Below are 57,671 nucleotides of genomic sequence, written 5' to 3'. Positions count from 1 at the left end.
TAAAGAGAGCCGTGTTGTTCTTGACGTGATGTCAGGAGCGGGCGAGATGGTTCCAATTCTGATACGCCATATCCGGTGTGATGCAAAGATACGACTGGTAGATTTTTCAACGGGAATGTGCGACAGAGCACAAAAGAACTCGAAGCGATGGAAGCGCGAACATCTTGAGGTAGTGAATGAAGATGCCCTCAGCCTCTCATGTCCTGATAACGAGTTTGATGCAGTCACTTGTTCATTTGGGCTTAAAACCTTGACTACGAATGAGGTCGATCAATTCGCCGCGGAGCTTTGGAGAGTCACCAAGACAAATGGCACAGTTTCACTACTTGAGTTTTCAGTACCTCGCTCAAGGTTTTTGTATCCATTTTTTAAGCTCTACGTTAAGCACTACGTCCCACTTCTTGGAAGGATTTTACTAGGCAATCCAGACAACTATCGAATGCTCTGGGAGTATACTTCTGAGTTCAAAAGCTGCCGAGGTGTCATTCAGAACTTCGAGAGGGTTGGTTTCCAGACCAGATTTTATAGCCATTTTTTTGGGTGCGCTACTCAGATTGTGGCAGTGAAGGTTTAATTATCGAAAGGGGCGATCCAGCCAGTTGTGCCATCATTTCCACCTGCTGTTGGATTGTGGGTTATTTTCCAGGGTTAAGATGGTATTTCGTGTTTTCCCACAGTCAAATTGCCTGCACGTTGAAACTCAAACATCGGAAGGTGGCTATCTCTTTTCCAATCCCGGTGCGATGGCGCGGCGGATCAGCATTGTTTTCGCGACTGGTTTAGCCATCGCATTTGCCGGGTCGTGGATGATTTTCAGAGCACGTCGAAAGAACAGAAGTCCATAGACTCACGACAACCCCCTTTAACCCGGTGCCAAAATCGACTCTGGTGTGTCGCATGGTTCTCACCAACGACAAGATCCCCCGCGTATGGATGCTCAGCCCACACGCGAATACCACTTTTCTGCAAGATGTTGATTGGAAGCTGCCTGTCCACAACCGCGCCGGTGCCGTCGCGATTGCCATCTGAGATGGTCTGGTGTGAAGCGGTGTCATTCTGTCGGATGTTGATGGGTTTATCTCTTCATTGGCCATCGACGGTGGTGAAAACCACGAATTCAGGCTCGACAGGCTCGCATTGCCGATTCTCGAAGCCGTTTGCTAAACTCGCGGCCCGTGGGTGGTGATGAGGCAATTCCTTAGCTGAAATCGTTTGTATGGCGAAGCTTTCGCAGGCCGATCTGACTGAACTCAATCGCAACTTTGAGGAGCGGACTCCCGAAGAACTGCTGCGCTGGGCCACAGAAATGTTTGGCACCCGTGTGGCTGCGATTTCCGCCATGCAGATGGCGGGGAGTGTCCTTTGCCACATCATCAGTCGGCAAAAACTCGCACTGCCGGTTCTCTTTGTCGATACCGGCGTCAACTTCCAGGAAACTCTCGACACGCGAGACCGGATTGCGGCTGAATATGGAGTCGAAGTCCGGACGCTCGTTCCCTCGATGTCCATGGAAGAACAGACCCGGGAACTGGGCGTGCTCTACCTCACTCCCGATGGTCAGGAGCGTTGCTGCCACCTGCGAAAGACACTCCCACTGGCCAGAACCAAAGGACAGTTCGACTGTCTTGTCAGCAGCTTGCGACGTGCGGAAGGGGGCAAACGGGATAACGTGCCCATCCTTTCGGTCGACCCGCCGATGAACTCGCTCCGGCTGAATCCTCTAGCGAATCTCAAAGATGACGAAATGGACGCGTATATCGCGACGCACAACGTCATCATCAATCCCTTGCACTATCAAGGCTATTCAACGATTGGCTGTAACCGGTGTACCACGCCGGTGTTGCCCAACGAACCCAAGCGCGCTGGCCGCTGGCGACATCTGGGTCCCTGGGCCATGTATTGCGGCATCAACGCCACCGATGTCGATGGCGGCATCTCACCTTCGATCGACTTGAGTCAGGAGGTGGTCGATCGAATTCTGGGGCGTTCCACCGACTTCACCATTTAGGCCAGACTTTATAGATGGTGATCATACGTGTGGTTGGAGTCGGATGTCTGCATCCGACCCCAGTGACATCGCTTTGCCAGCACTGTTGCATCCGTGACGAGGCTCAGGTCTTCTCATCGCGATGGCCATGAGCGTTCTGCGTCCCATGATCTGGGGGCAAACGAGGACGTTTGACCCCAGCCACCCGCCGACTTCACCATCTAGTCCAGATTTTATGGCTTGGGGCCAATGGAGCGAGTTCCCTTACCATGCCGGGCCTTCAGATCGAACAGGCCAAAGATTTCCGACGCGGTCATCGAGAGTGACGCATTGAGGTTATCTCCATCGCCCAGAATGGCACGGAATAACTCGCGTTTCTCAGTGAGGACGCGATCGATCTTTTCTTCGATGGTGTCTTTGGAAATGAACCGCGTCACGATCACCTGGCTTTTGCAGCCAATGCGATGAGCGCGATTGATGGCCTGATCTTCAATGGCCGGGTTCCACCAGCGATCATAGAGGAAAACATACCCGGCAAACTGCAGGTTGAGCCCCACCGCTCCAGTGGCATAGCTCATCAAGATAATGTGCTTGGTGGGGTCTTCTTTGAACTGTTTGAGTACCGGTTCGCGAAGTTTGTTGGGTATTCCACCGTGGTAGACCAGTGGGCCAAAGCGCTCGAGCTTCTCTTTGAGAAAGTCGAGTGTCTTCGTCCATTGACTGAAAAGAATCGCTTTACCACCACTGGCGGCCACTTCCTCCATATCAGCTTCCAGTCGATCGAACTTGGCACTCTCACCCGTCAGAGGATCCCAGTTGGTGATTTGTTTGAGCCGTAATACCAGTTCGAACACATGCTGAATCGAAATGCTGTCACCCATTTCGTTGAGTTGGATGACCCCTTCTTTCTCGGCGGTATCGTAGGAATATCTCTGGGCGGGGCTCAATTCGAGAATGGCATCGCGATCGAGCCTCGGAGGCATGTCTTTCATCACGAGGTCTTTGGTCCGCCGAAGAATAAACTCCTTCGATAGTGACTGTAACTGCTTGAGATCGGGCGTGCTGCCTGGTGGGACGAGTTCCAGAAACTCGTAGAGCGCACCAAGTTCTTCCGGCCGATTTTCGATGGGTGTTCCCGTAAGTGCCCAGGCTCTGCGACGAGGAATCCGACGCGCTGTTTCGGCAGTTCGCGACGTGCGGTTTTTGATCCGCTGCGCTTCGTCCAGCACCACCAGGTCAAACTTCGGAAACTCGTCGCCAAAATTCGCCACATCCCGTACGAGAGTTTCGTAATTGACAATCAATACAGGGACACCTGGCATTGTCCAGGTAATGCGGCGGCGATCGGTATCCCCTTCAACCACCACGAAGGGGAGTTCTTCTGCCCATGTGCGAAACTCACGCTGCCAGTTGGGCAAAAGTGGTTTCGGGCAAACCAGTACCACCCGGCGAACCTGACCACTCCGCACCAGCAAACGAATGGCAGTAATGGTCTGCATCGTTTTCCCGAGCCCCATCTCGTCGGCGAGAAGTGCTGCATCGTGTGAGAACAGCCAGGCAATCCCTTCGTACTGATAAGGGAATGGCTCGAAGGGCATGATGAGTTCCTGTCCTTTGAGCCAGGTCTGCAAAGGGGGCTGCAAAAGATAGAACAATCGATCTTCGAGAGTCAGAACGCCTGCGGGTGGCTTGATGCGTGTGAGTTTAGCCTCGGGCTTTTCGACCAGTGCCGCCTCGGATTTCTCAATGAGATCAGCGGCAGTAACATCCGCTGCTGACGAAACGGATTCCTGTGCAGGGGCAGCTTCGGACGCAGAGGCGTTTTCAGCCATCGATTCTTGACGAGATTCTTCCTTCGGTTTCGGTGGAGGCAAGAACTCCAGACCTTCAGGAAACTTGAGTCCAAAGGTCTGAATGCGTGGCCGGCTCGGCTTCCAGGCTGGCCCCAGCGGGATCGATTTCATCAGAGTGACAGGCTCGGCGTCAACTTTCGGTAAACGCTGCAGAGCACTGTTAATCCCAGCCAGATGCAGGTCTGTCCCCATGGAGAGAGGCACATCCTTTGTATCAGGCGGAGCCACATTCTGGTTGTCGTACTGAGCAATTGACTCGAGAACCTGCGGCAACCAATGGGGAGCCGGAACAGCTGATGAGCTTGAATTCTGCTCGACTCCTTCGTGCAAGCCCTCTGAACTGGTACGTTCTGGAGCAGTGCGAAGGGTATGAGCCACGCTCGTTGTTTTTGAAGATTCGTCCATGATCTTCTGGGCTCCCAGGCTCCGGCCTCTCGTGAGCGACTGCCCGTTCCATCATGGGCCGCCTGTTTCGATACTTAGCTGCGATTGAGAGCCGCTTTCATCGTTTCCTGAAGGGCTTCCCGAATACGATCAAAAGGCTCTTTCAAGTCGGCTGATGTGGGGACGTCTTTGCATTGATCCCGCACATGATCCATTTCGCTGGCATGCGAGGAATGGAACTCCAGATGACGGTTGCCGATCCGTAAGGTGGCAGTTGACTCATCACTGAAGCAGCCCACGGGGATATCAACATGCTCGCGCAACTCGCAAAGGCTTTCGTCTTCGGTGAGGACAAGATGTGGCTTGACCCCCACCTTTTCGATCAGCGTCTTCCCGATCAATTCACTGAGCAGGTAAGGCCTGAGTGTCGGGCCATAGAGAATCTGCTGAGTTCGATTGGGTTTCACCGGCGTGGTACACTGAAATTCCAGTGGGCGACCGTACCGGTTCGTGACCAGCAAGCCGCCGACATAACCCCGCTCGGGGTCTTCCACGGCCGTCAGAAAGCCGAGGCGGAGCTGATCCTTCTTGGCCTGATCCGACATCCAGAGTAATCCTCAGAAAGCTCAGAAATGGGAAACAAGTCCTTCGCGTTGGCTTTGATCGTCGCCGCTCGTCGCGCGGCTTGAGCAGGAAGTGAACCTCCTTCGAGATAGAAGCTGGGTAAACTCTGCGGGGGCAGTTGCAACGAATTTACCAGTCGATCCGCAGAATCCGCCGGAATTCTCTCATCAGCCAGCGAAACCATGATTCGGGAGGAAGTTGAATCTTGGCTGTGACTGGCATCCCGGTGAGAACTTGCTCTGAAGCATCGTTCAGTGTGGCTTTGACTTCGTAAACCCGCTGATCGGATGTGAAGGCAGGGAAGCCCCACTTCGAACCAGAGGCACTGTTGACTGTACCGGTTGTAGCGATTGGAGCGTTTGAGATCTCTGTGATCGTCCCTTTGAGCAGGCGCTGCGTCGCACTTTGCAGCCAGATGATCACTTCCTGCCCAGGGGAGACTCTGACGATATCGCTCTGACTGACCCTCATGAGGACATCATACCCAGGTTGGGGCGCGATCCATGCCAGTTCGGCTCCTGCTTCGACAAAAGCTCCGCGATTGGAAGGATCCAGGATCGAACCACTCCAGTTGGGCAAAGCCAGTTCACGCCGCAGTGGATCCTCCATTTGAATCGCAGATTTTGCCTGACTTTCTGTGCGCGGAATTGTGATCAACCTTCCGGAGACGAGAGCTTTGAGTTGATGACGTTGCTCTTCGGCTTCCCACTGAGCCAGTTGCTCTTCCAGATCTTGCAACTCTTGCTTTGCCGTCGGAATCATCGCCTGAACGGCTGGCTCAAACACCTGTCGTTGCAACAGGCCTTCCAGCAGTAGTCTCTGAGTGGCGACGCGAGCTTTCTGCTGGAGGAGCCTTTGCTTCTGGACACGATCTTCCAGTTCGAGAATGATCTCGCCTTGTGTAAGAATCGATTTGCTGGTGGCGAAGATGACACGCCCTGAGACGGGTGATCTGACAATTACACCTTCATGCGGGATCACGTACCCATCGGCCGTCATCGAAGCAGGCCATGGCCAGAGCAATCCGCCAGTGACCAACAGCACAATCGCCAGAGCGATCAGGCGGGCACGCGTTGTTCGGAGAGCGTTCTGCCGCTGGGTATCAGTGAGATATCTTCGAGATCGATTCACAAAAGAAGTTCCTGTTCCCAAGAGCAGCATGGAGCCTGAAATCCAGGTGAGGATGTCGAGGCCGTAGGGTTTGAGCCAGGTGTGCAGCGCGATGAGAATGGAAATCATCAGCCCCAAACGAAACAGGCTCGAAGCCACGGCATATCCGATTAAACCCGCCGCATTATGATAAGAAACGCCGCGCGGCCAGGGTCGAGAAAGACCTAACCAGCACCAGTCGAGAAAGACTGTCACCGTCTGACGCGAACGATCAGAAAGATTGGGCATCTTAAGTGCATCGGCCAGTATAAAATAGCCATCGTATTTCAGGAGTGGATTGCCATTGAATACCAGCGAACTGATGCCACAGATCAGCATCAGTTGCAGGGCGATATTGGAAACAAGACCAGGTTCAGCCAGCCACCAGACCAGCGTGGCCAACGATGCAATCCAGAGTTCGATATAAATTCCTGCAGCAGCGATCGCCATCCGCGACCAGCGGGAAGGTAAGCGCCAACTGTCGGTCACATCGCAGTAGAGGACGGGGGTCCCGACAAAGAGCATGACCCCCAGTTCATGGCAATGGGCACCATGCCTCAACGAAGCCACTCCGTGAGCCAACTCGTGGAGAATTTTGACCAGGCAGAGGCAGAGGGCCAGTTGCCAGAAGACCAGTTCCTGACCAGTTGCCAGACGAACCGCGAGGAAAAGTTCAGCCGGATGTGTGAGCACAATGGTGAGGGACGTGATCGCCAGCAGAAGTCCCATGCCGATCCACGGCCATTGGAAGATCCAGCCCATCAGACAGTTGGCAACCTGCAGCAGATCAATTTCGCCAGGCAGGTGGGTGGGATCTATCCCACGAAAACGAATCGCCAGCGGGTTGGCAAATTTCGCCCAAAGCCTTCGAGCGCGCAACCTGTGAGCCATCATGGTCATTGTCGGTGCATCGAAGGGTGATTCTATGGCCCAACCTTGCTGCCTGAGAGTCTGCATGAACTGTTCGAGGGCCTGTGGACTGATGGTTTCTGAGAACCGCTCTTCAAACAGGTGGCAGAGGCGGGGAATCTCGATGCCCTGCTCCAGCTTTTCCAGCAGAAAAGTCTCTTTCTCACTGAGGAGCGAGTACTTGAGTGCCAGGGGGTCGAACAGATAATGATCACCTGCCTGGCCGCCCGCGAAGGGGATGCATTCCACATCGGTACGGAGGAAGAGACCGCCCGAGATCATGACTAGGTATCCGGCATCGAAAGTGGCGGTGGTTCCGGGAGAACAACCTGTGATCGAAAGCCGTCGTACTTCTCGACACATTCCAGCACTCGAGAACGCAGTTCTTCGTGGTGCGGGTACAAGTGCCATTTGTCGGCTGGAAGATCAGCAAATCCCTGCTGGAATCGTGGCCAGTCGGCCGTTTCACCATGGAGAGCGCGCAAGTAAACACCCAATATCTGCTGGGGAAAGTCGCGGAGAACACTGGCGTAGATTTCCGGATCCTGCTCGCCGGTATCGCCGATCAGAACGAATTTTCGATCGGGAAAGGCGGTCAGAATCGGATCGATCGAAGTTCGCTTATGCTGCATCTGGGGCGATTTTTTCAACTTGCGAGCCGAGTCTCGCAGGCGAAATCGCTTGAGATGAAATGATCCGACCGGGAATTGATAGGTCTCCCAGAATTCACGCAAGGGTCGATACAGTTGCCAGGGGCTGCCGGAGACATAATGAAACACAGCCCCTCGGGCGGCCAGATCCCGATAGATTTCGGCCATACCATCGACAGGGGAGAAGACGCGGGCAAAGGTATTCTGAAAGAGATCCCGACGATTGGAAACATTGCTGTGTTTGACGGTGTCATCAACGTCCGAGATGACTGAGAGCCCCTGACGATCAACGACAATCGAGGCTCCATCAAACTGGCGATTGTCGGATGGATCGAGAACCGCCTGACAGGGAACCCAGAGACCGGGACGAACCGCTTCTCCAGTGATATTCTCCAGCGTTTCTTTTGAAAGAGTGATCGCGCCATTGAAGAGACCAGCGGCGGAAGTTTTTCCGGCATCGACCAACTCTTGACCCACACGCACCACAATTTGCCGGTTTTCTTCAACACCCACAAGGAAAGGCTTCAGGCGACTGGCAAAGGTCTCGGTGAATTCCGCGTCAATCCGCAGAGCCCTGCGAATGGCACCCATAATCGGATGCCTGAGCCAGGGGAGATTCAGATTGTAGATGCAGCCCTGAATGTGCATCGTCCACTGCTCGCCCGTGGAATCAGGGGCGACATACGAAGGGTAGAACACAATCTCCTCGTTGTGCCTGACTTCGCAACAATCGACAGATCGGACTTGTGCACGGGATCGAAACAGCACGCGTTCCCTCACCTTATGAAACTGGAACTCGTGAAGGTACTGGGCAAACTGAACTTGGCGTAGTCTCCCATATAATCGTGTTCACAACAATCTGCATCTATGGCCTGTGAAAAAGTTTAGTTGTTTCTGATTTCTGAATGAAATGTCAGCAGTCCACGTTTGGAGCGTTCAAGATTTCCAGCGAGCCCGGCAACATGACCATGCGTTCACACACTTGGCTTGGCGACGATCGGAAAGAAATGTTACATTCGATAAATTGGGAAAAGATTAACAGCATGTGGCGCCACGGGCTCTCACCGTCCGAAGAACACGCATGCCATCGTTTCAACAAGGTTTGCTAAAATCCATTGTTGAAGTGCGTTGGGTTCAACTGTCCATCGGCAATATTGCCTTGGAAGTTGTCAGGGTCGGTTCATCTGTGACAAATCTTGAACCAGTACAGCTGGTGTAAACGTCAATTTCCAATGGTGATTCTGGAGAACGCATAGGTCAGTGATGTTGCGATTTGAAAAGAATGCTTCATAAACTGAAGGTGTTTGAATTGCACCAAGGATTTCACGAAACAGGCTCGTGCCAACGTATAACCCGGCATGCTCAGTAGAAATTAAATCTGGATCGGCGGATCAAGCCTCACTTCCGCCAGTTTCGAGTTGCTTAAGAGAATTGCAACTTCAGTGCGAGGCGATGAGGGAACGCGACGGATGAGTTATCAACTTCTGACGGGTGCGACAGGTCTGCTGGGAACCTACCTTCTGCGCGATCTGCTGATGGCAGGAACGCGGGTGGCTGTGGTTGTGCGGCCCAACCGTCGACAGAACGTTCGCCAGCGAGTCGAAACGTTAATGACCTACTGGGATGAAACTTTGGGGACAAAACTTCCCCGCCCGGTCGTACTCGAAGGAGATATTTCCCAAGCCGACCTGGGGCTCGATGCTGTCAGCATGCGCTGGGCAGCCGAACATGTCACCGGTGTGATTCATAATGCCGCCAGCCTCTCTTTCGTGGCAACCAGCGAAGATGGCGAGCCATACCGATCAAACATTGGTGGGACTCGACATGTTCTCGAGTTTTGTCGGAGCCTGGGAATTCGACAATTCTTCCACGTCTCGACAGCCTACATTGCCGGCCAGCGTCAAGGGCGTGTTCTGGAGACAGAACTGGATGTTGGTCAGGAGCTTTCCAACGCTTATGAAGAAAGTAAGCTCGCTTCGGAAAAGATGGTTCGCGAAGCTGATTTTCTGGATTCACCGACCGTTTTCCGGCCCGGGATCATTATTGGTGATTCGGTCACTGGGTACACCACAACCTATCATGGTTACTACGCCGCCCTGCAGCTTTGCAACACGATTGTGAAGACTTTCAATGCTGACGAAACGGGCCTGGTCGGGGCTCAAAAAGTACGGCTGGCACTCAATGGCAATGAAACCAAACATCTGGTGCCTGTCGATTGGGTCTCAGCAGTCATGGCCCATGTGATCACACACCCGGAGCACCATGGCCAGACATACCATCTCACGCCACAGCATCCGGTGACAATCCGCATGATCCGCGACATCCTGGAAGAGACCTGTCATTTCTATGACACACATCTCGTGGGAGTCGGAACGACTCTCGACAAGATGAGCGAAGCTGAAAGTATCTTCTACGAGCACATCCGGGTTTATAACTCCTATTGGAAGAATGACCCGAGCTTTGATCGAACCAATACTCTCAAAGCCGCTCCACACCTACCCTGCCCGGCGGTGAATCGACGTCGGCTCGTCGAGCTTTCGAAGATCGTCATTCGCGATGGATTTCCATCTCCCAGCAAGCGTCCTGTCGATCCTGAATTCGATTCGGCCGCATTCTTCCAGCAGATGCTGGATCAGGCCGCACGAGATCCTCAGTATGACGAGCAGGATCGCAGCATCAGCCTGAATCTTTTGGGTAATGGTGGCGGCCAATGGCATTTACGAATTCGCCAGGGGAACATCGTTGGAGCTGAAATTGGTCTTAATGACGATTCCGACGCTCTGGTGGAAATGACCATCGACAGCTTTGCTCAACTCGTTGCGGGCCAGAAAACCATGGGCCAGTTGGTCGCTGAGTCTGCTGTTCGAGCCAGTCAGGAGCGAGCCGAAGAAGATCTCCTTTCTGTCCTTGACCAACTCTCTCAGCAGGAAGTGGCTGAAGTGCAGAAGTAAGCAGGCCGCAATCCGATTCCCTGTGACTGATCGGTCGACTCTGGTTTCGACAGTCAGATCAAGGCAGAAGCCAACAGAATAGAGTCCATCTTCAAGTGCCTGTGTGTGAACATCACTTTCACCCAGGCACTTGCCTTTGTAACGCGCGACATTGATTTTCGAGTCGTGTCAATACCACCCATATCAACAGAGTGCTTCTCAATCTCCGGTACCGGCTTGCAGGAGCCTGCATTTCTTGTTGAGATCAAGCCTGCTTCAAGTGATTCAAGGAACTGCCCGGGCCTGATCGCCTGCGATTCAATGACGCGCCATCAGTAACGACGGCTTCTATCCAGGGAACAGATATGCTGATTCAGAATCGATACGGTTTGTTTGTGATGGCATTGTTAACCACCCTGTGTGCCGGAGAGGCCTGGATATCCAGCAGTCCCGCAGCAGAAGAGGCAATTTCCACAAAAGCACTGCCAGTCAAGGTTGTCCCGGTTTTTGAGAACGTGGAATGGTCGGGTTGGGAAGCGGTCAGTGAAGATGGTCTTTCGCAGACATTTCGCCCGATTCTGCTGACCAACTTTGGCGATGGATCTAACCGGATTGTGGTCCCCACACAGCAAGGTGTGGTGCATGTGATTGAGAATACGCAGGCGAAGCAAAAGTCGCACATCCTCTTCGATCTTAGTTCGAAAGTGGTCTATAAAGACAAAGAGAACGAAGAAGGATTTCTCGGGATGGCGTTCCACCCGAACTTTCGTGAAAACGGGGAACTCTTTGTGTATTACACCACGAAAGACGCCCCTCACACCTCTGTGGTTTCCCGGTTCAAAGCCAAAGGAACTCAGCCACAAACGGTTGATCTGGCAAGTGAAGAAGAAATCCTGCGAATTCCGCAGCCTTACTGGAATCACAACGGTGGAACAATTGCCTTTGGTCCCGACGGTTACCTGTATATCGCTTTAGGTGATGGTGGCAGTGGTGGTGATCCTCACAATAACGGCCAGAACCTGGAAACATGGCTGGGGAAGATTCTCCGGATTGATGTGAATCAGCGGGAAGCAGGGAAGGCTTACGCGATCCCGGCTGACAATCCATTTGTCAAAAAGGCTGGTGCCCGTCCCGAGATTTATGCACTGGGATTGAGAAACGTCTGGCGGATGGCATTTGATCGAGCGACAGGAGTCCTCTGGGCAGCCGATGTCGGTCAGAATCTGTGGGAAGAGATCGACATCATTCAGAAAGGTGGCAACTACGGCTGGAGTGTCCGTGAGGGTTTGCATCCATTTGGGAAAAATGGAAATCGCAGCAGCCAGGGGATGATCGACCCGATCTTCGAATACAACCATGATGTGGGAAAATCCATTACCGGTGGATTTGTCTATCGCGGCGAAAAAGTACCCGAATTGCAGGGGAAGTACCTCTATGCCGATTACGTTTCGGGCAAGCTGTGGGCACTGGATTACGACAGCAAGGCTCAGAAAGTTGTGGGCAATCATCTCATTCCCAGTCAACAGCTCCCTGTTGTGAGCTTTGGAGAAGACGAAAAAGGTGAGGTCTATTTCATGACAGTCACTGGCAGTGGTAAGGGGATCTATTCTTTCCAGCCAGGTGGATCTCACTGAGACTGAAATGCACCATAAAACGGTGATGGGACGTTGATCGAGCAGTCGCTGACGCCAGGTTGCTCAAGGAGAGCAAGTTGCAACTGAAGAATTGGCATTGAGTTGCAATCGCTGATTTGCATTGACGCAAGTTCGACTGCCAATACAATCGGCGAACATTGTTTCAGTGAGTCGAAAGTCGAACCCGCAGGATGGCTGTGCTTGGTTGCATCAATGCCGTTTGTTTTGGATGCCTCCAGACACAGGTTCGTTGGAAGATGTGAGTGATTACAGGATTTTGAGTGACGAGCCGCTGTCGCTCTTGAGGAGTTTTCAACCGTGCAAATAGCGATTACGAGCCGACATGGTTCGATCAGTCCCGAAGCTCAAGAGTTGATTCGCGAAAAGTCCGAAAAGCTGTTGACCTACTTCGCCCGAGTGACTTCGATCAATGTCACCGTAAGTTTCGAGCATCACAGGGCGACTGTGGAAATCCTGGTGGATGCAGAGCACAAGCACGACTTTGTGGCCACAGATACAGGCGACGAAGTGATTCCCGTCTTCTATGCCGCTCTGCACAAGATGGAGCAGCAGATTCATAAATATAAGGAAAAAGTGCAGGATCATAAGGGGGGGCCGACTGCCGCCGATGTGGCCACGCTCCCTGCTGAAGGTGAGAAATAATCAGCATCACTCGTTGATGATCAGTTCCTGAACGAACAATCGTCATCAGAGAAAAAGAGAAAGTGCGGCCTCTGGATGGAATTGCACTCGCCATCTGGGCACACTGTTTCGTTGCAGGAGTTGATAGTGGTACTTAATTGCGGTACCAGAATGAGGTAAGGACTGGAGTTTCATCACACGACGTCAGTCGAGTGCAAAGCTGCTTGTCAAAACGCTTGATACGTTTTCCGTTTTTGTCATATTCCCGGCTGGGCCAAAGTCCAACGGGTCCGGTTGTCCGAAGCAGAGGTGTTTCATGAAGTTGTGCGACTTCGTTGTTCCTGCGGCAATTGTGCCCGATCTTCAGGCAACAACCAAAGAGGCGGCCATTCGAGCAATGGTGTCCAGCCTCTGTCAGTCGGGAGTAGTACCGGCCAGCGATGAAGAGGGGATTGTATCGGCAATTCTCAAGCGTGAAGAGCTTGGTTCCACCGGGATTGGCCGTGGTGTGGCTGTGCCTCACACGAAGCATCCTTCGGTGGATCGACTGATTGCCACAGTGGCCCTTTCTCACACTGGCGTAGATTTTGCAAGCCTTGATGGCGAATCGGTCTACATCATGTTTTTGCTGATCTCGCCGCCTGATCGTCCGGGCGATCATCTTCGTGGATTGGAAAATATTTCCCGGCATCTCAGGAATGACAACTTCTGCAAGTTTTTGAGGCAATCGAAGACACACGAAGCGGTTCTTGAGTTGCTTAAGGAAGCAGACAACAACGAAATCTAGTTTTTTGACCAGGAATCATTTCCTTGGGAGCAAAATCTGTTGGAGAGAAGACCCTGACCGGTACTTGCTGACAGATGCCTGAAAAACCTGGCGAGATCATCATTGATCCGATTCGTGTTACTGATCTGATCCGTGTTGCTGAAAGGAGCAGCCGGTATGAGCCAGATGATTCACCGCAGAAATGTCATCGTACGAACAGAGCATGGACTCCATTTGAGCCCTTGTTCCCGTGTGGCTCAGGCGGCTTTGAAGTTTCGTTCGCAAGTCTGGCTGACAAAAGGTTCCGTACGAGCCGATGCCAAAAGCGTACTCGATCTGATGACCCTGGCAGCCGGCCCGGGAGCCGAACTGACGCTGGAAGTCACTGGTGATGACGCTCCTGAGGCAGTGGAAGCGATTCTACACCTGTTCGAGTATGATCTGGTCAGTGCCTCGTCCTGATAAATTCCTCCTGCATGACTCATGCGGAGGAAAATTCTCTGCAATTGAGTGTCTCTTCTGATAATTGGATCGATGGAGGATTGGACGGCATGCTGGTGAAACACGGGATTGCCGTCTCTCCAGGAGTAGCCATTGGTCAGTCGATGGTGCTCGGGGCTGAGTCTTTTCGAATTCCTCAACGCTTCGTGAGTGTTTCAGCCGTCGATGCTGAAATTAATCGCTTTCGCATCTCGCTGCAGGCCGTCTGCACAGAAATTGAAGAAAACGAGCGTGTCGCCCGCGAGCGTCTCGGCAAACAGTATGCAGCGATTTTCACAGCTCATCTGATGATGGTGCAGGATCATCGGATTGTCGACGAAATCGAATTGCTCGTCCGGCAGAAATGCTTCTCACCCGAATTTGCCGTCAGCCGCGTGTTCCGTCAGTACGCCAAGAAGTTTCAGAATCTTGGTGTCCCTTATCTGGCTGAGCGTGCGACCGATATTTTTGATCTCGAAAAGCGAGTTCTCCGGCAATTGCTGGGAGAACGGCGGGAAGAACTGCGAAATATCCAGGCGCCAGTACTGATCCTCGCACATAACCTGACTCCCAGTGAGACCGCGAGCCTCGATAAAGCCTATGTTCTTGGGTTTGCGACGGAAGTTGGCGGTACCACCAGCCATACAGCCATTCTGGCCGGCGCGCTGGAACTCCCGGCTGTGGTGGGAGTGGGGAATTTCCTATCGGATGTTGCCGGAGCAGACACCGTTATTATTGATGGCAGCCACGGTGCTGTCATTATTGATCCTGATGCAGAAACTCTGGCTCGATACCGTGCGGTTGAGCAGGAACACCGCAACTTTTCCAATCGCCTGGAAGCGATCCGCACTCTGCCGAGCGTCACACTCGATGGCGTCGGAATTTCACTTTACGGCAATATTGAATTTCCGCACGAAGCGGCCTCGGCCCGTCAGCGGGGTGGCGAAGGAATTGGCCTGTATCGCACCGAGTTTCTCTATCTGGATGCGAGTGCCGAGCCTACAGAAGAAGATCATTACCGCTCGTATTGCGAAGTGCTGAAAGCGTTTCCCGATCGTCCAGTCGTCATTCGCACTCTCGATCTGGGAGCAGATAAACTCCCGATTGGCTTCCGCATGGAATATCCGGAAGGGGTGAATCCAGCACTGAGTTTGAGAAGTATCCGTCTCAGCCTGCAGCATCTGGATCTCTTTCGCACTCAGCTTCGTGCGATTGCACGAGCTGCCTGTCATGGTGATCTCCGCATCATGTTCCCGCTCATTTCCACATTACTGGAACTGCGGCAAGCGAAAATGATCCTGGGAGATGTCCTTGAAGATCTGGAAGAACAAGGGATTGCCTATCGACGTGACATCCCGGTCGGCATGATGATGGAAGTCCCGTCAGCAGCGATTATGGCCGAGCAGTTTGCCCGCGAAGTCGACTTTTTTTCCATCGGAACCAACGATCTGATTCAGTACACGCTGGCCTCTGATCGCGGCGATCCGAGGATTGCCAATTTGTATCGGGCCGGCGATCCGGCGATCATTCGGCTGATTCAAATTGTGGTCAAGGCTGGCCAAAGCCGGGGAATTCCTGTATCAGTATGTGGTCAAATGAGTTCTGATCCGCTTTTTGTTCCGCTTCTGGTGGGGTTAGGCCTCAGGCAACTGAGTGTGACACCCCATCTGATTCCGGAAATCAAAGAGCTGATCCGTAAGCTCACAATTTCAAAAGCAGAAAACCTGGCAAATCGCGTTTTGCGAATGGAAACAGCGAACGATGTGGAAAGCTTTCTTCGCGGAGAGCACCGGAAGTTGTCGCCAGAATCGCCAGCGTAATCAGGTTTTGTGTTTTTGATTTTCTGACATACTTTCGGAAGTCTGTGATCTCTGAAGAGCCGAATGCAGGAATGATGCACTAGCACCGAGAGTTGCCTTGCCATTGCATGATCCCATTCGGGAGAGTTCGAAGTCCGTAAAACAGTTAAAGATCATTGAGTTTTGTTTAGTGGCTTTGGTGCGAACGACCGGGCCAAAGAAGGTTATTCCTCTAGTTAGTCCGCATGTGAACAACCTGTCTCTCCAGTCTCCTGCTGATGACGATGCCCCGGCACTCTGCGATGTGCAGAGAAAAGTGCCTACGGGCTGTTACGTCTCTTTAAGGAATGGTTGTCTTCCTGCACACGGGATTGGCGTCGCCAGTGCATACGGTCGGCCAGCAAAAGCGGCCCTGATTTCTGTGCACTGTCCTTCCAATCTTTGCTCGAATTGCACTTCCCTTCGGTTGTGGACTGCCTCCGGGCAGGGCCCGGTGGTGTTTGCTCTCTGTTCGTTCCGGTCTGACTGCAATCGCAGGAACAGGCCCGTTCTGCTTCGAGACAACCTGCACCACCAGCAACCCTTCGGAAATTCTTCTTCTGTTTTTTACTCGACGAAACCGGTGTCGATACTGCCTGCCCTGCAAATGCAGCAGTTCCCAATGGATTTCGAGAGTTCGCATAAGAGGGATACAGTGCCTGACATCAGACAATATCGCCTTCGTCGTTTCGAAGCGAGAATTGGTCAGATGGCTTTGAGATGGCAGGAATCAGCCGGCAGCCTTGGCATTCAAGGCTACCCTGGTTGGACAGGTCGAAATCGAACATGGTTGTCAGTTGAAGAATCCAGGCAATGTTGCCGGGGACTGATGGTCGGTCTGTCGTGTTGACATGCGGATGACCCTTGAAAGGTCATCCATGCGTAAAGAAATGCTGATGAACGTCCTCCAGCCGGAGGAAAGCCGAATTGCCATTCTCGAAGATGGCGTTCTCGAAGAGTTATATGTTGAGCGTAACAGTCTCGAGAACTATGTCGGCAACATCTATAAGGGCCGGATTGTTAATATCGAGCCCAGTATTCAAGCGGCCTTTGTTGATTTTGGCGTTGGCCGCAATGGCTTCCTCCACGTCAGCGATGTTGAGTACCAGTACTATAAGCATCTGGTCGACGGTCCCGACGAAAGCTTCGATGACGATGACGACGAAGAGGATGAAAAGCCTCGTGGTCGTCCGCGGGCTCCACGTGGACTGGATCGGACATCCCGCGGCAAGCCTCCCATCCAGGAGATCTTTCGCCGGGGCAGTGAAGTCCTTATTCAAGTCATTAAAGAAGGGATTGGCAACAAAGGCCCAACCCTTTCGACTTACATCAGTATCCCCGGGCGATACCTGGTCTTGATGCCCGGTTTGCAGCGTGTGGGAGTCAGTCGCAAAATTGGTGATGACTCGATTCGACGCCGATTGCGCCAGCAGCTTAAAGAATTGAGCCCTCCGGAGGGCCTTGGATTTATCATTCGCACAGCAGGGATTGATCGCTCGCAGAAAGACCTGCAGCGCGACATGAACTATCTGCTGCGATTGTGGAACGTGATCGTCAAGCGAATTCGGAAATTCCCCGCTCCCGTGGATATCTACGAGGAGAGCGACATGATGATCCGCACGATTCGCGACATCTACAACAGCGAAATTGAGAATATCTGGATCGATGAACCTCGGGCCTATGAACGGGCCAAAGAGTTCATGAAGATCGTCTTGCCCCGAGCTGTCGATCGAGTGCAGCTCTACGACGGTAAAGAGCCGCTCTTCCATAAGCATGGTGTCGAAGAAGAAATTGCCCGCATTCAGCGGCGTCACGTTCCGCTTAAAGGTGGCGGATCGATTGTCATCGATCAGACGGAAGCACTGGTGGCCATCGACGTCAACAGCGGCAGCTTCCGTCAGGATGAAAATGCCGAGGAAAACGCTTACCAGATGAATCTGCGCGCAGCCGAAGAAATCGCCCGGCAGATTCGTCTCCGCGATTTGGGTGGCGTGATCGTTAACGACTTCATCGATATGCGTGAAGAACGTCATCGCCGGGGTGTTGAGCGAGCATTGGCTGATGCCGTGGCCCGCGATCGTGCCCGTACCAAGATTCTCAGGACCAGCCCCTTTGGTCTTGTGGAAATGACAAGGCAGCGGATTCGCCCTTCGCTTCGCCGCAGTGTCTACGAAGACTGCCCCTGCTGTGCCGGAACTGGTCAGGTCAAGACTGCCGAAAGCATGGCGATTGAGGTCATGCGGCTACTCATGTTCCATGCCAACCATCAGGAAGTGACGAGAATTGTCGTCGATGTTCAGGAACGCGTGGGAGCTTACCTGAACAACAAAAAGCGACGAGAAATCAGCCAACTCGAAGAGCAGTATGAAGTTGCGATCAGCATCAACTCACTCTCGAATGTGACACCTGAACATTTGCGATTCTTCTGTACGAGTGAATCGGGAACCGAGATTCGCTTTTCTTCCCCGGAAGACTCGAAAGCGCGTCGCTAGTCGGTTAAAACTCCGTTTCCACTTGAAAAAGTGCCAGTTGCACCTTGACTGGACAAAGACTGAACATCAGAGACGGGCTGGCTGGTGCACCGCCCCGGGAGTCATGAAATGGTTTTTGCAATTTTCGAAGATGGTAGCCGTCAGTATCGCGTTTCGGTGGGCGATGTGCTTGTGGTTGATTACCGCAAGGAAGCCAATCTGGGTGACGTGCTGACTTTTGATAAGGTGCTGCTGGCCAACGGTGGTGCTGACAGCCTGATTGGCACTCCAGCCTTGTCGGGTGCCACGGTCACAGCCGAAGTGGTGAACAGCCTCTTCAAAGGGCCTAAGCTGGAAATTCAGAAGCTCCGCCGCCGCAAGAGCAGCAAGCGTCATACAGGTCACCGCCAGAAGCACACCCAGATCAAGGTGACCGCAGTCAACGTGCCTAGCCTCGCAGTTGCTGAATAACTCACTGCTGGCTGAATATCTTTCAGCGACGCTGATGAATAAAAAGTCCGACCTCGACTCTGAATGTTGAGGTCGGACTTTTTCGTTGGCTTTTGGATGATCGCCATTCCCAGAAACCAATAGTGCAGGAAGTCTACCAAGCATGCTTGCTCCGAGCTGCTGTCTATGACACGCAACTTTTCACCCACCCATGGGTAGCACGACCCAGGAGCCCACAAAATCAAGACCGTGCGGAAGGGCGTGGTTCTTGCCCGGGTGGCAGGGGTCGGATGTCTTCATCCGCCCCCTGGTCAACAAAGTTCCCCAGCGCAAATGCATCCGACACATAGATTCATGACTTTTCATGCAGTTCGTCAAAAACGATCAGAGTCCAAAGAACTGGGGGCAAACGAAGACGTTTGACCCCAGCCACACGTCAAAACGCCTTTCGGCAAAAGATGTGTGTAATAGACAGCTCCGAGCCGCAAGCATGGCACAAGTGTGGCTTGGAAAATTCAGCCTGACAATCAATTGCAAGGAATTTCGACAACGCCTGTGTCAGCCACGGGAAAGATCCGATCTCCCCGGCCAGGCTTAATGTTGTACCCACCAGCGAAACTGCTGAAGGCCGGGAGCGTTAACTGGTTCTGCTGCAGATGAAAGCACGGCAGCCGCAGTGTTTGCCGGGCCAGACCCTTCAGTACAATTGAAGGATGAATATGCCCCGCCAGAACAAACCCCTCAGCGTGAGGCATTGGCTCATGCTGCCAGACAAAAGGCAATTCGATAACGGGAGGACGTGCGACAACGATCTTCCAGTCAGCCAGTGGCAATCCCGCCTGCAGGTCATGGTTCCCCTGAATGAGTTCGATGCGGAGATTTTCGTGTCTTCGGCGCCACTGCGTGACTTTCTCGAATGTCGCCGCCGATCTTCCCTCGCGGCTGTGCAATAAGTCGCCCAGCACGATCAGGCGAGTGGCGTGAGTTCGCTCGATGACCTGGCTCAGTCGTTCCAGATCGGCCTGAGTCGTTCCCTGGGGGATGGGAATCGAGGCAGCCCGAAAACTGGCTGCCTTGCCCCAGTGGGTATCAGCGACCAGTAATGTCGAGCATCGCTCCCAATAGATGGCTTTTTCTGGAAGTAACCGCAGGGTTTCACCAGCCACCAGGAGCTGCAGATCACCTTTCGTTGCAGAAGTTGGCTCCGCCAAAGTCTCCACTCAAGTCACTTTCAATCGGATGGAATCATGCACCATGTCGAAGGTTAGCTGAAGTACTGGAACTGCAAATCTTCAGCACCACGCATTACCAGTAAAAGCCATTCCACGCGAGGAATCAACAGCGTCAATCTGTGAACGCAATTGAAGCTGCTGCTGGCGGTTACTCCCGGTCTCCAACAGCAGTGATAAACTTATACGGAGATCACCAAACCGGGATCATTTGAAAAGAAGGTCAGCGAACCTGGCCCTGGGCCTGAATTTTTCCGAGTAGAGCTTTCAACTCAGCAACTTTTTCAGGATTCTCAGCATACAGATTCTGACGCTGAGCGAGGTCGTCCTTCAAGTTATAGAGTTCACCCGGCAATGAGTGGCTGGTGTAACCATTGGCTTCATCGAACCACTTGGGAACCTGACTGACCGCACCAGTTTTGGCGTCGATCAGTACCCAGTCACCATGCCGGAGGGCATAGCCTTTGGGATTCGTGTTGTGAACCAGAGTCTGGCGAGCACTGGAACCAGTCCCTTTGAGCAATTCCAGTTGATTGTAGCTGTCTTCTGCGGAGCCTGGAGCGATTTCTGCATCAACAACAGCCGCAATGGTTGCGAAGAGATCGATCTGACTGATGAGTTCATCACACACCTTTTCAGCGGGGACTACACCCGGCCAGCGGACAATCATCGGCACACGATGTCCACCTTCCCAGATGTCGCGTTTCAGCCCGCGCAGTGGGCCCATGCTGCGATGACCAAAGTTTCGAATCCGATCGTAAGCGTAGCGCTCAGGGCCATTATCAGCCGTGAAAATCACGAGTGTATTTTCCGAAAACCCATGCTTCTCAAGAGCCGCCAGCACGCGGCCGACCGTGTCGTCTGTCTGGAACATAAAGTCGCCATAGCCACCAGCCTGTGATTTACCTGTGAAATCCGATGTCGGCACAATCGGGGCATGCGGCGAAGTGAAAGGGAAGTAGAGAAAGAACGGTTGATCGGCTTTCTGCTCGCTGATCCACTGCTCGGCTTTTTGCGTGAGTGTGGGCATGACAGCCCAGAAATCCCAGTCTTGAACAGCCGGGCCCGGCCGAGCCTCCCAGCTTCCTTCTGCAGTGGGTGCTGTCGTTTTTAAAGTGACGGTCGGTGTCGTGATGACACGATCATTCTCAAACCAGGCATAGGGCGGAAAGTTCGGGACGTCATCGCCAAAGTAGTAGTCAAACCCGTGTGATCGTGGCCCACCCGGAATGGGTTGGCTCCAGTCAAAAGCATCAGCGGCAAAACCGGCTTTGTCAGTCGGTTTTACACCTTGTTTCTTAATGGCATTCCAATCCCAGCCCAGGTGCCATTTACCGATACAGGCCGTTCGGTATCCCTTGGTTTTCAAAAGTTCGGCAATCGTCAGCTTTTCATCGTCAAGCACGGGAGGGTCGAACGAGTTCACGATGCCGTGAAACTTGCGCCAGTGATATCGCCCCTGCAATAGTGCATATCGACTGGGCGTACAGATGCCAGACGAACTGTGGGCATCGGTAAAGCGAGTCCCTTGTCGGGCGAGTCGGTCAAGATGTGGTGTGGGGATCCGGGACTCTGGATTCTGAATGTGAAGATCGCCATAGCCCATATCATCCGCGTACAGAATGACGATATTCGGAGGTGCCGCCTGCACCCATGGACTTCCAATCAGCAGAATCAATAGCGTCATCGCTAGATAGAGCGGCATGGCAAGGGCCTTTGAACGAATCGTCACAATGTCACCAATCCGCTATGGATGATACCACTCTCAAACCGATGGCTATCCCGAAAGGAAAACAGGCTGGCCATCATCAAAGACAAGATCATGGCCAGCCTTATCCCGTCAGCGATTAATGCCCATGGTGGAAGGCGGAATCGTGCGCATTCCCTGCGGCCAATAGATAGGCCATCAAATCCAGAATCTGCTCTTTGTCGAGCGTATTCAGCAAGCCACTGGGCATGATGGAAACTGGAGAAGCGACGCGGTCATCAATCGACTTCTTGGGAATATCAACGCGCTTGGGCGGGCTACCGGCGAGCAGCGTTAACGTGTTATTGTCTTCCGCCGCGACAACGCCTGTATAAGACTTTCCATCATCGAGCACCACGACAACCTGACGGTACTTCTCGTCGATGTTACGGGAAGATTCGAGAATTTCTCGCAACAGCACATTCGGATCGCGTTTGTACTTCTTGACCACTTCATCGATGTTCGGCCCAACGGCCTGAGCAATGCCATCAAGTGCAGGTGTTGCAGTTGATTCGTCTTTGCCAAGACGGTGGCATTGCACACAGCCTAAGGTCGTAAAGTGCTTTTTCCCTTCGGCGAAGTTGCGATGCTGACTGACTCGCTTCAGATCGGCGGCAAAGTCGTCGAGCTTCCACTCGGTCACTTTGATCTCCTGCTGCGGATTCTTCGCCAGAAACGCCTTGAGATCATTCGTCACAAACAGCATGCCCCGCATGAGTCGATGATGACCGGGGAACGAGCAGATGTAAGGATAAGCCCCTTCTTCGGTAGGAGCAGTGAACTCAATGACCTGTTCCTGACCAAAATCGACCAGCGAGCTGTGCCAGAGGATATCGGTACTTTCAGGCACGAAGCCTTTATCAAATCCGCGTGCGCCAAGGTTGATCGCCGCAATTCCAACATCATCAGCCGTGCCGGGTTTGACCAGAAGAATGTTGTGGGGCATAAAGTCGTAATTCGCGAACTTGAGCCTCACCTTCTTGCCCGGCTTCACGGTGAGTTCTTTCACATCGTACATCATCTTCTCGGGAATCGTCGCGATGCGAATTGTGGTCAGCTCGGGCGTGTCGCTCAAGATGCCTGACTTCTGTGACGAGGCGAGTTCCGCACCTGCGACAATGCCACCGCGCAAAGTCTTCTCGACGTTGAACCAGAAATGCTTGACCGTCTTGGCGGCATTGCGGGCATGAGGCTCAGGCGAATTCAACACCATTTCCAGAAGCTGCAGATCCTTGACGTTGTGCTGCTGATGCAGCCAGAGAGCTTCCAGCAGATGATGGGCATCTTCCCGCTTGTTCGGGTCGAACTGCTTGATCCACTCTTTCGTAGCTGCAATGACTTCTTTCGAATCACGCTCGCTCAATTCCACTCGTGTACGATGACGAATGCCATCGACCGGCGATTTGAGGTTATCGAGCAGTTTGGCAATCGGCTGGCCATCGATGGGCACTGGTTTCTGCAGTGGTCGATCCACCGCTTTCACGCGATAGATCCTGCCATGCGAATGATCGCGATTAGGATCGCGCACGTTGTGCTGCATGTGACCGATAATCGCATTGTGCCAGTCAGCAAAGTAGAGCGTGCCATCAGGTGCGAAAATGGCATCCGAGGGTCTGAAGTTCTTGTCGCCGCTCATTAACAGGCCACGCGACTTGTCTTCGGTTTTGCTTCCATTGGCATTAGTGACTGTCACCGTGAGCTGATCGCCGGCAGGCTCACCCCAGACCGTTCCTGTTTCGGGATTACGTTCCAGGTCGTAATGCTTAATGCCCAGAAAGCCAATCACGTTGCAGATGAGGAAATCGCCCTGCATCGATTCGGGGAAATGCGAACTGCTGACGATCTCACTGGCAGTGACAGGACGCACTTCCTTCTTCAGGAGTTGGTGCATCTTGAATCCATTGCCTTCGGGTCGAACCTGATAGGCATTTCCACCCGTTCCATCTGTCGCGTACTGATAGCCCCAGTAATCGAAAGATGTCCCGTGGGGATTGGGAGAATTGATTGCATGCATGGAGATCGTAAATCGTCGTGGATCAAACCGGTACATGGCTGAAGCCGTCGATTGCAGCGAAGGCCCCCAAGGATGCTCGTGGTTGTGCACCATGAAGACACCGCTCTGCCAGTAGATTCCACCATCCGGGCCATAGATCAGATTGTTGGCACCATGGTGAGTATCGGAAGAATCCAGCCCCTGCAGCAACGTGATCCGGCGATCAGCCAAATCGTCGCCATTGGTATCCTGCAGGAACAGCAGTTCCGACTGACAGGTGACGATGACCCCGTCATTCCAGAACTCAAAACCCAGAGGATTCTGAACTTTGGCAAACTCGGTTGAACGATCAGCCACACCATCGCCGTTGTCATCGTGCAGGATAATCAACGCATCGGTCATTTCCTGATGTGGTTCCCACTTGGGATAGGTTGGCCAGACCGCTGCCCAGAGTCGATCTTTCGTATCGAACTGCAACTGGACAGGATTCACCAACTGTGGAAATCGCTGCTCATCGGCGAAGAGACTGACTTCGAATCCTTTCGCAACAGCCAGCTGCTTCAACCCCTCTTCACCGCTGATGTAACTGAGTGTGCCTTCCTTCATGGCACTGGAGCTTTTGCTCCCACCACCCACATTCGAAATAACAGGCACCGCCGGCGGAACATTGCTGTCATCGACCGCTTTGTCTTTCCCTGCGGCACGAGCCCAGACCACTTCATCGCGGTTGGCTGTCATCACATCGAGCATCTCGAGTTCAGGCTTCAAAACATCGGCGTTGCTTTGATTATTGACGAACGTCAACGTCGAACGACTTCCCCAGACATCGTTGCCATCCGAGGCTCGATAGCGATTCCACCAATGCAGGTTCTTATCGAGGACAGCCTGGCGTAACTTTTCCGAAGCCTGTGACGAACTGACAGGCTTGCCCAGAAGTTCAGAAGCAATCACTTCCGCCAGTTGACGATTCCCTTCTTCCGTCAGATGCACACTGTTGATCGTGAGCGGCTGCGAGGCCTTCTCATACAGTTTCAACGATGGATGGAAAAGATCGATAAAGGCGACACCAGCTTCCTGGGCAGCCTCTTGTGTCGCACGCGTCAAAGCCGCCAGGCGCACGTTCTGAGCGCGGCCGTCGGGGACATTCGGATTGCCGGTATCTTCCTGTGCAATCGGGCTGAAGAGGACAATCCTTGGGAAATCCTTACCATCCGGCTTAGCTCCACGGGTCTTTTTGACAAACTCGAGGAGTTGCCGCTTGTACTCTTCGGGCTTGGTATCAAAAGATTCGTTGTAGCCAAAGAATGCAAAAACGACAGTGGGTTTAACATGCTGCAAATATGAAGTGATCGAGATCTGGCCGGAACTTCTTGGAAAGCTGTAGGGACGGTCGCCGCTGGCACTCATATCGCGAATGCGCACGTTTTTCCCCACGAGTTGAGACTGAAGGAGCGTCTCCAGCCAGCCATCGTGCTGCATGCGATCCGCCAATCCGTTGCCCAGAATGGCGACGACATCGTCTTTCTGAAGGGCAAAAGGGACGGGGTCTCGATAATCAGCCGGGACATTGGCTAATGGCGGTTCAGCAGATGCCCCTGAAGAAGAGTCCCCGCCCTTCGGCATCGCTTTGCCGGGCTTGCCATCGTAAGCGAGATAGCGGAGTTCACCACTTTTGCCGAGGTCAATTTCGAGGCCTTGAGGAGCAGCAATATCGGCCTTACGAAAGAGTTCCTTGCGATCGGCATCAAGCAATATCAGAGAGAAGCCTGACAGACGGTTTTCAAAACCAGTGCGGTTCCAGACAGCAATCTTCTCAATGTTGGCTGGCTTGCCGAGATCGAGTTCCCACCAGGGTTGCTGCTCTCCATCATCAGAAGTGTGAGTCTGCCCCCCTTTGCTCCAATCGGGGTGTTTGTTGCCATCCACAGCCCGGGAAGCCACCCCATCGCCATGAGTGCTCGACTGTGTGGCTTTTCCCTCGCGGGCGATGTTTTTCCCCGCGCTGAAGACTTCAACTTCTGCCAAAGTGAGAATGCGTTTTTCGCCGGGCAGTTCAATGCGTACAAAACGGACAGGCTGCTTCACTGGAGCAGCTGGTGGTTGCTTTGCTGCGGCCGTTTGAGCCGGCTGTTTCGCCGGGGTTTGCTCAAGATTGGCCACCACGATTCCGGCCGACTTCTCAGGTGGTGCTTCTACAAGAACCGCTTCGCCAGCATTCGCTGACGTTGACGCAAGCAGACACAAAGAAAACGTTAACGAAGGCCATACAGACTGGTACATCTCGATGAAAACCCTTCTACAAACTGTTTTCTGGCACGTCTGATCTGTCATGCGGTTGACTGCCAGAGTTGTGATTCAGATGTCGAAATCGGTCTGACGTGATGAAATCATCGATGGATCAACAGACGACTTTCACATATCGACAACTGTCAATGTTTTAGCTGTTCAGGAGTCGATAATCCATAACTGTCGAGTGAATGATGGAAAGTTTGGCAGGAATGAGTTCCGCAAGCAGTCGATGACAAATCAGTCGTTCGGCTTGCCCAATGGCGATCAGAAGGGAATCTGCAAAGACAAGAAAGTGTAGTGGAGTCGTTGGAGTCGTAGTCGTAGGGTGGGTTAAGGCTCTGCGCAACCCGCCAACCCTAATGATCAGAATTACCATGAGCGATTATCGCCGGAACTACAACGGCCGAACGTTCTTCTTCACGGTCGTAACAGAACGCCGCCGTCCGATTTTGACGACCGATACCGCCCGTCACCATTTGCGTCAGGCGATACGCACTGTTCACAGAAAGCATCCCTTTGAGATTGTTGCGATCGTGCTGCTTCCCGATCACCTGCACACTGTCTGGACATTGCCCCGCAACGATGTTGACTATTCCCGCCGCTGGAGGTTGATCAAAATGTATTTCACCAAGGCATGGCTTCAAGAAGGGAATGCCGATGTCACGCCCAGCACCAGCCGCCAGTCGAGAGGTGAGCAGGCGATCTGGCAACGACGCTTTTACGAACACACTTGTCGCGACGAAGAGGATTTGAAACGCTGCATCGATTACATCCACGCCAATCCGCTGAAGCACGGCTTGGTGAACCGCGTTGCCGATTGGCCTTGGAGCTCATTTCATCGGTTCGTGCAAGCTGGTGAATATACCCTGGAGTGGGGCCGCACGATTTCATGGGACAACGACGAATTCAGTGATTTTGAGTGATGCCGGGGATGTGTTCATCACAATTGCGGGATGTGTGAGATGATGGTGGGTTGCGCAAAGCCTTAACCCACCCTACCGCGCTACCGGGCTACCGGGCTGCAAAGGTATGATTGCCTGCCTTGATGATCGCATGATACGCGGCCCATGGAAGCGGCAAGTGAGCCCACGATTGCTGGTCATCAGCGAAGGAGAGGTGCTGGGGTGAGTTGGAAACAGATCATTGCCTGGGACGGGATCTTGCCGGGAATTATGGCAACTCTCCCTTTGTTCGTTCAAATGTTGGCTCGGGGCAATGATCTGGCAGTGATCAGTGTCGTCGTCCTGGTGCCGATCATCGCGGCATTGGTTCGATCTTCGATCGGCTACAGACAGTTTCGCCGGCTGGGAATATCCACACCTCCCCTCTGGCGACAGTTTTTCCTCGGCTGTGCCATTGCCCTGCTGATGCTCTGTGAAGGGACAGTCGCGATCTTCAATTTTGCCAATGATGAACCTGCTGAAGCCTGGGTGTTTCCCGCCGTCGTCTATGGCACCTACCTCATCTGCATCTTCTTCGCCTTCCTGAAACCCCCCGAAGGGCCTCAACTTAGTGATTGATCCAAGGGTCGTTTATCGCGAAGATCAGTGGGAATGCTCTGAGAACACGGTTGTAGATCGAAGGTGAGCCATGTCGGTTGAACAACAAATGCAAAGGGCCTGCCTGCGATGGACGACATCCTTGAAAAGCAAGGGGCTCAGTAATCGGTCTACGGCTCGCGAACCCTCTAAAATCCATCCACGAGCCGGAAGCGTCAGCGACGGGGACTCTCAGTTTCGGCAGGGTGGCCCGGTTGAAATTCCGGTTTCTACAGGGGCGGCCAAGCCACCAGAGGGCACTGGCAGAGTCGCTTTCTTGCAGAGTCCCATCTGTGATCCTCAGGGACTCACATTGCAGTGCTTGCGGCAGCCAAACCTCTTTTGCCTCCGGCACACAGGTAGCTCGCGGACGAGCAACCTGTGCCACCCAGCGCTGCCGGCGTACCTGCCAATTGCCATCTTTCAATTGACTCAAGCGAAATCATTCGACCAATTTGACCTCGACCATAGACATCGGGTCCAGGGCCGTACCGCGTACGTCGCAAACCACCATAACGTGCCAAGAGCGTCGGGCGTTAACGACCAGGGCACCTGCCTTGCCAAGGGCCCCAAGCACGCCGCCGGTTTCATAAAATTCCGGGGGAATCACATAGGGAATCGCGAACCGCAGCGTCTTGATTTCGCCTGCAGTCATCTGGAACGGAACCTCTTCGACAGTCTCGGCGATAATCTTATCGACGACAGAGCGGGCCTGGCCGGTGCCGGTGATATGTCGAGTCAAAAACCGATACGTGAGCCTCAGAATTTCTTTCTCACCCTTGGAAGAAAGCTCGACCGAACCAGCGATCTCGTTGCCCGAACAGGCAATCTGTTTGTTATCAAGCTGCAGGGCGACTTTCACTCCCCCGATGTTCAACCAGCCTTTAATCGTATCGAAGATACTCATGGGGATCGGATGACCTTGTGAAGGGATTCGGCGAACTGTTTCCAGTGAGCATAACCAAAGCGTTGCCATCCAGATATAGACTAACGCAAATCAAACAGAACTCATGGGTTCTGACGACGATCTGCAGAACTCAGGCGGGCGGGGGTTTTGTTGATCTGACGTTCCGAATCCCCCCGCTGTCCCATTTGATCTTGTCACATTCTGCCGAAGACGAACGCTTTTGCTCACCTGCCGGGCGGCGAGTGAGACGCTGATCTCTGAATCATATTACCCGCCGCCGCGGTCAGGTGCAGCGTCTTGTTCGGCCTCGTTCACCTTAGCTTTCCGGATTTCCGCCCGTATGCCAGCGTCCACCAGACGCCCATACAAGGGTTCGAGGTCTGCGTATGCCCCGGCCGAAACGAGACCCGGCAGGCGATGGCGAATAGCACCTACTTCAGCAATCGATAGACCGAGCGCCGCGCGGATGCTTTTTGCAGCCGTTGTTGAGCATGGTGACGGCTCACTGATGACCAACTCCCATGCACCTGACTGCCGTTCCAATTCAGACTCGTACTCTCGAATGTAATCCTCTATCGGACGACCTGTCCCAGCAAGACGTATGCTGCCATCTCGGTTGACCATGTAGGGGGCGTTTCCGCCAACGGCGTATGTGAGATCACCATCACGGCAGCCACGAGTGGTGAAAAAGAACACCCAACCCCACGGCCGCTCAATTGTATGCTCGTCAAGGATGACAAGTTCCTCGGGCCCCCGCCGCGGCCCATGCCGTTGGAGGTCAAGGAATACTTGCAGCCGGGCACCGTCTCTCGACAACATCCGCCGAAGCCTCCATTGTGGCCTAAAGACATCCGTATCACCCGCGAAAGCCCTTCGCCGCCGAACGCCCCGGATCAGGCGACGGCGAGCGGGAGGCGTCGATCACACGACAGACGCCATTCGAGCCGTTGCCTGCATCCGTTTTGTTATGGCCGTGATGGGTTACGTATTGAAATAGATCAGATTCCCGTCTGGATCGACTGCTTTCGCTCCAATGCTACCATCTTCTTCAGTTTCGGGACCCTGTTTGAGTTCGAAACCTGCTTCATGAAGCTTTACCGAGATCGCTTCTATATCGCCTCCGAAAAAGGTCAATGAATTCGCATCAACGTGACCTTCATATAATCCAATTCGGAGGTCTGGTTGTGCTACAACAACCCACTTTTCCTCTTCGGCTCCTTCGACACGCTTGAATCCGAGTGCCTCGTAAAACACTAAAGACGCTTTGATGTCAGAGACGGCCAAACTGATTTCCGGTTTTCCTAGTTTCATGATTTTCTGGCCATAACGACCCGGTTCACCGGGCCGCGGCTAACCAACATTGATTTCAGAAACCGCGCGGCCCGCGGCTCCGTGTGCAACGGCTTGTTATGCCATTTAGGATTTTAGTTCCGACGGTAGCAATAGCTTGCCATCTTGTCTATCTGGCCGGTCATCATTAAATCGCCCCCGTTCGCGAGACCAAAACTCAATTGGAAGCGACGATTCAAATATAATAGCACCCCATGTTCCGCCACACTCGGCAAGAAGCTTCGTAATTTGGGTTCGGAATGTCATTGAAGCGAAGAAGATGTATTGCAGCCGCCGAGTTCGTGGCCAGAATTCGAGACTAAAGCTTCCGTTGATCTGGCTGTACTGGCTCGTTGGTGAGTATTCAAGATCGACAATCCCGCAGGATGAGACACCGTTCTGAACGGAGAACCCGTCAAGCATCTCGTGCGGGGCATTAGGTGGTGCGAGTAAACAAATTTCGACAGCCACTTTCGCATCGTCGAAAGGAAGCTCTCGGACAATGTCTGCAGACTCGTCGTCACAAAGGTCTGCTACACGCGATCGGACGAGAGCCTTGCCAGACTCGGAAAAGCACAATTCCATCGAGTAGTCAGGGATCATAACGACCGAGTTGTTGTTGGGGCGTAACGCCACCGATGACCGAGCGGTGGCAAATAAATTTTCCATCAGGAAGCGGCCGATCCACCGCTTCGGTCCATCGGATTGTTACGCGATTCCCTATGTCTTCGTATTGGCATAGATTCGTTGCCGGATTATTGGGCTGGGGTCGATCTTCCAAGATCCGTCGAGCATTTCCAACTCGATCTCGCCAAAATCCGGTGTCATCACACGTGATAGCATTCCATCGTCGGAGACAAACAGCACTGGAATCGAATAGGATTCCGCGATTTCATCCATCTTTGGAATCAAGTCAGCAGGATAACTACTCGACCATAGAATTTGAATGTCGTCACGTTGCAATGCATGTTTCTCGATCTCTATTTGATCACCGCGATGAAGCGCCCTCGAAAATAGTCGCCAGCAAATGACCTGAGGTTCAGCATCTCGCACCGAACCATTCATTCGTTCGGTTGAAAGCAGTTGTGCGACACGGTTTCCGTCAACTGCTTCGATGTAAGCGGTCAACAATGTGTGCAATTTGGCAATCGCATCTTCGTCAGTTTGTGTTGCCTTCTTCAGTACAAACGGCCAGGCCAGTTTTGCCGGGAATCCACAGGCTAGAGTGACGTACTCGTTGAACGCAAATCTATTTTCACCTCCGAATGGTGATTCCGTCATCGCGGCTGCAAACCCTTGGATGTATGCGGCAACTTCGTAGAACGTCCCGTCGCAAACGTACATTCGGTGACGCTTGCAAATGTGGTCGACCAATTCTTTGAAGTCAGCAAGGGAGGACATCTTTTTTCGCATAACGGTGGCGTTGACCGGGCCGCCGCCAATCAACATTGACTTCAGGAACGACGCGATCGGCGGCTCCGCGTCCAACGCTTTGTTCTGCCTTTACTTCAGTCATAATCATCCATGTAGTAATTGCCCCGTGTCATCGGCTTCTTCGATTCAACGAGCTTTTCTCGAATTTCCCGCATGACTGCGCGTTCTTCGTCAGTAAAGTCTTTCGGGCTCTCGGATTCCCGTGCGATGACCCAATCGATGACCATCAATTGAATCTCAAAAAGTGATTTGTCTTTGTGCTCTTCCAGCCATCTTGTCGCAGCTTTTTGATCATTCAGGAACACGCCGGGATAAGACGGCCGCTTTGGCTTGCCGCGCGGGTCGCCTTCTGTGCGAGGCCATATTCCGTAAGGTTGAATCTGGTCGTACACAATAACTCGGCACATTTTTCCGACGGTCGCATTTTTCATGTATCCGTTGATTCCAACGGAATACGTTAAGCAGTACCGCTGGTCGCCCCAATTTTCAATAAGTGACTTGAACGCAGCAGGCCCCAAAGCCTTGAGCTGGCTCTTCGCGCTTCGAACTGGGGCTTGTTTCTTGCGATCATAGCCGGAAGGAAATTTGAGATCCGGTCCGCTACGTTCCGTTGGTGCTGGATTTTCCGACGCAAGTGCGTTGATCAATTTGGGGACGTCCACCTGACGCTCATCTTTGTCTTGGGCTTTGCCAGATGCCGCGACCAAGACGCAGGCTATCAGAACAGGAAGGCTAGTTCGCATGAAGCTTCTCCAGTCTTGGCAGAACGTCACGGTTAACCGGGCCGCGGCCAACCAACCTTGAATTCAGAAACCGCGCGGCCCGCGGCTCCGGTTGAACCGATTGTTCGGCATTATTGTCCGGCATTGTTGGCCGTTAGGACGGCGTAGATGAAGCTTGCAATGACAGAAGCAAGATACCCAACACAAACCCGATTGCGTAACCAAGCCACTGCCCATGAAGGCTTTGGGCGCGAGAAATCGCTGCGGTGAGCCGTTCAATTGTTGCAGTATTGTCCGCCAACGCTTTTGAAATCGCCGATGTATCAATTGCACCGGGCGTGGCCAAGCGCTGCTCGATCTCTGGTGCGGTAATCGGACGAGTGCGATCTCCCTCGCGAACAAACGCTCCACCTGATGACACCACTGGCTTCGACGATTTCGCGATATTCAGGACACCGACAATCTTGCCTGAAATCGTCGCCTGATGAAGGTAGCAATCCGGTACTGGGTTTAGTTGTTGCTGCGCTCTTTCAAATGCCCGAGAAACGGTCTGCCAGTCGCATCCGACAACGGTATCTGGCTCTTGCACGCCAATGATGATTGTGCCGCCTGATGCGTTTGCAAATCCAGAGATGAGTTGTGCGAGCGCGGTCGGACTCGGAACGGTCGTTTTCAGTTCAAGCTCGACGCTCTCACCTTTGCGAATCAACGCAAGCAGAGATTGTTCGTATGGCAGCGTCGAAATAGGAGTCAAGGTAGGCGCTCTAATTTTTCAGTATGTATGCCGAACTACGAAGCTAACCGGCGACGGGCCGGCATGATTTGGTTGACGCTGCAGTGCCTCCCCGGCGTCCGGTTGGGCGCCTAGTTCGGCGTCTGGGAGCGGTAGGGACGATCACCCCACCCGCCAATCGAACTGCGTCGCGTCGGGGAACCCGGCCTCCACGAACCTGACCATCACCGCCTCGAACTCGACGCGGGTTACAAACGGGGCATCGAACACCGCGACCAAGTACACCCACCGCTCGTCTGCGTGAGGCATTGGCTTGGCAAACAGCCGAGCCGGGCCCGGCAGCGTGCCCACGACCCCCGACTCCAGCAGCGTAGCGTCGCCGTCGATGCCCCACCAGGCATCGGCCGTTCGGCAGTCTTCCGGGCGCAGCCCGAGTCGCGCTAAAACCTCCGGTTCATCACCAAACGGATGGACCGGGATGTACTCCCATCCGTGGGTGCGATGGCGGTAGACGTTCTGCGGGGCGTAATCGGCACGTCGGCGGAAGTTGCGCCATCGTTTGTCTCGGAATCTGTCAGCCACCTTCAAGACCTCGCCCGCCGAACAGGTATTCGACCGCCGAAGTGCGGTAGAAGATTACCGCAGTTTTGCGGTGCGGCATGGACTTGTCAATCTTGATGCGTCAGACGGGCAAATGAGTTGCGACGAACCGCTGATTACGATTCCATGCTACACCGCACTTCGTCGCCATACGATGCCGCAACCTTCACAATCACGACCCGACGTGTGTCCATCACCTCCAGCCTGACAGCCATCGCAGCGGGAAGCAGAAACGAGTCCCGACCCGAATGGCACTGTTATCGGTCTACGGTTCGCGAACCCCCCAATAACCATCCACGAGCCGGAAGCGTGAGCGACGGGGACTCTCAATTTCCGCTAGTACCACGGCAAGTCGATTTGATGGCGAAATTTAATAGTCGAAAAAGAAATTGGGAAATGCCCGTCGCTGACGCTTCCGGCTCGTAAAGTAAAGATCGTGAAGCCGCACTGCAGTGTTCCACTGTGAACTGGCTCAGTTTTGGATGAACGACTGCCGGCAATTCATGATTGCAATAATCCTTGCAGGGCCTGCTCAATCAATCTTTGCCCAGACGTGACACATTGGGATCGCCATGTTGGTGATGCCGGGCAAAACAGCTCCATCAAGCGTCGTTTCGCCCGGATCGTCGATGGATCTTGCGGGCTGCCCCAATGATGGGCCTGATTTTCAGCCCTTAAGCCTGCTAAAACTTGAATCCCACCGTAAGTACCGAACTCAGCGCAGGCAAACAGGTAGTTGGCAGCTAACCGTTGCGAGACACACCAGCGGCCAAATCCACCGCGGGCCTCGTAAGCCATCTCAGCCGAATCGATGGCTTCAAAGGAATCGGCACCAAACCAGTGGGAGAACCAGTTTCGCTGCGCTTCACTCAAGGGGTAATCGATTAACAGCTTGTGAGTAGTAAAGCGGCCTAATCCCGTATGAAAGTCGAGATGAGCGACCTGCCGGCATCCATTGAGCCAGAGCGGCATGTGTTCACGTAGAATTTGCTGTGAGCGTGATGGCCCCTTTCCACCGAAGAAAAGACCTTGAGGGAACGTGTATTGTCCGCCGGCAATCGACTGCCTCAGTGCCGGCATGCCGTAGCGAGCAATCAGCCACAAAGCCTTTAAGGTGAATGGTTCCCATGGTGATGGGGAATGTCGCGGGTTCAGAAATCGATCCAGCTGCTGATAACCATCCGGAGCACCTTCGAAGTGTTCGCCGGGAAGCAGAAAGTTGCGATTAGGGTCTACATTGCTTTCATCGAAGCGACGAAGCCAGGCAAATCCATAGGCGTTGAGCCCATGGAGAAAGAGACATTTCACCGAGGGAGCTTCGGTACTGAGCCAATGCTCCATACAGGCCACCTGGACTGCTGAGCCAAAAAATCCTTCGACGCCATGCAGACCCGATGAAACGACCAGAACCTTGTCGGTCACTTCGCCATGCGATAGGGCGACATCGAACTCTAACTCTTCGCCAGTCGGGCCATGAAGACCGATCGAATAGGACTCCAACCTCCAGCCGAGCCGAGACGCTGATTGCTGAAATCGCTGCCGGGCAGTGGCGTAATCTGGAGAAAACGTCGTTGGAGGAAGCGTGGTCACTGTAACGCTCTATTGAGAGGACACTCGATGGAAGGGAAGCTTCGTTGCCGGGAGACCCTTTTGAAGAGACGCTCTGTTGCAGGAAACTGTCATTCCCCGGGAGTCAATTCACACTCCCCGCAAGCACAAAGTTCTACCGTGAGAACACGAAGCAGTCTTCAAAAATCAACTCATGCCTGAAGGTCTCGATAAAAACGAAAAAAGCCCCTGACGCATCAGGAGCTTTATTCGTTGAACATTTGCCGAGGACAACAGCAAAGTCGATGTACTGACCCCATGGGGATTCGAACCCCAGTTCTTGGACTGAAAATCCAATGTCCTAGGCCTCTAGACGATGGGGCCCAGTGCTTAGAAATGTAGCTGCTCTGTCGGAGGCAGGCAAGTGTTCCGACAAGAATCCTGGTCTGGATTTTTGAATCGCGAGAATTCTGCCGTTCGGACCGAAGACTGTTTGCCAGCTGGGGAATCGTTTGCTTCGAAAATCCGAGTGAACAAACAACGCGGCTCAGGCGGCTGGTGAATTCTGAGCTTTTTCCAGTGGCTAATGATCGGGCACTGGCTGGCCGCCATTGACGGCAGCCTCACCCGCGACGGGAGGCTCAGACTGATGGCGATCTTCGAGTTCGCAGCGCTTGATGGAAATGTCCCGGGGGGCCTCGATCCCCAGCCGGACTTTGTCTCCCCGAATCTCGACCACAGTAATGATGATCTGCTCATCAATTACAATGCTTTCAAGCTTTTTTCGTGAGAGAACCAACATAACCATGCTCCGTGGCAATCGCAGTTCCGCGATGCTGCGTCAACTTCACCGACAACTTTCGCCTCAGCCTTGACAAAACCGTAAGAAACGTTCAATACGTCAATTGTTAAGAGAAAAAATTCGCTCGTCAAGATGCGAAATTCCTTGAAATCCTTCAAGTTTGGCAATTTTTCACTGAAAACTTGCATCCACGACCTCCACATCGGATTTTTCCGACCTGTGAGGAACTGGTTTTGCACTCTAGGCCAGAATTTCAGTGAGTTCCGTCCTGATGGTTCCATTGGCCGGCTGAAGTCTGGAAAACGCGGTCAGTTCGTGAAAGATCGTCTTCCGAGAGTGATTCCCAGACCGCCTGACACCAGACGCATTCCACCGTTTCGAGATGAAAACGGATCTGTTCAGAGAGGCCGGCCCCGCCTTCATTTCTCGCGTAACGAGCCAGAATTTCCCGGGAAAAACACCCCACGCGATGACTTCGCCAGATTTCGCCCAGCGTTAAAGCACCGCTCTGGCGCGTTTGCCGCAGTCCGTTCAGTCGGCTCTGAAGTTCAGTCGACTGCCTGACGAGATGCTCAATTTGAGCACTGCGTGGCAAGGAAACGGTCTCATCCAGCCAGGCCAGAAGCTCTTCGTCTGTTGGTTCAGGATTGGTGACGGTGGGGTGGCGAAGTGTCATCGCTCGAAGAGATCCAATCCGTCAGTAAGAATATGAAGACAGTCAAAATCGCTGATGACAGTCAGGATTAGAAAAATCCTGCAGCAAATTCGTTCGTCACAATGCCACATCGATATCGTTCATTCAATCATTGATTGTCAGGAACTGGGAATTCCATCGCGCAGCAGCCCGAAGGAGTGGAATTCGCGCCAACGAACCCGTCTGCTGAGTTTCCACGAGCGATTTTTGCATCCCTCTTGAATTTCTGACGTCACAGATTTTTGGAATGTAAGGCTGAATTTTAACGTGAATTCATTTTTGGAAGCAGAAACCTGCCAAGTTTGCATGGGTTCAGCCGTGCAGGCTTGCTGCTGGTTTTCTTCAGCGTTAGGATTCGGCGGGCAAGGAATCAAGCGGAATTGGCAGTATGTCAACCATTTCGCCCGGAAGCGCTGACAGGCGGTTGGGTGAATTTCTGGAGACATGGTGTCCACTGGCTGCCTGAAGACCTGCTATTGAACAAGTTTTCCCGTCGCCTCCCATCGAAGGAATATCGAGTGGCCATTTTCAAGCCGCTGTCGCTGGACGAGATGAAAGCCAAAACCAAGGTGCTGCGTCGACACATTGTCCGCATGACCACCGAAGCTGGCAGTGGCCATCCCAGCAGTAGTATGTCTGCCGTGGAGATGGTGACCGCGCTGTTTTTTGGCGGGTTTATGCAGCACGACCCTGCACAGCCTCGCTGGAATAACCGTGACCGCTTCATTCTCAGCAAGGGACATGCAGTTCCCGTGCTCTATGCCGCCTTGGCAGAATGTGGTTACTTCCCTGTCGAAGAACTGATGACACTCCGCAAGCTGGGCAGCCGGCTCGAAGGTCATCCCAATATGAAGCGACTCGATTGCATCGAAGCTTCGACGGGCTCGCTCGGGCAGGGGCTTTCCGTAGGCATTGGTCATGCACTGGCCTGCCACATGGATGGTCTTTCAGCTCATACCTACGTCATGCTGGGTGACGGAGAAATGGGCGAAGGCCAGGTTTGGGAAGCTCTCGCTTCTGCCGAGAAGTACAAGCTGGCGAACCTGACCGCGATCGTCGATCAGAACGGATATCAGCAGACGGGAGCCACCAAGGACGTTCTCAAGCTCACCGAGTTCCAGCCCAAAATCGAAGCTTTCGGCTGGCACGTTCAGACCATTAATGGCAACGATATCGAGCAGGTGATCGCCGCTCTGAAGATCGCCCGTTCCGTCAAAGATCGTCCGACGGCGATTGTCTCGCAGACACAGAAGGGCTTTGGCATTCTGCCGATCCTGGCCCCAACCGGCGATCTGAACTATCACGGCAAGCCGCTTTCCAAAGAGCTGGCCGAGAAGGCATTGGCCTTGCTGGCCGATTAGTTCGCACAATTTCTTGTTGCTGCTGTTATTTTCCCGTACTTCAAGTTCATGCCTGTAGAACAGGATTTTTCAAATGACAATCGGACAAGCAGCCGGTCTGAAGCTGGGCAAGGCCGTACGTGATGCGTTCGGAACCGCGCTGAAAGAACTGGGCAATGAATTTCCCACTGTCGTGACTGTCGATGGCGACGTGGGTAACTCCACACGCACGGAAGTCTTTGCCAAAGCCTTCCCTGAGCGTGGATTTAACGTGGGTATTGCCGAGAGCAATATGGTGGGCGTGGCGGCTGGTCTGGCTGCTGCGGGTAAGATTCCTGTGGTTTCCAGCTTTGCTGCCTTCCTGACTTGCAATGCCTACGACCAGATTCGCATGTGCGTGGCTTACCCGCATCTGAATGTCAAGATGGTGGGTTCTCACGCCGGGATTTCAATTGGTGAAGACGGTGCCTCGCAAATGGCCATTGAAGACATTGCTTTGATGTCGGCATTGCCAGGCGTGGCGGTTGTCGTCCCTGCCGATGCACCCAGTACGAAACACCTTGTGAAAGGAATGCTGGAGCATCATGGGCCGGTCTATTTGCGTTGTGGCCGAATTGATGTGCCTGAAATTTATGGCCCGGATTCAGTGCTGACAATTGGCAAAGCCAATCAGCTGCGCGATGGGAAGAACCTCACCATTATTGCCAATGGCCTGATGGTAGGTATTGCTCTCGATGCGGCTGTCGCCCTCGAAGCCAAGGGAATCACGGCTCGAGTGCTCGATCTCCACACTGTTTCACCAATCGACCAGGAAGCGATCGTGAAGGCAGTCAAAGAAACAGGTCGCCTCGTGGTGGCTGAAGAACATCTGCCGCACGGTGGTGTGGGTTCGGCTGTGGCTTCAGTCACTGCCCAGTTGGCACCTTGCCCGATTGAGTTCGTCAACATCGGCAACACATATGCCGAGAGTGGCGATCCGGAAGGCCTGCTCAAGAAGTACGGTCTGACTGCCGAAGCGATTGTGGCAGCTGCTGAGAAGGTTTGCAGCCGCTAAACGAGAAATCGGTGAAAACTTGTCGATCACAACAAGGTCGCGTGGACATTCCATGCGACCTTGTTGCATGATTAAACTGTGATTGATGATGATCGTGTGAAATGGAAAGGGTTCAGAAAGACATCTTCTCCGCGTGAAGTTGATCTGACTAGATTGCAATCAAAACCAGGGAGTGAGTTTGTTGGAGTTTCGTTCGTTTCGAAACCATGATGTCCCCGTGATAGCCGAACTATGGAATAGTGCGGAGCTGGGTCGTGGTGCGGTAATCATGCACGGAACGGACGAGCTCGACTTTTTCGTGCTCTCGCAGCCTCACTTTGACCGGCATGGCTTGATCCTGGCGTTTGTGGATGGTCAGCCGGCTGGCTTTGTCCATGCCGGATTTGGTGTCGGCAGCAATCGCGCCTCGGTCGATTCGACGACAGGTGTGATCTGTGCTCTGGTCGTTCACCCGGCTTTTCGTGGGCGCGGCATTGGACGAGCATTGGTTCAACAGGCGGAAGGTTATCTTCTCTCGCATGGTGCCCAGGTTTTACTGGCCGGGCCGGCAGACCCTTTCAATCCTTACTGGAGTGGTCTGTATGGCGGCAGCGAAGCCTCTGGATTTCTGGAATCAGATGTTCTCGCGAAGCCGTTCTTTACATCCCTCGGTTATCGTCCGCAGAGCATGATCGGGGTGTTCCAGCGAGTAATTGGTCAGCGAGATCCAATCAATGTGCGGCTGATGCGTGTCCGCCGATCGACGGAATTGCGATTGCTGGATGATCCTGTCCCGCGCGACTTCTGGACGCTTACCAATCGAGGTCGTCTCGAAACGGCCAGGCTGGGACTGGTCCTCAAAAAACAGGATCTACCCGTCGGCTGGGTGACCATCTGTGGGCTCGATATGTATTCGAGCAAATGGCAACAGCGGGCGATTGGTCTGCATGGGATTCATGTGGCTCCTGAACATCGCCGGCAAGGCTATGGACAGGCTCTGTTATGCGATGTCAGCAAACAACTCAAAGATGACCAGGTCGACCTGATGGAGGCTCACGCCAACATGGAAGACCCGGCTGCGATGGCTGTGCTGATTTCGAGTGGCTTTCAGTTAATTGATACGGGAATCGTCTATCGCAAAGCCTGAGTTTTTCGACGGCTACTTCCTTCGACTCATGGGGGCCGGACTCATCATGGTGATGGCCTGGATGAGTCTGACTCGGCGGGTGGCTGGGGTTGAGTCTTCGAACCCCCAGCGATTTTCGGATTTTCGGATTTTCGTATTTTCGGTACGAACTGGGGGTTCGCGAAGACGCTCAACCCCAGCCACGCCATACCAAGGAACGCCGTTGAATATTGGAATCCGTATAACAGGTAATCACTTCGCCTCGATGGGCCGTGTCATGACTGGAAAGAGTTGTGCCGTAATCAGCTTCTGATTGGAACCGAGGCCTTGAATCAATTGCGGTGCCCAGTTTTCAATCAGTTGACGGTCTGTAACGGAAAGATCGTCGGCATTTCGTTCACCAATCCCTTCGGGCCATCGAAGCGGATCGCCAATCAGCTGCATCTGCTGGAGCTTTTCGATGCTCCTGGGATTCGCAAAGTCGGTGTAGCCATAGCTCGTTCGATAACGCAGAATTTCCCGCCAATTGACGAAGAGATGGGTAATGCCTGCTTGTGCCAGGCGCGCCCGAATCTCATCGGCGGTACGCCACTGGCCGTCTGGGTGAGTACACCACTCTTCCAGTAAACATACATCGAAGACGGTGTTGTATCTCAAATCGAAACGTGCATCGAAGATTTCTGCCTCTCCGACCATGAGGACGCGAATGTCTTGGGGAAGTGCACCCTCCTCAATAGCCTGATTGATGGCGGCGATCTCGGGGCAAGTGGTTCTCGCAGTGAAATCGCTGGCCGCAGAGAGTTTGGTCAGCCATGAGTTGTAGTTACCGACGGGGCCGGTGTTGATCGAGAAATTGAAGACTGCCGATGCCCCTAGCAGGACCATCAGGGATTGCCTGACTGCATGGGGGACACTCTGAGAAAAGCGCGTTAGCCCTGCAGCCGAGATCAGGCAGAGCAGAGGGAGCATTGGTGCCCAGAAGCGGTCAATCCGGTGTGTGAACAACCACCAGGTGGCATAGAACCATGCCAGAAACAAGAGAGCCAGGAGGAGAACGCCTGGGGAATCCTCGGGTTGTTCATGATTTTTTTTGCGAGCGGCAGGCAAAATCCAGCAGAGAGGTAAGCCCAGCAGAATGAGGCCACTTTGCCAATCACTGCGGGCCAGGATGTCGTAAACATCGGTAACAAACGAAAGGGGCGAATAATGGGGTGGGGCATGCCCACGCCTCCATTTTTCATTGAGTGCCGCATTCCAGTCGAGGCCACCAAAGACAGAGTAGAGCAGGGGATAAACGGGGTTCCCGGTTTGCCAGAAGTTTTTAATCAGCCAGGGGCCAGCAAAGACGAGCACGCCGGCAGAAAAGACCAGTGGCCAGACCCACCATGTGCTGCGTGACCTGGCTGATGGATTTTCACTCGCAGAGCTGTCGGTCTTATGGAAACGTGGAAACCGAATGATCGTTGCCAGGCCGATGGGGATGACCACGAAGAGGAGTGCCGGGTATTTGCAGCCAAAAGCAGCACCGGCAGACAACCCGGAGATCCACCACCAGAAATTGGCATGCGCTGCTGATGATGCGGAATGACTCACTTCCGGGAGATTCAAGGATCGTCCATAGATAGCAGCAAGGAAAGCAGCGAGCAGATAGCACGAAAAGGCTTCTTCGACATAGGCAATGGTCGATAGCCGGTACGTCCAGGGAATCGTGATCCAGATCCAGGCTGATAGAAGAGCGGCCTGCGGAAACCACTTCTCACAAAGAGACCATAATCCCAGAGCCGTCAGCGGTCCGAAGAAAGCGAGCGTGAGTGTGGCGACATAGCTTCCTGCCAGCCAGTCATTCATCAACACCATGGCGGCCAGTGACAGCATCTCGGTAAGAAACGGAAAACTTGTGTAGACGTTATGTGGCAAGAACTCGATGTGACCCTTGAGGAAGTATTCTTTGGGCCCGCCGAGATGATACTCCTTCACATCAAAGTCGGTGGTGGGCGATAAGCCACCCAGCCAGATCGTCCATAGAAATAGCAGTGCCGAGACCCAACCCAACAGCGTCCAGAGATCGCGGGAATGCCAGGCATTAGCGATCGATAACCACGCCAGTTGGCCTAACCGAAGTGCGGGCTGAGCTAAACCCACGAAGGTACCGGCACTTCCGACGACCAGCCAGGCCACCAGCAGGATGGTCGATAACTGCCCCATCAGCCCCACAATCAGCACGAAAGTCGAAGTCGTGGCGAGCCCCAGAGCGCCGGAGAAGAACAGCAGATTCCCCGTTTGAAAGCGACTTTCGTTATTCGCAAGGGTTACCTGATTGATCGATTCCTGCTTTGCAAAGACATCCGCTTTGAATAGACGACTCGATCCCAGGATCAGCAGCCAGCCCCAGCCAGCCGAACCAATGATGAGAGCCGCAGAAACCAGCGAGTAGCCGATGCGTTCAAACAGATAGAAGAATCCATGTGGCAATCGTGATTCAAACTCGGGATCGACGAGATCCATCAGTTGGAAAGGGACCAGCGACCAGTAATCGAGCCGGGAAACGTTGCCATTGTTCGGCAAACCCGTCCAGTAGAAGAAAATGGTTGCCAACACCAGCCAGAGACAGGCGATTACCCAGCGAACTGTTCGAGATAAGTCTGGTGTGTGTGGAGCTTCAAGACTCGATGAGTGTGAAGCAGCCGGAGGAGGAGGTTTTTGTGAACCTGAGCGTTTTCGACTCATGGGCCGCTTTCTTATGGGCCGCTTTACTGAAATCTCAGTCGTGGGATCAATCGGGTCATGGAGGGATCATGACATGCTGCTGCCGAGAGTGCGATCGAACGGGCTGCCAAATGCGTTGAGGCTGTTGATCACATGACCAAAGCCCCCGAAAATCATCAGGCAATCACATCGTGAACCACATGTCCAAAGACATCGGTCAGCCGCATGTCCCGCCCACCAAAACGAACCGTTAACCTCGTATGGTCAATTCCCATGAGCCAGAGCATGGTGGCATGCAGGTCATGAATCTCCAGTTTTTTGTCGATGGCGTAATAGCCATATTCATCAGTCTGGCCATAGCTCATGCCTCCCTTCACACCACCGCCAGCCATCCAGACGGTGTAGCCAAAGGGATTGTGATCACGGCCGTCGGCACCCTGGGCCTGAGGAGTTCTGCCAAACTCACCGGCGAAGACAACCAGAGTCTGGTCAAGAAGGCCACGACTTTTCAGATCCGTCAGGAGAGCTGCAATCGGTTGATCAACCGCTTTACAGTTCAATTCGTGACCATTTTTGAGACCACCATGCTGATCCCAGCGATCGACACCCACGCCGGGGCAAGTCAGTTCGATAAATCGCACACCTGATTCGACGAGCCTGCGGGCCAGAAGACATTGCCTTGCATAAACGCGCGTTGGAGCAAAATCGGAATCGAGACCATAAAGTTTTTGAGTGGCTTCCGATTCGGTGGCCAGATCCACCAGTTGAGGAACAGTGGTTTGCATGCGAAAGGCCAGTTCGTAGTTGGCAATGGCCGATTCGAGAGCATCTGGCCTCCCTGCGCGATTGGAAGCGGCCTGGTCGAGTTGCTTGAGCAGATCGAGCTTTCTTTTTTGTGCTGCAAGTGGCCCGGGAGCAGGTTCCAGATCCGAGATGGGCATCTTTTGTGATTTAAGAATTGACCCCTGATGGGTGGCCGGCAAAAAGCCATTGTGGAAGCAATCGACACCACCGGGAGGGATGAGGCCGCCATTGAGTACGAGAAATCCTGGCAGGTTCTGGCATTCTGTTCCCAGGCCATACGAAACCCAGGCACCCATGCTGGGACGGCCCTGCAGTCCGTGGCCTGTATGGAGAAAGTAATTGGCATTGGTATGTTCAGAGAAGGCGGAGGTCATCGAGCGGATGACACACAGATCGTCGGCCTTCGAGGCAATGTGAGGAATCAGCGAACTGAAAGGTAAGCCACTTTCGCCATGCTGAGTGAACTCCCAAGGCGACTTCATGATCTTGCCGTTGTTATCGAATTGCGTGGCCTGAACTTTCATCTTCATGGGTTCGCCATGCTCTTTGGTGAGCCTGGGCTTGGGATCGAACAGATCCATCTGAGATGGGCCACCATCCATATACAGAAAGATGATGTTTTTTGCTTTGGGGGCATGATGAGTCGCAGGCAGAACCGGTGCGCCGGCAACATCAGCATAGCCTCGTTCTGCAGCCAGGCCCGCCAGTGCCACGCCACCAAAACCACAGGCCAATTGCGACAGATATTCACGGCGATTTGTGGGAGATGACTGAAAATTCAAGCAATGTGTCATGGCGGGAGAATCCGGCGGGTGAACCACGAAGGGCGGGGCAATGCACCCATTGATTCCAACACATCGAACCGCAAGATGCCAGAGGAAACTGGAAGCCGTCCCCGGCGAACCGGGGTCGGCACACTTGAGGTTCACTTGGGGGCTTACGCTTTGCTGGCAGGCAACTGAGCAATCCACTGCTGCAATGAAGTCACGCTCGGTTCAGGCGATTCCTGAATCGATTCCAGGGCCTGCACCACGGCAATACAACCGGGCAGCGTGGTGACGCAGGGGATGCCATTCATGACAGCGGCAGCACGAATGCGGCCTTCGTCAGAACGGGCACCCTTTCCACTGGGTGTATTAAAGACAAGTTGAACCTGGTTATTCGCCATGTAATCGAGCAGGTTCGGGCGACCTTCCTGCAATTTACGAACTGTCTCGACTTCGATCCCTGCTTCGCGCAGAACACGCGAAGTCCCTGAGGTTGCCAGAATCTTGAAGCCCATATCAATCAGCCGCCGGGCACTGCTGATGATGTGCTCTTTGTGTCGGCCGGCGAGACTGATAAAGACGGCTCCGCTCGAAGGGAGCTTATTCCCGGCACCCAGTTGAGACCGGGCATAAGCAGCTGGGAATGTCGAGTCGATGCCCATGACTTCGCCGGTCGATTTCATCTCGGGCCCGAGGATGATATCGACACCAGCAAAGCGAGTGAACGGGAAGACGCTCTCTTTGACCGAAACGTAAGGCGGCACAACCTCCTTAGTGAAGCCCAGCTCCTTCAAGGTTTTGCCAACCATGATCTTGGCTGCCAGCTTCGGCAAGGGGACGTTCGTGGCTTTGCTCACGAAAGGCGAGGTGCGGCTCGCCCGCGGATTGACTTCAAGAACATAGACGACGGGCTCGCCACCCTGGTGTTTGACGGCGAACTGGATATTCATCAGGCCGCGTACCTGCAGCTCTTTGGCCAGTGCATAAGTGGCCGTTTTGATTTCATCGACAATGGCGTCGGGGAGGGAATAAGGCGGCAGCACACAGGCCGAATCGCCTGAGTGAACGCCCGCTTCTTCGATATGCTCCATGACCCCGCCCACCACTGTGATTTCACCATCAGAAATGGCATCGACATCGACTTCGACCGCGTCTTCGAGGAACTTATCGATGAGCACTGGACGATCGGGTGAAACATTGACGGCTTCTGTCATGTATTCGCGCACCATGCGCTCGTCGTAACAGATCTGCATGGCCCGGCCACCCAGCACAAAGCTGGGGCGGACGAGGACGGGATAACCAATTTCACTGGCAATCTGCACAGCGCGAGCGGCATCGGTCGCCATGCCGTTGGGTGGCTGGTGCAATCCCAGCTTGTCGAGAATTCCCTTGAAGATCTCGCGATCTTCCGCGGCATCAATCATTGAGGGACTTGTGCCGATGATCTTCACGCCCGCTTGTTCAAGACCACGGGCCAGGTTGAGGGGTGTCTGCCCACCGAATTGAACAATCACGCCATCGGGCTGAAGGCGATCGCAAATATTCAGCACGTCTTCCGTCGTGAGTGGTTCAAAGAAGAGCAGATCGGAAGTGTCATAATCAGTCGAGACCGTTTCCGGATTGGAATTGACCATAACCGATTCAATACCCAGTTCGCGAAGTGCGAACGAGGCCTGGCAGCAGCAGTAATCGAATTCGATCCCCTGGCCAATCCGGTTCGGGCCGCCACCTAAAATGATGACTCGCTGACGACCATCGGTGCGGGGGCCCGGGGCTTCGTCTTCCGATTCGTAGGTCGAGTAGTAATAAGGCGTATAAGCTTCGAATTCCGCAGCACAGGTATCGACCTGCTTAAACGTGGGAAGAATGCCCCGCCGCTTGCGTTCGCGCCGGACTTCCATATCCGAGACATCGAGCCAGTCGCCAATCTGCTTGTCGGAGAAGCCGTAGCGTTTGACTTCTCGCAGCAGTTCATCACTGACCTGGTCAAGTCGCTCATGACAGCGCAGGCGGTCTTCCATCCGGACAATGTCGCGAATGTTTTCAAGAAACCATGGGTCGATCTTGGTGAGATCGTGGATTTCGGAGTTGCTCAGACCGGCCTTCATCGCATAACGGAGATAAAAGATCCGCATGTCGTTGGGAGTGGCGAGCTTGCCTTCGATCTCTTCGATAGTGGGGCGGTGATCGGAATCCCAAAGATCTTTCTTGCCGCCACCTAAGCCGAAGTGGCCAATTTCCAGCCCGCGCAGCGCCTTCTGCAGTGATTCTTTGAAAGTACGGCCAATGGCCATCGTTTCGCCGACTGACTTCATCTGCACGGTGAGTTCAGGATCGGCTTCGGGAAATTTTTCGAATGTCCAGCGGGGAACCTTGGTGACGACATAATCAATCGTCGGTTCAAAGCAGGCGAGCGTTTCCCGGGTAATGTCATTGGGGATTTCATCAAGTGTGAAGCCGACGGCGAGCTTCGCAGCAATTTTGGCAATCGGGAAACCCGTCGCCTTCGAAGCCAGTGCACTGGAGCGACTGACGCGCGGATTCATTTCCACCACGACCATACGGCCGGTCTGTGGATGAATGGCGAACTGGACATTCGAGCCACCGGTCTCCACGCCAATTTCCCGCATGACGGCAATCGTGGCATCACGCATGCGCTGATATTCACGGTCGGTCAGTGTCTGAGCAGGTGCGACGGTGATCGAATCGCCGGTATGCACACCCATCGGGTCGAGGTTCTCGATGGAGCAGATAATGACGACGTTGTCGGCCTTATCCCGCATCACTTCCATCTCGTACTCTTTCCAGCCAATGATCGATTCCTCAAGGAGGACTTCATTGATCGGAGAGAGTTCAATCCCTTTGCGAACCTTCTCTTCGAATTCTTCGCGATTGTAAGCGATACCACCACCCATGCCGCCGAGAGTAAAACTGGCGCGAATGATAATGGGGAGGCCGATTTCTTTGAGAACGTCGCGGGCCTCTTCCATCGAGTTGACGATCCGGCTGCGACAGACATCGAGCCCGATCTTCTGCATCGCTTCCTTGAAGAGTTGGCGATCTTCGGCCTTTTCAATGACGTCCGCGCGAGCCCCAATCATCTCGCAGTTGTATTTTTCGAGAATGCCCCGGCGAAACAGTTCCATACCGGTATTCAGACCCGTCTGACCGCCCAGCGTCGGCAAGATCGCATCGGGACGTTCGTTCTCGATGATTTTCGCGACATACTGCCAGTGAATCGGCTCGATGTAGGTGGAATCAGCCGTATTCGGGTCCGTCATGATTGTGGCGGGGTTGGAATTGACGAGGACCACCTCGTATCCACACTCGCGCAAGGCTTTGCAGGCCTGAGTCCCTGAATAATCGAATTCACATGCCTGCCCGATGACAATAGGGCCCGAACCAATAATGAGTATCTTCTTGAGGTCGTCGCGGCGGGGCACGGCTGTGAAATCTCCCTAAGACGGTCAGCAATCAGCGAAAACAATTGACAGTTCTACTCTTACGGCTGAAGTTGCTGCCTCGAACCAATCGGCGCAAAACTTCCCAAGCGTACCAAGCCCTCATGGAGAATCAAGGAAGCGAGACCGACTGGTCAATGTCTCGGGTAAATGGTCAATTCGGTTTGGCGAAATCCCCGCAGAATACTGGCGACTCATGAAAGCGGATCGAGAGCTTTCGCTGCCGGAATAAATCTGGTTCGATAGTGATTCTTGGGAAGCGAAGTGAGCAGACATTTTCTGCAGGAGCAAATCTGATGATGGGAACGATGGTGTCGCCTTTGTATTCGATGGTCATCGAAAAGGCTTTGCGAGTCGCGGCGGTCGCACATCATGGTCAATTGCGGAAGGCGACCAATGTTCCGTACTTATCCCATCTGGCGGGGGTGGCTTTGATTCTGCAAAGAGCGGGATTCGCCGACGATGAATTGATTGCCGCTGCGATTCTGCATGACATTGTCGAAGATACCGAGGTGACCATCGCTGACCTCGAAAAACAGTTTTCACCGGCGGTGATTCAGGCCGTCATCGCTTCGACTGAGGAAAAGGAAGACCCAACAGGAGCGGCGATTCCCTGGAGAGTGCGCAAAGAAAAGCATCTCGCGCAGATGCGCATGGCCTCACATGCGGCCAGGGCCATTACTCTAGCCGACAAGCTGCACAATCTGGGGGCCACCTGGTTCGACCTGCAGGAAAACCCCCGGGCCCTGGAAAAGTTCAGCGCGACGCCTGCGGAATGGCTCTGGTACCACCGCGAGATGGTGACAGCGGCCAGTGGGATTGATAGCGACCTGCAAATCCTGTCGTCCGCCTGCCGGCAGATGATTCACCAGATTCAGGAGTTTATTGATCCTCAGCCGCCTGAGACATCTCCCAGTTGAGTCGATCCATCTGGGCTCTCCGCCACGCTCGCAGAGTTGACCTTCGACTGCCGAGATTGCATTGTATGGCAACAAGTATTTCCGCACGCAAAATCAAACTTTAACTTCTGGTAGATCTTTTATGGGCATGTTCTCACTCAGCGACGTTCAGGCAGCGATTCGGGAACAGGGAGTCGATGGCTGGTTGTTGTACGATTTTCGCAAGTCAAACGTACTGGCCGAACGTGTGCTGGGGCTGGATAAAAAAACCAGCCGTCGCTGGGCCTATTTTATCCCTAAAGAAGGGACTCCTCGAAAACTGGTACATCGCATCGAAACGGGTGTGCTCGACGCATTACCTGGCGACAAAAGGATCTATCTTAAGTGGAGTGAGTTCGAAGAGGGGATGGCGGCCCTGGTAGCTGGCAGCAAAAAAATCGCCATGGAATACGCTCCCCGGAATGGTAACCCGTACATTTCGCGCGTGGATGGCGGGACAATTGAGCTGATCCGGTCTTTTGGCGTGGAAGTTGTTTCTTCGGGAGATCTCATTCAGTTGTTTGAATCGGTCTGGGATGACGAGCAGATTGCCATGCATCTGGAGGCGTCCAAAGTCACTGATGCCGCGTATGTCGTGGCGTGGAAGACGATCGCCAACGATATCAATAGCCAGGGTCACTCAGATGAACTGCGAGTCCAGCGGGCGATTCTGGATCACTTCGAGGCTCATGGAGTCACCACCTACAGCCCGCCGATTGTGGGTGTGAATGCCCATAGTGGTGACCCGCATTTTGAAACAGGTTCACTACCCGACACGATCATTCGCGAAGGCGATTTCGTACTGGTCGACTTGTGGGGCAAGCTCGACAAGCCCAGGGCAGTCTATAGCGACTTAACTCGTACGGGTTATGTGGGGACGAGTGTTCCCGAGAAGTACACCAAGGTTTTTCACGTCGTGGCTGCTGCCCGCGATGCCGCCATCCAGTATGTGGTGGATGCTTTTGCTGCAGGCCGGCGAGTTGAAGGTTATGAAGTCGATGATGCCTGCCGCGAAGTGATCGAAAAGGCAGGCTACGGGCCTTACTATGTCCATCGGACAGGGCATAACATTGGCCAGGAAGTTCATGGGAATGGTGCCCATATCGATAACCTAGAGACGCATGAAACCCGAGCCTTGATTCCCCGGACATGCTTCTCGATTGAGCCCGGAATCTATCTGGAAGAGTTCGGTGTTCGCAGCGAAGTCGATGTGCTGATTCACCCGAATGGACGTGTAGAAGTGACTGGTGGCGCACTTCAGACAGAGATTGTGCCGATTCTCGCTCAATGAGTTCCAGGGAAGATCTCGTGGCTGGCGAGTGATCTCTCCAACGGATGGTTGACGCCATGCGGTCGATACCTGCATGCTGGCGTGCATTCGTTTGAAATCGGTACTCATCCAGAGGGGATCCCCCGGAAAATGTCGGGCGGTCATGTTGTCATTACCATTGATGGGCCAGCAGGGACCGGCAAGAGCACAGCCGCTCGAAAGTTGGCTCAATTGCTTGGTTTTTCATTTCTGGACACGGGCGCGATGTATCGAGCCATTGCCTGGGGATGCCTGCAGCAGGGAATGGATCTGACTCGTCACGATCTGGTGACCAACTTTGCTCGCCAGGCCGACCTGCAGATCGAAGATCAAACCATCCGTCTGAATGGACAGGATGTAACGCAGGCCATTCGCTTGCCACAAGTTACGTTAGTCGCTTCTCAAGTGGCAGCCATCGAAGGTGTGCGCGAGCAAATGGTGGCACTGCAACGGCGTGCTGCGGAGGGGCAGAATATCGTCACTGAGGGACGAGACCAGGGAACCATCGTTTTCCCCGAGGCTCCCTGCAAGTTTTTTCTGACGGCATCTCCGTTAGAACGTGCCAAACGGCGTGAAGCTCAGCTTCGCAGTTCCGGGCAAACTGTGCCGCTTGAAGAGATCCTTGAGCAACAACAACTGCGCGATGAACGTGATGAGAACCGGACCATCGCTCCATTACGTCCAGCGATTGATGCGACTATCGTGGATACGACTTCAACATCTCTCGAAGAAGTGATTGATTATCTTCAACGAGTCGTCATCACAAAGATTTCTTCACCCAGGACCACAGCCTGATTCCTCCATCGATAGAAATGAGCTTTTTGATGCCGAAGATTCTGATCATCGCCGGTGATTTCGTCGAAGATTACGAGTTGATGGTTCCCTACCAGATGCTGCAGCTTCTGGGCTGTGAGGTCGATGTCGTCTGCCCTGATCGACGCGCTGGTGATTTCATCAAAACCGCGATTCACGATTTTGAAGGGGATCAGACCTATAGCGAAAAGCCAGGACATCGATTCACTTTAAATGCCGAACTTGATGAGGCAGCCACTCAGCAATCAACTTATGACGGTCTCTATCTCCCCGGCGGCCGCTCTCCTGAGTACCTGCGGCTTGATCAGCGAGTGCTCGATCTGGTGAAGCATTTCTTTGAAGCAGCCAAGCCAGTGGCTGCCATTTGCCATGGTATTCAGATATTAACCGCCGCCAGAGTGATGAGCGGCCGTCGCTGTACCGCCTATCCCGCCTGTGGCCCGGAGATCACATTGGCGCAAGGGCAATATGTCGCCACGCCCGTCAATGAAGCCTATGTCGAAGGCAACCTGGTCACAGCTCCTGCCTGGCCGGCCCATGCTGCCTTGATCGGTGAGTTCGCGAAACTGCTGGGGATTACCATCAGCCATTCGAAGGCTTAATGATCTCGATCGAAACTCAGTTGTCATGCTCTATTTATTTCGCTGCATGTGGCAAGATCGGTAGTGCTCCGAAATCGTGCTGGTGATCGGCAGGTCGATTCTCAAATTCTCGCTGGGGCTTGTAGTAGAACTTGAGTTGGTGCTTTTGAATGGCGGCATCGGGCAAAGGACTCCCTGTGCGTAGTGGCTGTGAATCGGTCTGCAGACGGAAGTCCTGACGAGCAATATCGACCCAGCCGGGGTTATCGCCAGTTTGAAGAACTCCCAGTTCGTGAATCTCTCCTTTACCTGTCGAATGGGTTTTTCGCCAGTCCTTCTTCAACCAGTTGTGATAAAGGTTGACTGTCCCATTCCCATCGAAAATCGCGAGTGATCGACCGGGTGCCGTCGTCCAGACGATGTTATTGCGGCAATCCACACTTTCCTGCATCGACGAAAGTCGAAAGAGGACTGTGGTGGCGGGACGTTCGGAGATGACAGTGTTGTTATAGAAGTACAGCGTCCCCATGCGGTATTGATCGAGGCGGCCGCTATCACCGCCATAATGGACGACCTGATTATTTCCTCGATCGTTCTGCTTGATCAGGATGTTGCCGAAGACGAAGGTTTCACGATAGTTGGCCTCTGGTAGTGTGGGCTCTTTCCAGTGACCATCCACCAGATCGAGCATGCGGTTGCCCCCTTCGATCCAGTTGTATCTCACCACGAGACCTGCGGAGCGGTCCTTTAAGTTATTCCCCAGGCAGCCCTCTCTTAATGGGCCGAACTGATTGAACTGAAAGGTGATCCCCTCGGAAGAGGTGTAGTTGTTATGTTCAAGGATGCTCCCTTCAATGCCGTTGCCATAGATCGCACATTTTTCTACGAGAATGCGGCGTGTCTGGGGCGAGGTAAAGAATCCATTACCACTGTCATGCAGCACACAATTGGAAATCGTGATGTCTTCACCCTTTTCGATGAAAATGCTGGCCGCGTTTTCCGGGTAGGGGGTGACACCTTCTCGTCCTTTGAACTGAAAAGGGGGACGGGCACTGCGAACTTCGAGGTTAGCAATGGTGATATGGGCGGGTGTGAGATCGGCTGGCCGATTTGCCCCCCCGATCTTGATGATCCCCCGGCCTTCACTCCAGAAGTTCAACGATGAACGAGTGAGTGCATCTCGCCCATCAATCACGGGTCTTTGGCCACTGCTATTGGCAATCCCCATAACCACAATCGGTTGATCTGTCGTTCCTCGTCGGCAGATGACCCACTTGGAACGATATGGCTCCGGGCGGGCATGAATCAGTACTTTGTCGCCAGGTTCGAGCGATTCCCAGGGGACTTCTTCCAGTTCTTTAAGTGGGGACTGGGGGCCGACAACGTAATCTTTGGCACTGGCATGGGGCGAAAAGACCGTGATCGCAGAAAATAATATCGACCACAGAAAGACCACAGACATCGACCGGATCCAGTGACGACTTGCACTCTGTGGCCAAAAAGCAGGCCAAAACGCGGGCCATGCAGCGTAGCGATTGATCAACGGAAGGTCACTCATGAAGTTGCTCTCGTCAGCGGAGTTGTCGATCTGTGATTGTCCCGGCCACTGTAACTTTGCCATCCCGGGAGAGCTATAGGGTGGTTCGATCGGACGGAATCTGCGCAGAATAGAATCTGAAAGGTGCGGGAGTCGGGTCATTCGAATTCAATAATTCAGAACATGAAGGTTCTCCATGAAACCTCAATGGTGGTTGATCATCGGTGCCATGATTTGCGGGACGAGTGTCGGCACGGGAGCGTTTGCCGCTCATTCCCTGACCGATCATTTTGCCGTTGTCTACGCAGGGCAGACGCGTGAGGTAGCGGGGGAAGTGATTCCACTGGCACGCAAGTATCTTCAGGATTTTAAGACTGGTGCGGAGTACCAGATGTTCCACGGCCTGGCCCTGCTGGCTGTCGGCATCTGGGCCCTGGTCAAGCAGCAGAGTGGCCAAACGGCTTCTCGATTGCTGAACTGGGCAGGATGGATGTTCCTGGTGGGTGTAATCCTCTTTTCAGGGAGCTTGTATACACTCACTCTTTCAGGAGTTCGTGTCCTGGGTGCCGTAACACCTCTCGGTGGAGTCGCATTTCTGGCTGGCTGGGCATTTCTCGCTGTGGCAGCGTTTGCTGATCAGAGAAGTTCGATTACTGAAAAGTCAGCTGCAAGTTGAAGCAAGCCATGGATTTACAACTTGTTCATAATTTTGAATGCATTCGATATATTGTATCTAGGAGCCGATAACGTGCAGCAAAACCCTCAAATTGCATCGTCACATCCAAAAGTCGATGCGTTTTACCTGGATGATCGTTTCAACAATCAATGATTGTGCTATCATTAGCTGCAGGATCCACGGGCCGGGTCAGTGCGAATTGCCACTATGATGGAACAGGAAAGGCCCTTTATGTCCTTCTCGCTGCCCAATGAGGGTACGTCACGTCCCCTTTGGACAAATCCGGAAGTCTTTGATCGCATTGCAGAGCGATTACGAATTCTGGCGCATCCCCATCGACTGCGGATGGTGGAAATGCTGCTCGCTGGCAAATATTCCGTCGGAGAGTTGGCCGAGTCTTGCTCGATTCCGAGCCATATGGCTTCCGAACATCTGCGACTCATGCAGCATTGCGGTCTTCTAGGGAGCGAGAAAGAGGGTCGGTATACTTACTACCGTATTGCCGAGCCGAATCTGCAAAGACTGCTTTCCTGCCTAAAGGATCAGCAATTTGGACTCGATGAACCGGGAATGGTCAGCCATAACCCAGTGTCTGTCACATCTAATTCTGTTGAGTCAGAATCCCCAGATGCAACCGATGGTCTGAAATGTTCGAAAGATGCGGTCGCATCCAATGGTGAGAGTCAATACATTGAAAAGCTGCATACTCCGACAGAATTGAACGGGTAGACCGTTTCATTAATTGTCGTTTTGGCTGTTAAACTGCTCTTCAAATTGGCCATGAAATCAAATCTCCAAATCGAGAAAAGAATCTGGTTTTCGTCCAATCCCTACGGCATTCTGAATGTCAGTTCGCGTTGCTCAGTTAGAGGCGTTGAGTTATTCAGGATACTTCGATGCCAGACAATCCTCATTCATCCGACCATGGGGTGGCTGCTACTGTGGACAGGCTAGATTCCACGGCTAGCTCTAGGTCACCGACGTGGTTGTGGCAAACAACGGGGGCTTTGGTCGGCGCAATTCCTGGACAACTTCTGTTATTTCTCCCAGTGAATCAACGAATTGCTTTGTCTATTGCCGGCGCATTGATTGGGCTTATGGCTTTCTATGAAGGGATTGGTCTGCTCAGATTGCTTGCACTGTCGTTATTTCCTTTGCTTGGCAATGGAGCGGTTGTGGTCCTCGATGAAGTTGGTGTCGAGCAAAAAAAAGTGAGCGTCAGGAGACAGGAAACGCGTTCGAAATCTGGATTACGACCGTTGAAGGGATTGGCAGACCATGGCTGGTGCTGTTCGCTATGGTGATTGCAGCCTTGATCGCAGGCGGCATCGGATGGATTGACTCCTTGAGCATCAAAGAGGGAAAAGCTGGTTGGATATTACCCTACGATAACTCCAGGGTAGATCTTGGAACACAGATCGCTTATCTGGCTTACTCAACAAGTGCGCTGGCGGGGTTTGGCGCCGTGACTTTGTTTTCCCCCAGATATCGTCGCATCCTTGGTTTTGCCACATTGGTCGCCATGATCTTTGCCTCAATTATCGCAATTGCGAGCATCAGAGAATTGGCGAAGTTTATCGATTTTGTGACCCTATTCATGATCATGGGAATGTTTGCGACGTTGATGGGGATCCTGCTTATCACTCTGTTTCCGACTCCAAATGAAGACCAATTGGAGAATCAGTGAGTGTGCAATGAGGGAGCGGCGTATTCCTTGAGCAAGAATACGAGCTTGATTCCAAACTTCAGAATACAAAACAAAAACGCCTTGCTGACATGCCCTTCGATCGGGAACATCAGTAAGGCGTTTTAATTGTGATCATCACATGTTGACAATCACAAGCGAGGCCGGCGGGGCTCGAACCCGTAACCTCCGGATCGACAGTCCGGTGCTCTAACCAATTGAGCTACGGCCCCGGAGAGAATTTTGTTTCGCAACAAGCTCCTCTGCGAGATAGAGCGATTGTAACCCGTTGCGAGCGTGGGTCAACCGAACCGGCTCTGTTGAGTTGCTGAAGAGACCCCGAGATCCTCAATCGCTCTGCATTCCTGAAACTTTCGCTACAACCAGTCACTCGGAGATCTGCTGCGAATTTTCAGGGATTCCATCCCAGAATTAGACTGAACACCCGGATCTCATATCCCCACAACATATTGGTGGAATTGGGGGTTACGACCGAATCATGTCCCGCGTCCAGGCGGCCATCGCGCCACCGATAAAGACCGGGAACCAGGCGGCCAGATCGGCGGCAATGATTCCCGAAGTGCTCAGGTAAGCCGAAAGTTGCATCATGCCGAACAAAATTCCTTGTGCGACCGCACATACGCCGGAATCCATGACAAGACCTGCACTTTCTCGGCGGACAAGCAGGGGTAAGGAAAGCAGGACGGCAATCAGGTTGATCAGCGGTTGAGTCAGACGACCGTGAACCTGAGTGACAAACTTTTGCACCGCAAGTGGGCCGTAAGCCTCATTGCGAATGCGCCCAAGAAGTTCACTGGTCGAGAGGTAGTTTGAACTCGATTTGCGTTTAAACAACTGATCGCAACTGACGGGACTGGCAATAAACAGCTCTCCGCTGCGACCCACTTTCCTTACGATTTCCTGCCCACGCGGGGTCAGTGCCAATTCTTCAAACTGAGGTGCGGCTCCAAAAATCACCCAGCCATCGGGGCGCTGACCGGCGGCTTTCCGGAAAATGGCCGTGGTGCCACGAATAATCGTGAGATCATGCACGATTAATGGAGCTGGCAGGACAAACTGAGCTCCCTCCAGTTGGGAATCTGCCAGACTGACCTTCTCGCCATTGATCGAGATTTTCGTCGAATAATCGTAAATCGGTTCGACCTGACCACCTTCACCCGTCTGGATGCCACGCCCGCCGTGGGCCGCGTGAGCAATGACCGGAACCACAAGCTCCTGATTGGCGACGAGCACTGCCGTGACAAGGACGGGGCCAATCATCAGGGCTCGCAACACGCGGTACATCGGCACCCCGGCTGCCAGCATCGGATGGAGTTCGCCAGATCTTTGAAAGAGTACCAGCACCACCATGACGGCAATCACCATCAGCGATGCGCCGCCACGATCCAGAAAAAAAATGGCCTGATAGCCGTAGTAAGTTCCAATGGAAACCAGCAGGGAAAGTGCTCCGCCACTCTGATTATTGAGCATGAACTCGTCGAGATTTTCCAGAAGGTCAATCGTGACGACCAGCCCGAACGCTGCCACAAAGCATACGAAGAAGACGTAGAAGAAGTTTTTTAGCAAGTATTGATCAAATGTCCACACTGCGATTCATCCTGAATGTCCGCGTGGCAGAATCTTTGCCGAGCCATCCTCTTTTCCGACTGAGCAGCCCATCATCGCCAATCAGAACTGAACTCATGACCAGATTCCGGGGTCATTGATGAAAGGGGATTGAACGTTGTAACCGTCCTACCGGTCAAGGTCGATTCTTCTCAGGCAGTCGAATCTTCACGGGCCATCAAATCTTCTCGGGCATTCGACTTTTCCTCTGTTGAGAATAACCCCACGCGGCAGGACAATCAGTTACAATGTTACTCCCGGTGTGCTGACGATCAACATCTGGCTGTGAAACATGCAGCCGGTTGTTCGATAAGGCACCCGAATGATGACTGTGGGCTCCTCGGGGGCCAAAAACTTTTTCGCTCGATTTTTGAAGACACTCTGACCATGACAGACATCCGCAATCTCTTCAACAAAGTCTGGGATCTCCATGCCTGCCAGACACTTCCTTCAGGTCAGGATCAATTGTTCATTGGCTTGCATCTGATCCATGAAGTGACCAGTCCTCAGGCTTTTGCCATTCTGCGAGAGCGGAATTTAACGGTGGCTTACCCGGAACGGACAGTGGCTACGGTGGACCATATTGTCCCCACACAGAGCACCGCGCGACCGTTTGTCGATCTTCTGGCCGAAGAAATGATGTCGGCAATCGAGAAAAACTGCCGCGATTTTGGGATTCGGCTCTTTGATCTGGTTGATAACCGCCAGGGCGTGGTTCACATTGTGGGGCCTGAGCAGGGCCTCACGTTGCCGGGCATGACCATTGCCTGCGGCGACAGCCATACAAGTACGCACGGTGCGTTTGGGTCGATTGCTTTTGGTATTGGTACCAGCCAGGTGGCCGATGTTCTGGCTACACAGACATTGGCTCTGGCACGGCCGAAAGTCCGCAAGATTGAAGTCACTGGCCAATTGAAACCTGGTGTTTACGCCAAGGA

48 protein-coding genes and 2 tRNA genes (2 of these 50 cut by a window edge) are annotated in these 57,671 nt (G+C 53.3%); 25 read left to right on the top strand and 25 right to left on the bottom strand.

Annotated features, from left to right (window positions below; genetic code table 11):
* The 3 genes from PLIM_RS01915 to PLIM_RS01905 all read left to right on the top strand — a co-directional run.
* On the top strand, positions 1 to 574 hold the 3' portion of the coding sequence (locus tag PLIM_RS01915; protein WP_081440176.1) for a class I SAM-dependent methyltransferase. The gene continues 137 nt to the left of window position 1, outside the view; 574 of the gene's 711 nt are visible here — the last part of the coding sequence; its start codon lies beyond the left edge, outside the window; its stop codon occupies positions 572 to 574.
* A gap of 323 nt (positions 575 to 897) precedes the next feature.
* Complete coding sequence (locus PLIM_RS24885) at positions 898 to 1,029, top strand: hypothetical protein (RefSeq protein WP_261340085.1); 132 nt, start codon at positions 898 to 900, stop codon at positions 1,027 to 1,029.
* Positions 1,030 to 1,216: 187 nt separating this feature from the next.
* Positions 1,217 to 2,008, top strand: coding sequence for a phosphoadenylyl-sulfate reductase (locus tag PLIM_RS01905; RefSeq protein WP_013108651.1), 792 nt, complete (start codon positions 1,217 to 1,219; stop codon positions 2,006 to 2,008).
* Between the two features lie 212 nt (positions 2,009 to 2,220).
* Here PLIM_RS01905 and PLIM_RS01900 read toward each other — a convergent pair whose 3' ends face one another.
* The 4 genes from PLIM_RS01900 to PLIM_RS22255 all read right to left on the bottom strand — a co-directional run bounded on the left by PLIM_RS01900 (position 2,221) and on the right by PLIM_RS22255 (position 8,255).
* Positions 2,221 to 4,245: a DEAD/DEAH box helicase gene (locus tag PLIM_RS01900; RefSeq protein WP_013108650.1), complete on the bottom strand. Its 2,025-nt coding sequence runs from the start codon at positions 4,243 to 4,245 to the stop codon at positions 2,221 to 2,223.
* 74 nt (positions 4,246 to 4,319) lie between these two features.
* Positions 4,320 to 4,829, bottom strand: a complete 510-nt coding sequence (locus PLIM_RS01895) for a hypothetical protein (RefSeq protein ID WP_013108649.1) — start codon at positions 4,827 to 4,829, stop codon at positions 4,320 to 4,322.
* 148 nt (positions 4,830 to 4,977) lie between these two features.
* Positions 4,978 to 7,188, bottom strand: a complete 2,211-nt coding sequence (locus tag PLIM_RS01890; RefSeq protein ID WP_013108648.1) for an HlyD family efflux transporter periplasmic adaptor subunit — start codon at positions 7,186 to 7,188, stop codon at positions 4,978 to 4,980.
* A gap of 2 nt (positions 7,189 to 7,190) precedes the next feature.
* Positions 7,191 to 8,255, bottom strand: a complete 1,065-nt coding sequence (locus PLIM_RS22255) for a phosphatidate phosphatase App1 family protein (RefSeq protein WP_148226938.1) — start codon at positions 8,253 to 8,255, stop codon at positions 7,191 to 7,193.
* A 770-nt stretch (positions 8,256 to 9,025) separates the two neighbouring features.
* On the opposite strand from PLIM_RS22255, the gene PLIM_RS01880 reads away from it, so the two are divergent.
* The 8 genes from PLIM_RS01880 (at position 9,026) to rplU (ending at position 18,788) form a co-directional block, all read left to right on the top strand.
* Entirely contained in the window at positions 9,026 to 10,507 is a 1,482-nt protein-coding gene (locus PLIM_RS01880; protein WP_013108646.1) for an SDR family oxidoreductase, read from the top strand.
* A gap of 344 nt (positions 10,508 to 10,851) precedes the next feature.
* Complete coding sequence (locus PLIM_RS01875) at positions 10,852 to 12,120, top strand: PQQ-dependent sugar dehydrogenase (RefSeq protein WP_013108645.1); 1,269 nt, start codon at positions 10,852 to 10,854, stop codon at positions 12,118 to 12,120.
* Between the two features lie 318 nt (positions 12,121 to 12,438).
* Complete coding sequence (gene hpf / locus PLIM_RS01870; RefSeq protein ID WP_013108644.1) at positions 12,439 to 12,783, top strand: ribosome hibernation-promoting factor, HPF/YfiA family; 345 nt, start codon at positions 12,439 to 12,441, stop codon at positions 12,781 to 12,783.
* Between the two features lie 295 nt (positions 12,784 to 13,078).
* Entirely contained in the window at positions 13,079 to 13,549 is a 471-nt protein-coding gene (locus tag PLIM_RS01865) for a PTS sugar transporter subunit IIA (RefSeq protein ID WP_013108643.1), read from the top strand.
* A 156-nt stretch (positions 13,550 to 13,705) separates the two neighbouring features.
* The gene (locus tag PLIM_RS01860) at positions 13,706 to 13,990 is read left to right on the top strand and encodes an HPr family phosphocarrier protein (protein ID WP_013108642.1); all 285 of its coding nucleotides are present in this window, start codon (positions 13,706 to 13,708) and stop codon (positions 13,988 to 13,990) included.
* An 89-nt stretch (positions 13,991 to 14,079) separates the two neighbouring features.
* Positions 14,080 to 15,828: a phosphoenolpyruvate--protein phosphotransferase gene (gene ptsP / locus PLIM_RS01855; protein WP_013108641.1), complete on the top strand. Its 1,749-nt coding sequence runs from the start codon at positions 14,080 to 14,082 to the stop codon at positions 15,826 to 15,828.
* Between the two features lie 896 nt (positions 15,829 to 16,724).
* Positions 16,725 to 18,338, top strand: a complete 1,614-nt coding sequence (locus PLIM_RS01845; RefSeq protein ID WP_013108639.1) for an Rne/Rng family ribonuclease — start codon at positions 16,725 to 16,727, stop codon at positions 18,336 to 18,338.
* Between the two features lie 108 nt (positions 18,339 to 18,446).
* Positions 18,447 to 18,788 carry a 50S ribosomal protein L21 gene (gene rplU / locus PLIM_RS01840; protein WP_013108638.1) on the top strand — a complete coding sequence of 114 codons (342 nt, stop codon included), beginning with the start codon at positions 18,447 to 18,449 and terminating at the stop codon, positions 18,786 to 18,788.
* Between the two features lie 506 nt (positions 18,789 to 19,294).
* Here rplU and pdeM read toward each other — a convergent pair.
* From pdeM to PLIM_RS01825, 3 genes are all read right to left on the bottom strand, one after another.
* Positions 19,295 to 19,987, bottom strand: coding sequence for a ligase-associated DNA damage response endonuclease PdeM (gene pdeM, locus PLIM_RS01835; RefSeq protein ID WP_230849374.1), 693 nt, complete (start codon positions 19,985 to 19,987; stop codon positions 19,295 to 19,297).
* A gap of 232 nt (positions 19,988 to 20,219) precedes the next feature.
* Positions 20,220 to 21,701, bottom strand: a complete 1,482-nt coding sequence (locus PLIM_RS01830) for a sulfatase family protein (RefSeq protein WP_013108636.1) — start codon at positions 21,699 to 21,701, stop codon at positions 20,220 to 20,222.
* Positions 21,702 to 21,843: 142 nt separating this feature from the next.
* The gene (locus PLIM_RS01825; protein WP_013108635.1) at positions 21,844 to 26,016 is read right to left on the bottom strand and encodes a PVC-type heme-binding CxxCH protein; all 4,173 of its coding nucleotides are present in this window, start codon (positions 26,014 to 26,016) and stop codon (positions 21,844 to 21,846) included.
* 383 nt (positions 26,017 to 26,399) lie between these two features.
* Between PLIM_RS01825 and PLIM_RS01820 the strand changes: the two genes are divergently transcribed.
* Together PLIM_RS01820 and PLIM_RS01815 are read left to right on the top strand one after the other, a co-directional pair.
* Positions 26,400 to 26,948 carry an REP-associated tyrosine transposase gene (locus PLIM_RS01820; protein ID WP_052301463.1) on the top strand — a complete coding sequence of 183 codons (549 nt, stop codon included), beginning with the start codon at positions 26,400 to 26,402 and terminating at the stop codon, positions 26,946 to 26,948.
* 201 nt (positions 26,949 to 27,149) lie between these two features.
* A complete protein-coding gene (locus PLIM_RS01815; RefSeq protein WP_013108633.1) occupies positions 27,150 to 27,545 on the top strand; it encodes a hypothetical protein in 396 nt (131 codons plus the stop codon).
* Positions 27,546 to 28,005: 460 nt separating this feature from the next.
* Here the strand turns inward: PLIM_RS01815 and PLIM_RS01810 are convergent, their stop codons facing one another.
* The 12 genes from PLIM_RS01810 to PLIM_RS01750 all read right to left on the bottom strand — a co-directional run bounded on the left by PLIM_RS01810 (position 28,006) and on the right by PLIM_RS01750 (position 36,778).
* Positions 28,006 to 28,470: a hypothetical protein gene (locus PLIM_RS01810; protein ID WP_148226937.1), complete on the bottom strand. Its 465-nt coding sequence runs from the start codon at positions 28,468 to 28,470 to the stop codon at positions 28,006 to 28,008.
* Positions 28,471 to 28,737: 267 nt separating this feature from the next.
* A complete protein-coding gene (locus PLIM_RS24935; RefSeq protein ID WP_013108631.1) occupies positions 28,738 to 29,289 on the bottom strand; it encodes a YrhB domain-containing protein in 552 nt (183 codons plus the stop codon).
* Between the two features lie 162 nt (positions 29,290 to 29,451).
* Positions 29,452 to 29,781 carry a VOC family protein gene (locus tag PLIM_RS01800; RefSeq protein WP_013108630.1) on the bottom strand — a complete coding sequence of 110 codons (330 nt, stop codon included), beginning with the start codon at positions 29,779 to 29,781 and terminating at the stop codon, positions 29,452 to 29,454.
* 738 nt (positions 29,782 to 30,519) lie between these two features.
* Entirely contained in the window at positions 30,520 to 31,287 is a 768-nt protein-coding gene (locus PLIM_RS01790; protein ID WP_148226936.1) for a hypothetical protein, read from the bottom strand.
* Positions 31,288 to 31,307: 20 nt separating this feature from the next.
* A complete protein-coding gene (locus tag PLIM_RS01785) occupies positions 31,308 to 31,976 on the bottom strand; it encodes a hypothetical protein (RefSeq protein ID WP_013108627.1) in 669 nt (222 codons plus the stop codon).
* 133 nt (positions 31,977 to 32,109) lie between these two features.
* Positions 32,110 to 32,709, bottom strand: a complete 600-nt coding sequence (locus PLIM_RS01780) for an AlbA family DNA-binding domain-containing protein (RefSeq protein ID WP_013108626.1) — start codon at positions 32,707 to 32,709, stop codon at positions 32,110 to 32,112.
* 141 nt (positions 32,710 to 32,850) lie between these two features.
* Positions 32,851 to 33,276 carry a hypothetical protein gene (locus PLIM_RS01775; RefSeq protein ID WP_148226935.1) on the bottom strand — a complete coding sequence of 142 codons (426 nt, stop codon included), beginning with the start codon at positions 33,274 to 33,276 and terminating at the stop codon, positions 32,851 to 32,853.
* A 513-nt stretch (positions 33,277 to 33,789) separates the two neighbouring features.
* A complete protein-coding gene (locus tag PLIM_RS01770) occupies positions 33,790 to 34,878 on the bottom strand; it encodes a M14 family metallopeptidase (protein WP_013108624.1) in 1,089 nt (362 codons plus the stop codon).
* Between the two features lie 269 nt (positions 34,879 to 35,147).
* Positions 35,148 to 35,220: transfer RNA gene (locus PLIM_RS01765), tRNA-Glu, on the bottom strand.
* A gap of 199 nt (positions 35,221 to 35,419) precedes the next feature.
* On the bottom strand, positions 35,420 to 35,638 hold the full coding sequence (locus PLIM_RS01760; RefSeq protein ID WP_013108623.1) for a carbon storage regulator: 219 nt from the start codon (positions 35,636 to 35,638) through the stop codon (positions 35,420 to 35,422).
* Between the two features lie 253 nt (positions 35,639 to 35,891).
* Positions 35,892 to 36,314: a hypothetical protein gene (locus PLIM_RS01755; protein ID WP_013108622.1), complete on the bottom strand. Its 423-nt coding sequence runs from the start codon at positions 36,312 to 36,314 to the stop codon at positions 35,892 to 35,894.
* 137 nt (positions 36,315 to 36,451) lie between these two features.
* Positions 36,452 to 36,778 carry a hypothetical protein gene (locus PLIM_RS01750; RefSeq protein WP_041400909.1) on the bottom strand — a complete coding sequence of 109 codons (327 nt, stop codon included), beginning with the start codon at positions 36,776 to 36,778 and terminating at the stop codon, positions 36,452 to 36,454.
* A gap of 72 nt (positions 36,779 to 36,850) precedes the next feature.
* Here PLIM_RS01750 and PLIM_RS01745 point away from each other — a divergent pair, with 72 nt between their 5' ends.
* From PLIM_RS01745 to PLIM_RS01735, 3 genes are all read left to right on the top strand, one after another.
* The gene (locus tag PLIM_RS01745; protein WP_013108621.1) at positions 36,851 to 37,693 is read left to right on the top strand and encodes a transketolase; all 843 of its coding nucleotides are present in this window, start codon (positions 36,851 to 36,853) and stop codon (positions 37,691 to 37,693) included.
* Between the two features lie 73 nt (positions 37,694 to 37,766).
* Positions 37,767 to 38,726, top strand: coding sequence for a transketolase family protein (locus PLIM_RS01740; protein ID WP_013108620.1), 960 nt, complete (start codon positions 37,767 to 37,769; stop codon positions 38,724 to 38,726).
* A 268-nt stretch (positions 38,727 to 38,994) separates the two neighbouring features.
* Positions 38,995 to 39,852 (top strand): GNAT family N-acetyltransferase, encoded by an 858-nt coding sequence (locus tag PLIM_RS01735; protein WP_041400908.1) that lies wholly within the window; start codon positions 38,995 to 38,997, stop codon positions 39,850 to 39,852.
* 231 nt (positions 39,853 to 40,083) lie between these two features.
* Here PLIM_RS01735 and PLIM_RS01730 read toward each other — a convergent pair whose 3' ends face one another.
* From PLIM_RS01730 to carB, 3 genes are all read right to left on the bottom strand, one after another.
* A complete protein-coding gene (locus PLIM_RS01730) occupies positions 40,084 to 42,558 on the bottom strand; it encodes an ArnT family glycosyltransferase (protein WP_013108618.1) in 2,475 nt (824 codons plus the stop codon).
* Between the two features lie 155 nt (positions 42,559 to 42,713).
* Positions 42,714 to 44,135: a DUF1501 domain-containing protein gene (locus PLIM_RS01725; protein ID WP_013108617.1), complete on the bottom strand. Its 1,422-nt coding sequence runs from the start codon at positions 44,133 to 44,135 to the stop codon at positions 42,714 to 42,716.
* Positions 44,136 to 44,278: 143 nt separating this feature from the next.
* The gene (gene carB / locus PLIM_RS01720; RefSeq protein WP_013108616.1) at positions 44,279 to 47,551 is read right to left on the bottom strand and encodes a carbamoyl-phosphate synthase large subunit; all 3,273 of its coding nucleotides are present in this window, start codon (positions 47,549 to 47,551) and stop codon (positions 44,279 to 44,281) included.
* 314 nt (positions 47,552 to 47,865) lie between these two features.
* Between carB and PLIM_RS22245 the strand changes: the two genes are divergently transcribed.
* The 4 genes from PLIM_RS22245 (at position 47,866) to PLIM_RS01700 (ending at position 51,231) form a co-directional block, all read left to right on the top strand.
* Positions 47,866 to 48,489: an HD domain-containing protein gene (locus PLIM_RS22245; RefSeq protein WP_013108615.1), complete on the top strand. Its 624-nt coding sequence runs from the start codon at positions 47,866 to 47,868 to the stop codon at positions 48,487 to 48,489.
* A gap of 127 nt (positions 48,490 to 48,616) precedes the next feature.
* Positions 48,617 to 49,798 (top strand): M24 family metallopeptidase, encoded by a 1,182-nt coding sequence (locus tag PLIM_RS01710; protein ID WP_041402668.1) that lies wholly within the window; start codon positions 48,617 to 48,619, stop codon positions 49,796 to 49,798.
* A gap of 129 nt (positions 49,799 to 49,927) precedes the next feature.
* The gene (gene cmk / locus PLIM_RS01705; protein WP_013108613.1) at positions 49,928 to 50,611 is read left to right on the top strand and encodes a (d)CMP kinase; all 684 of its coding nucleotides are present in this window, start codon (positions 49,928 to 49,930) and stop codon (positions 50,609 to 50,611) included.
* 29 nt (positions 50,612 to 50,640) lie between these two features.
* On the top strand, positions 50,641 to 51,231 hold the full coding sequence (locus PLIM_RS01700) for a DJ-1/PfpI family protein (protein ID WP_013108612.1): 591 nt from the start codon (positions 50,641 to 50,643) through the stop codon (positions 51,229 to 51,231).
* Positions 51,232 to 51,265: 34 nt separating this feature from the next.
* Here PLIM_RS01700 and PLIM_RS01695 read toward each other — a convergent pair whose 3' ends face one another.
* Positions 51,266 to 52,672 (bottom strand): right-handed parallel beta-helix repeat-containing protein, encoded by a 1,407-nt coding sequence (locus tag PLIM_RS01695; RefSeq protein ID WP_013108611.1) that lies wholly within the window; start codon positions 52,670 to 52,672, stop codon positions 51,266 to 51,268.
* 271 nt (positions 52,673 to 52,943) lie between these two features.
* Between PLIM_RS01695 and PLIM_RS01690 the strand changes: the two genes are divergently transcribed.
* From PLIM_RS01690 to PLIM_RS01675, 4 genes are all read left to right on the top strand, one after another.
* Positions 52,944 to 53,423, top strand: coding sequence for a DUF423 domain-containing protein (locus tag PLIM_RS01690; RefSeq protein WP_013108610.1), 480 nt, complete (start codon positions 52,944 to 52,946; stop codon positions 53,421 to 53,423).
* Between the two features lie 231 nt (positions 53,424 to 53,654).
* Positions 53,655 to 54,152: an ArsR/SmtB family transcription factor gene (locus PLIM_RS23530; RefSeq protein ID WP_013108609.1), complete on the top strand. Its 498-nt coding sequence runs from the start codon at positions 53,655 to 53,657 to the stop codon at positions 54,150 to 54,152.
* A gap of 167 nt (positions 54,153 to 54,319) precedes the next feature.
* Complete coding sequence (locus tag PLIM_RS23965; protein WP_013108608.1) at positions 54,320 to 54,727, top strand: hypothetical protein; 408 nt, start codon at positions 54,320 to 54,322, stop codon at positions 54,725 to 54,727.
* On the top strand, positions 54,721 to 55,110 hold the full coding sequence (locus tag PLIM_RS01675; protein ID WP_013108607.1) for a hypothetical protein: 390 nt from the start codon (positions 54,721 to 54,723) through the stop codon (positions 55,108 to 55,110). Before PLIM_RS23965 ends, PLIM_RS01675 begins: the two co-directional genes overlap by 7 nt.
* Before the next feature lie 156 nt (positions 55,111 to 55,266).
* Here PLIM_RS01675 and PLIM_RS01670 read toward each other — a convergent pair.
* Positions 55,267 to 55,340 (bottom strand) — tRNA-Asp (locus PLIM_RS01670).
* Positions 55,341 to 55,593: 253 nt separating this feature from the next.
* Positions 55,594 to 56,715, bottom strand: coding sequence for an LptF/LptG family permease (locus PLIM_RS01665; RefSeq protein ID WP_013108606.1), 1,122 nt, complete (start codon positions 56,713 to 56,715; stop codon positions 55,594 to 55,596).
* 405 nt (positions 56,716 to 57,120) lie between these two features.
* On the opposite strand from PLIM_RS01665, the gene leuC reads away from it, so the two are divergent.
* Positions 57,121 to 57,671: the beginning of a 3-isopropylmalate dehydratase large subunit gene (gene leuC / locus PLIM_RS01660; protein WP_013108605.1), read on the top strand. The gene runs 856 nt beyond the window's last position; the window shows 551 of its 1,407 coding nt (coding positions 1–551); it begins with the start codon at positions 57,121 to 57,123; the stop codon falls past the right edge of the window.

This window comes from Planctopirus limnophila DSM 3776, from assembly GCF_000092105.1.
Classification (GTDB): domain Bacteria; phylum Planctomycetota; class Planctomycetia; order Planctomycetales; family Planctomycetaceae; genus Planctopirus; species Planctopirus limnophila.
The sequence above is the reverse complement of the archived record's forward strand: the minus strand, read 5'-3'. Positions and strand labels throughout refer to the sequence as shown.

Bases quoted from the DNA above. Each gene is read 5' to 3' on its own strand.
- PLIM_RS24885 (WP_261340085.1), top strand. From the start codon at position 898: ATGGTTCTCACCAACGACAAGATCCCCCGCGTATGGATGCTCAGCCCA.
- PLIM_RS01905 (WP_013108651.1), top strand. From the start codon at position 1,217: ATGGCGAAGCTTTCGCAGGCCGATCTGACTGAACTCAATCGCAACTTT.
- PLIM_RS01900 (WP_013108650.1), bottom strand. From the start codon at position 4,245: ATGGACGAATCTTCAAAAACAACGAGCGTGGCTCATACCCTTCGCACT.
- PLIM_RS01895 (WP_013108649.1), bottom strand. From the start codon at position 4,829: ATGTCGGATCAGGCCAAGAAGGATCAGCTCCGCCTCGGCTTTCTGACG.
- PLIM_RS01890 (WP_013108648.1), bottom strand. From the start codon at position 7,188: ATGATCTCGGGCGGTCTCTTCCTCCGTACCGATGTGGAATGCATCCCC.
- PLIM_RS01880 (WP_013108646.1), top strand. From the start codon at position 9,026: ATGAGTTATCAACTTCTGACGGGTGCGACAGGTCTGCTGGGAACCTAC.
- PLIM_RS01875 (WP_013108645.1), top strand. From the start codon at position 10,852: ATGCTGATTCAGAATCGATACGGTTTGTTTGTGATGGCATTGTTAACC.
- PLIM_RS01865 (WP_013108643.1), top strand. From the start codon at position 13,079: ATGAAGTTGTGCGACTTCGTTGTTCCTGCGGCAATTGTGCCCGATCTT.
- PLIM_RS01860 (WP_013108642.1), top strand. From the start codon at position 13,706: ATGAGCCAGATGATTCACCGCAGAAATGTCATCGTACGAACAGAGCAT.
- ptsP (WP_013108641.1), top strand. From the start codon at position 14,080: ATGCTGGTGAAACACGGGATTGCCGTCTCTCCAGGAGTAGCCATTGGT.
- PLIM_RS01845 (WP_013108639.1), top strand. From the start codon at position 16,725: ATGCGTAAAGAAATGCTGATGAACGTCCTCCAGCCGGAGGAAAGCCGA.
- rplU (WP_013108638.1), top strand. From the start codon at position 18,447: ATGGTTTTTGCAATTTTCGAAGATGGTAGCCGTCAGTATCGCGTTTCG.
- PLIM_RS01830 (WP_013108636.1), bottom strand. From the start codon at position 21,701: ATGCCGCTCTATCTAGCGATGACGCTATTGATTCTGCTGATTGGAAGT.
- PLIM_RS01825 (WP_013108635.1), bottom strand. From the start codon at position 26,016: ATGTACCAGTCTGTATGGCCTTCGTTAACGTTTTCTTTGTGTCTGCTT.
- PLIM_RS01820 (WP_052301463.1), top strand. From the start codon at position 26,400: ATGAGCGATTATCGCCGGAACTACAACGGCCGAACGTTCTTCTTCACG.
- PLIM_RS01810 (WP_148226937.1), bottom strand. From the start codon at position 28,470: ATGAGTATCTTCGATACGATTAAAGGCTGGTTGAACATCGGGGGAGTG.
- PLIM_RS24935 (WP_013108631.1), bottom strand. From the start codon at position 29,289: ATGTTGTCGAGAGACGGTGCCCGGCTGCAAGTATTCCTTGACCTCCAA.
- PLIM_RS01800 (WP_013108630.1), bottom strand. From the start codon at position 29,781: ATGAAACTAGGAAAACCGGAAATCAGTTTGGCCGTCTCTGACATCAAA.
- PLIM_RS01785 (WP_013108627.1), bottom strand. From the start codon at position 31,976: ATGCGAACTAGCCTTCCTGTTCTGATAGCCTGCGTCTTGGTCGCGGCA.
- PLIM_RS01760 (WP_013108623.1), bottom strand. From the start codon at position 35,638: ATGTTGGTTCTCTCACGAAAAAAGCTTGAAAGCATTGTAATTGATGAG.
- PLIM_RS01755 (WP_013108622.1), bottom strand. From the start codon at position 36,314: ATGACACTTCGCCACCCCACCGTCACCAATCCTGAACCAACAGACGAA.
- PLIM_RS01750 (WP_041400909.1), bottom strand. From the start codon at position 36,778: ATGTCTCCAGAAATTCACCCAACCGCCTGTCAGCGCTTCCGGGCGAAA.
- PLIM_RS01740 (WP_013108620.1), top strand. From the start codon at position 37,767: ATGACAATCGGACAAGCAGCCGGTCTGAAGCTGGGCAAGGCCGTACGT.
- PLIM_RS01735 (WP_041400908.1), top strand. From the start codon at position 38,995: ATGCACGGAACGGACGAGCTCGACTTTTTCGTGCTCTCGCAGCCTCAC.
- PLIM_RS01730 (WP_013108618.1), bottom strand. From the start codon at position 42,558: ATGAGTCGAAAACGCTCAGGTTCACAAAAACCTCCTCCTCCGGCTGCT.
- PLIM_RS01725 (WP_013108617.1), bottom strand. From the start codon at position 44,135: ATGACACATTGCTTGAATTTTCAGTCATCTCCCACAAATCGCCGTGAA.
- PLIM_RS22245 (WP_013108615.1), top strand. From the start codon at position 47,866: ATGATGGGAACGATGGTGTCGCCTTTGTATTCGATGGTCATCGAAAAG.
- PLIM_RS01710 (WP_041402668.1), top strand. From the start codon at position 48,617: ATGTTCTCACTCAGCGACGTTCAGGCAGCGATTCGGGAACAGGGAGTC.
- cmk (WP_013108613.1), top strand. From the start codon at position 49,928: ATGTCGGGCGGTCATGTTGTCATTACCATTGATGGGCCAGCAGGGACC.
- PLIM_RS01700 (WP_013108612.1), top strand. From the start codon at position 50,641: ATGCCGAAGATTCTGATCATCGCCGGTGATTTCGTCGAAGATTACGAG.
- PLIM_RS01695 (WP_013108611.1), bottom strand. From the start codon at position 52,672: ATGTCTGTGGTCTTTCTGTGGTCGATATTATTTTCTGCGATCACGGTC.
- PLIM_RS01690 (WP_013108610.1), top strand. From the start codon at position 52,944: ATGAAACCTCAATGGTGGTTGATCATCGGTGCCATGATTTGCGGGACG.
- PLIM_RS23530 (WP_013108609.1), top strand. From the start codon at position 53,655: ATGTCCTTCTCGCTGCCCAATGAGGGTACGTCACGTCCCCTTTGGACA.
- PLIM_RS23965 (WP_013108608.1), top strand. From the start codon at position 54,320: ATGCCAGACAATCCTCATTCATCCGACCATGGGGTGGCTGCTACTGTG.
- PLIM_RS01675 (WP_013108607.1), top strand. From the start codon at position 54,721: ATGGTGATTGCAGCCTTGATCGCAGGCGGCATCGGATGGATTGACTCC.